This is a genomic window from Pseudomonas sp. (assembly GCF_017744435.1).
In the GTDB taxonomy this organism is placed as follows: Bacteria; Pseudomonadota; Gammaproteobacteria; order Pseudomonadales; family Pseudomonadaceae; genus Aquipseudomonas.
Genome location: NZ_JAGIBG010000024.1, coordinates 1 through 57245 on the forward strand (window position 1 = coordinate 1; position 57245 = coordinate 57245).

Consider the following 57245-nt stretch of genomic DNA (forward strand, 5'->3'; position numbering starts at 1 on the left):
TCCAGGGAGCCGAACACCAGCAATAGCCACATCATCACTCCCTGTGGGAGCGGGCTTGCCCGCGAATGCGGTTGATCAGGCAATGATGTTTTCAGGTCTGGCGCATTCGCGGGCAAGCCCGCTCCCACAGGGAGTGATGATGTGGCTATTGCTGGTGTTCGGCTCCCTGGAGCGCTTCATCGCCCAGTTGCAAAGTGACCCCATGCTCGACCTTCTCTTCCTCGAACAACCGCCATACATGGTCGTCCTGGCTACCCAGCAGCTCGACGAACCGACGCCCGTCGACCTTGTCGTCCAACTGCCCGACATAACGCCCGGTCTCGACCCGGCTGAGCAACACCTTGCGGTCCTTGTCCGGCTGGGTCGGCGAAATCAGGTTCAGTTCCAGGCTCTGCGGGTCGCTGTTGCCGTTCAGGCGCACATCCACCTCGCCGGTCAGCTCATCCAGGTGCACGCTGGCCTTGAGGTTGAGGGTCTGGGCCAGCAGCTCACGGTCCAGCGAGCGGTTGATGCCTTTGCCGGCCTCGTAGTAGTTGTCGTTGACCAGGTTGTCCGGGTTGTGCACGGCGATGCTGACCATGGTCAGGCTCAGGCACACCGAGGTGGTCAGGATGCCGATGATGATCCAGGGCCAGAGGTGCTTGTACCAGGGGCTGGCGGCGGTGGCGGCAGGCATTGTCAGGGTTCTCTCTGTCAGCGGATCTGTGGGCCGATGAAGCGGCTCTTGGCTTCAACCTTGGCGGCGCTGTCGTCGGCGCTCTTGAGGATGAAGGTGATTTCGTTGGTGGTCGAGGGCAGCTTCTCGGGTGCAATCGACAGCTGTACCGGCAGGCTGACGATATCTCCAGCGGCCACGCGGATCTCGCGCTGGCCTTCCAGGCGCAGGTCGGGCAGGCCGGCGGCGTCGAGCACGTAGACGTGGTCGCGCTGGTCCTTGTTCATGACCTTGAGGCTGTACACGTTCTCGATCCGGCCCTGGGCGTTCTCGCGGTACAGCACGCGGTCCTTGCTGACGTCGAAGCCCACCAGCGAGCGGGTGGCGAAGGCGGTGCCCAAGGCGATGATCATCACCAGCAGCACCACGGCATAGCCGATCAGGCGCGGGCGCAGCATGTGGGTCTTCTGCCCCGAGAGGTTGTGCTCGGTGGTGTAGCTGATCAGCCCCTTGGGGTAGTTCATCTTGTCCATGATGCTGTCGCAGGCATCGATGCACGCCGCGCAGCCGATGCATTCGATCTGCAGGCCGTCGCGGATGTCGATGCCGGTGGGGCAGACCTGCACGCACATGGTGCAGTCGATGCAGTCACCCAGGCCCTTGGCCTTGTAGTCGATGTCCTTCTTGCGTGGGCCGCGGGTTTCGCCGCGGCGCGGGTCGTAGGAGACGATCAGGGTGTCCTTGTCGAACATCACGCTCTGGAAGCGCGCGTAGGGGCACATGTACACGCACACCTGTTCGCGCAGCCAGCCGGCATTGCCGTAGGTGGCCAGGGTGAAGAAGCCGACCCAGAAGTAGGCCCAGCCATCGGCTTCGCCGGTGAAGAATTCAGTGAGCAGTTCGCGGATCGGCGAGAAGTAGCCGACGAAGGTCATGCCGGTGACGAAGCCGATCAGCAGCCACAGGCTGTGCTTGGCGAACTTGCGCAGGAACTTGTTGCCGCTCATGGGCGAGCGGTCCAGTTTCATGCGCTGGTTGCGGTCACCCTCGGTGACTTTTTCGCACCACATGAAAATCCATGTCCACACGCTTTGCGGGCAGGTGTAGCCGCACCACACGCGGCCGGCGAACACGGTGATGAAGAACAGGCCGAAGGCGGCGACGATGAGAATGCCCGAGAGCAGGATGAAGTCCTGGGGCCAGATGGTGGCGCCGAAGATGTAGAACTTGCGCTCCGGCAGGTTCCACCACACGGCCTGGTGGCCGCCCCAGTTCAGCCACACGGTGCCGAAGTAGAGCAGGAACAGCACGGCCCCGCCGACCATCCGCAGCCTGCGGAAGATGCCGGTGAAGGCGCGGGTGTAGATTTTCTCGCGTGAGGCGTAGAGGTCGACGGAATCCTTCCCTTTGTTGGCAGGCGGGGTGACGTCATGTACCGGAATTTGCTTGCTCATCATCAAGTCCCACGGCAGTGGAGAAACGCCGCGGCCAGTGCGTGCCGGCCGCAGTCTCGCGCATTCTGCTAGCGCGCTGCGATCAATGATACGCCGCTGGTGGCGATATGGGATCGCGCTGCGACCTTTAGTCGCGTTGGGTTCGTGGTGTGAATCGTGTTATGGCGGGTGTCAATTGATCCAGGTCATCTTGTGCTGCTTTTGCCGGCCTCTTCGCGGGCTTGCCCGCTCCCACAGGTACTGCACAATCATCAGGTCCTGTGCGATCCCTGTGGGAGCGGTTTTACCCGCGAATAGGCCTGACCTGCCTTACTCGGCCTGCTGGGCCGCTTCCGGCTGGTGCGACAGGCTGTACACATAAGCCGCCAGCAAGTGCACCTTGTCATTACCCTGCAGCTGTTCCTGCGCCGGCATCTGCCCTTGGCGGCCATAGCGAATGGTCTGCTGCAGCTGGGCAAAGCTCGAGCCGTAGATGAACGCCTGCGGGTGGGTCAGGTTTGGCGCGCCCATGGCCGGGGTGCCTTTGCCTTCAGGCCCGTGGCAGGCCACGCAGTTGGCGGCGAACAGCTTCTGGCCGTTCTCGGCATCGGCCTTGGCGCCTTCCGGCAGGCTGCGGCCATCGAGCTTGCTGGTGACGAACGCGGCGACATCGGCCACACCCTGTTCACCCAGCACTTCACCCCAGGCCGGCATCACCCCGTGGCGGCCGCCCATGATGGTGGTCTTGATGGTTTCCGGCTCGCCGCCCCAGCGCCAGTCCTGGTCGGTCAGGTTGGGGAAACCGTAGGCGCCCTTGGCGTCGGAACCGTGGCACACCGAGCAGTTCGAGGCGAACAGCCGTGCGCCCATCTTGAGTGCTTGCGGGTCCTTGGCCACCTCTTCGATGGGCATCGCCGCGAACTTGGCGAAGATCGGCCCGAAGCGTGCGTTGGCCTTGGCCATTTCCTTTTCCCACTCGTGCACGCCGGTCCAGCCTGGCTGGCCGTTGGAGAACTCGGTCTGCTTGTCGTTATCCAGGTACGAGTAGCCCGGCAGGATGCCTTTCCAGTTGCCCAGGCCCGGGTACAGCACCAGGTAGCCGAGGGCGAAGATGATGGTGCCGACGAACAGCCAGAACCACCATTTCGGCAGCGGGTTGTCGTATTCCTCGATGCCATCGAAGGCATGCCCGACGGTTTCGTCGGTGACCTCTTCGCGCTGGCCCTTGCGGGTCGACAGCAGCAGCCAGGTCAGCGAGAAGATGGTGCCCAGGGTCAGGACGGTAACGTACAGACTCCAGAAGGTTGTCATTGTTGTTTGCTCCCAGAAGCTTTTGCTTGCTCGACGTGCTTGCTGGCCCCGGGATCATCCGCGAAGGGCAGTTGGGTCGCTTCGTCGAAGTCCTTCTTGCGCCGTGGGTTGAACACCCACAGCGCCAGGCCCACGAAGGCCACCATCACCACGACGGTGCCCAGGCCGCGAATCATCCCGATATCCATCAGCGTCACCGTTTGCTTTTGATGATGGTGCCAAGACCCTGCAGGTACGCGACCAGTGCGTCCATTTCGGTCTTGCCCTTGACCGCGTCGCGGGCGCCGGCGATGTCGGCGTCGCTGTACGGCGTGCCGAGGGTGCGCAGCACTTCCAGCTTCTTCGCGGTGTCCTTGCCGTCGAGCTTGTTCTCGACCAGCCACGGGTAGGCCGGCATCTTCGACTCCGGTACCACGTTGCGCGGGTTGTACAGGTGCGCGCGGTGCCAGTCATCGGAGTAGCGGCCACCGACGCGGGCCAGGTCCGGGCCGGTGCGCTTGGAGCCCCACAGGAACGGGTGGTCCCAGACGCTTTCGCCAGCGACCGAATAGTGGCCGTAGCGTTCGGTTTCGGCGCGGAACGGGCGAATCATCTGCGAGTGGCAGCCAACGCAGCCTTCACGGATGTAGATGTCGCGGCCTTCGACTTCCAGCGCGGTACGCGGCTTCATGCCTTCGACCGGCTTGTTGGTGACGTCCTGGAAAAACAGCGGGACGATCTGGGTCAGGCCACCGACGCTCACGGCGATGACCATGAAGAAGGCCAGCAGGCCTATGTTCTTCTCGACGGCTTCATGCTTCATCAGTGCGCTCCCACGACGACGATCTTGGCGGCTTCCTCGGCCTGTGCCGGGTTGGCGGCACGTACGGTACGGAACACGTTGTAGGCCATCAGCAGCATGCCGGTGGCGAAGAACGCACCGCCCAGGGCGCGGACGATATAGCCAGGGTGGCTGGCCTGCAGGGCTTCGACGAAGGAGTAGGTGAGCGTGCCGTCATCGTTGATGGCGCGCCACATCAGGCCCTGGGTGATGCCGTTGACCCACATCGAGGCGATGTACAGCACGGTACCGATGGTCGCCAGCCAGAAGTGCGCGTTGATCAGGCCGACACTGTGCATCTGCTCGCGGCCGTAGAGTTTCGGGATCATGTGGTAGACCGCGCCGATCGAGATCATCGCCACCCAGCCGAGGGCACCGGCGTGTACGTGGCCGATGGTCCAGTCGGTGTAGTGCGACAGCGAGTTCACGGTCTTGATGGCCATCATCGGGCCTTCGAAGGTGGACATGCCGTAGAACGCCAGCGACACCACCAGGAAGCGCAGGATCGGGTCGCTGCGCAGTTTGTGCCAGGCGCCCGAGAGGGTCATCATGCCGTTGATCATGCCGCCCCAGCTCGGTGCCAGGAGGATGATCGACATCACCATGCCCAGCGACTGCGCCCAGTCCGGCAGGGCGGTGTAGTGCAGGTGGTGCGGGCCGGCCCAGATGTACAGGGTGATCAGCGCCCAGAAGTGCACGATCGACAGGCGATAGGAGTAGATCGGCCGTTCAGCCTGCTTGGGCACGAAGTAGTACATCATCCCGAGGAAGCCGGTGGTGAGGAAGAAGCCCACCGCGTTGTGGCCGTACCACCACTGGATCATCGCATCGGTGGCGCCGGCGTAGGCCGAGTACGACTTGAACAGGCTCACCGGCAGCGAGATGTGGTTGACGATGTGCAGCATCGCGGTGACCACGATGAAGGCGCCGTAGAACCAGTTGCCGACATAGATGTGCTTGGTCTTGCGCTTGACGATGGTGCCGAAGAACACCAGGCCGTAGGTCACCCAGACGATGGCCAGGAGGATCGCCAGCGGCCACTCGAGCTCGGCGTATTCCTTGGTGGTGGTAAAGCCCATCGGCAGGGTGATCAGCGCGCCGACGATCACCGCCTGCCAGCCCCAGAAGGTGAAGGCGGCCATGCTGTCGGAGATCAGCCGGGTCTGGCAGGTCCGCTGCACCACGTAGTAGCTGGTGCCGAACAGCGCACAGCCACCGAAGGCGAAGATGACCAGGTTGGTGTGCAGCGGGCGCAGGCGGCCGAAGCTGGTCCAGGGCAGGTCCAGGTTCAGTTGCGGCCACACCAGCTGCGAGGCGATGAAGACGCCCAGGCCCATGCCAAGGATCCCCCAGACCACCGTCATGATGGCGAACTGGCGGACGACCTTATAGTTATAAGCAGTCGGACTGATTGCTGTGCTCATTCTAAGGTTCCACGGTTTTGGTGTTCTTGTTGGTCGAAAAATCGGCGCCAGTATCGATAACCACCAGGGTTATGGCAACGCAAGGATCCTTGCGCCGACCCGTGTCCGGGCCCTTTCGCCGGTGTCCCGCGGCGATAGGGTCGGGACGATTGTACACAAATAAATATTTGTAATGTGTACCGTTTTTCATCTTTTTCTGATCGATCGGTCAAGCTTTTTCCGGGGGCGGCATCAGGCTGTGCGCCGCGTCTGCTTCGGTCCTTTCGGAGCGAAGCCCACTGTGGCAACAAGCTTAGTTCTGTTCGGAGGGGGTGCAAGGGAGGGGTGTAGCGGGGAGAGGGGCCGCAAGGCGGCCCCAAGGGTATTACTGGGCGGTCAGGTTCTCGCTGGCGCGATCCTGCGACAGGCTATACACATAGGCTGCCAGCAGGTGCACCTTGTCATTGCCCTGGATTTCCGCCTGGGCTGGCATCTGCCCCTGGCGGCCGTAGCGAATGGTCTGTTGCAACTGGGCGAAGCTCGAACCGTAGATGAACGCCTGCGGGTGGGTCAGGTTCGGCGCGCCCATGGCCGGGGTGCCTTTGCCCTCAGGCCCGTGGCAGGCCACGCAGTTGCTGGCGAAAAGTTCCTTGCCCTTGACCGGGTCGGCCTTGACCCCTTCCGGCAGGCTGCGGCCGTCGAGGTTGGTCAGCACGAACGCGGCGACATCCGCCACGCCCTGTTCCCCGATCACCTCGGCCCATGCCGGCATCACACCGTGGCGGCCATTCATGATCGAGGCCTTGATGGTCTCCGGCTCGCCGCCCCAGCGCCAGTCCTTGTCAGTCAGGTTGGGGAAGCCATAGGCGCCCTTGGCATCCGAGCCGTGGCACACCGAGCAGTTGGAGGCGAACAGGCGGCTGCCCATTTTCAGTGCCTGTGGGTCCTTGGCCACTTCCTCGACGGGCATGGCGGCGTACTTGGCGAAGATCGGGCCGAACCTGGCGTCGGCCTTTTCCATCTCCTTCTGCCACTCGTTGGCACCGGTCCAGCCATTCTCGTAGCCCGGCAGGATGCCTTTCCAGTTGCCCAGGCCCGGGTACAGCACCAGGTAACCGGCACCGAACACCAGGGTGCCGACGAATAGCCAGAACCACCACTTGGGCAGCGGGTTGTCGTACTCCTCGATGCCATCGAAGCTGTGCCCCATGGTCTGGTCGGTGGTGTTGTTGCTCTGGCCCTTGCGGGTCGAAAGCAACAGCCAGGCCAGGCCGATCAGGCTGCCGATGGTCAGTACGCTGATGTAGGTACTCCAGAAGGTGGTCATTGCGCTTTGCTCCTCACAGCCGTAGTCATGGCAGCAGGTTCCTGCCCGGCGGGGGGCAGGCGGTCGTCGACGAAGGGCAGCAGGCGCGCTTCGGCGAAATCATGGTCGCGGCGACGGTTGAACACCCACAGTGAGAGGCCGATGAAGGCGATCATCACTACCAGGGTGCCCAGGCCGCGGATCATGCCGATGTCCATTTCCATGCCGGTTACCTCTTGTTCTTGATGGCGGTGCCGAGCACCTGCAGGTAGGCGACCAGGGCGTCCATCTCGGTCTTGCCCTTGACGGCGTCACGGGCGCCGGCAATGTCCTCGTCGGTGTACGGCACGCCCAGGGTACGCAGGGTGCGCATCTTGGTGTCGGTGTGGCTGTTGTCGACCTTTTCAGCGACCAGCCACGGGTAGGACGGCATCTTCGATTCCGGTACCACGTTGCGCGGGTTGTACAGGTGCGCGCGGTGCCAGTCGTCCGAGTAGCGGCCACCGACGCGGGCCAGGTCCGGCCCGGTGCGCTTGGAGCCCCACAGGAACGGGTGGTCCCAGACGCTCTCGCCAGCGACCGAATAGTGGCCGTAGCGTTCGGTTTCGGCGCGGAACGGGCGGATCATCTGCGAGTGGCAGCCGACGCAGCCTTCGCGGATGTAGATATCGCGGCCTTCCAGTTGCAGCGCGGTGTAGGGCTTCATGCCTTCGACCGGCTTGTTGGTGACGTCCTGGAAGAACAGCGGGACGATCTGGGTCAGGCCGCCAATGCTCACGGCAAACACCATCAGCAGGGCCAGCAGGCCGACGTTTTTCTCGATGACTTCATGTTTCATCAGGCAGGTCTCCTCAAGCCAGCTGGGCGTTCGCAGGGGCGGCGTCGAGCGCCGGCGAACGCACGGTGCGCCAGGTGTTCCAGGCCATCAGGAACATGCCACTGAGGAAGATCGCGCCGCCGACGAAGCGCACGATGAAGCCTGGGTGGCTGGCCACCAGGGTTTCCACGAACGAGTAGGTGAGCGTGCCGTCGCTGTTGACCGCGCGCCACATCAGGCCCTGGGCGATGCCGTTGACCCACATCGAGGCGATGTACAGCACGGTGCCGATGGTCGCCAGCCAGAAGTGCGCGTTGATCAGGCCGAGGCTGTGCATCTGCTGCTTGCCGAATACTTTCGGGATGGTGTGGTACAGCGCGCCGATCGAGATCATCGCCACCCAGCCGAGGGCGCCGGCATGCACGTGGCCGATGGTCCAGTCGGTGTAGTGGGACAGGGCGTTGACCGTCTTGATGGCCATCATCGGGCCTTCGAAGGTGGACATGCCGTAGAACGCCAGCGACACCACCAGGAAGCGCAGGATCGGGTCGCTGCGCAGTTTGTGCCAGGCGCCCGAGAGGGTCATCATGCCGTTGATCATGCCGCCCCAGCTCGGTGCCAGCAGGATCAGCGACATCACCATGCCCAGCGACTGTGCCCAGTCTGGCAGGGCGGTGTAGTGCAGGTGGTGCGGGCCGGCCCAGATGTACAGGGTGATCAGCGCCCAGAAGTGGACGATCGACAGGCGATAGGAATACACCGGGCGTTCGGCCTGCTTGGGCACGTAGTAGTACATCATCCCGAGGAAGCCGGCGGTGAGGAAGAAGCCCACCGCGTTGTGGCCATACCACCACTGCACCATGGCGTCGGTGGCGCCGGCATAGACCGAGTACGACTTGGTCAGGCTGACCGGCAGCTCCAGGTTGTTGACGATGTGCAGCAGTGCCACGGTGAGGATGAAGGCGCCGAAGAACCAGTTGCCCACGTAGATGTGCTTGGTGGTGCGCTTCATCAGCGTGCCGAAGAACACGATGGCGTAGCTGACCCAGACGATGGTGATCAGGATGTCGATCGGCCATTCCAGCTCGGCGTATTCCTTGGAGCTGGTGTAGCCCAGCGGCAGGCTGATGGCCGCCAGCAGGATCACCAGTTGCCAGCCCCAGAAGCTGAACGCGGCCAGCTTGGGCGCGAAGAGGGTGGTCTGGCAGGTGCGTTGCACCGAATAATAGGAGGTGGCGAACAGCGCGCAGCCGCCGAAGGCAAAGATCACCGCATTGGTATGCAGGGGTCGCAGGCGGCCGAAGCTGGTCCAGGGGAGGTCGAAGTTGAGGGAGGGCCAGGCGAGCTGGGCGGCGATGAAGACGCCGAGCCCCATCCCGACGATTCCCCACACCACCGTCATGATGGCGAATTGGCGGACCACCTTGTAGTTATAGGCGGTACTGCTGGTTGTGTTCATGTATGGGTTCCCATCCACGGTTATTTTGGCAGGCTTTACAGCGAGGCAAGCATGAGTAATGGGCAAAGTGCCGGTATTGACGGGGATCAATGGGCGCAAGTCGGAAATGTCCCAGGCTTGCGCTGCGATCCTCCGCGAATGGGCGGCGAGGGCGCTGCATCTGCGTGCCTGATCCTGGCCCATGGCGCGGGTGCGCCGATGGACAGCGGGTTCATGATTGAGATGGCGCAAAGGCTGGCGGCGCTTGGGGTCGGGGTGGTTCGCTTCGAGTTCCCCTACATGGCCGAGCGGCGCAACGGCGGCGGCAAACGGCCGCCCAATCCGCAGAAGGTGCTGCTGGAATGCTGGCGCGAGGTGTACCGGCAGGTGCGACCTTTGGTCACGGGCAGGCTGGCCATTGGCGGCAAGTCGATGGGTGGGCGCATGGCCAGCCTGCTGGCCGATGAACTGGGGGCGGACGCGCTGGTGTGCCTGGGGTATCCGTTCTATGCGGTGGGCAAGCCGGAGAAGCCCCGGGTCGAGCACCTGGCCGAGCTGAAGACGCGCACGTTGATCGTGCAGGGCGAGCGCGATGCGCTGGGCAATCGAGAGGCGGTGGAAGGGTATGCGCTGTCACCGGCGATCGAGGTGAGCTGGCTGGTGGCGGGGGATCATGACCTGAAGCCGCTGAAGGCTTCGGGGTTCAGCCATGAGCAGCACTTGCAGGCGGCGGCTGAGAAGGTGGCGGGTTTCCTGAAGGACTAGTGCTGGATTCTTCGCGGGCATGCCCGCTCCTACAGGGTTACGCGATCTCCTGTGGGAGCGGGCAAGCCCGCGAAGAGGCTGGCGCAGGTATATGCTTAGTCGCGGTACTCGCACAGGTAAGCGGTATCCACTTTCACCTGCAGCTGGAACTTGCTGTCGGCCGGCACGTTGAACTTGTCGCCAGCGTTGAAGGTTTCCCAGTTGTCGCTGCCCGGCAGCTTCACGGTCAGGGCGCCGGACACCACGTGCATGATTTCACGCTTGGCGGTGCCGAACTCGTATTCGCCCGGGGCCATCACGCCCACGGTGGCAGGGCCTTCTGCGCCAGCAAAGGCGATCGACTTGACGGTGCCGTTGAAGTACTCGTTGACCTGGAACATGGGCGACTCCTGAAAGAATGGGGGGTGAAAAAGGGCTGGCCAGTATGCCCAAGCCCATTCGCCCCGTCATCTGCTTTCAAGTGCCGTTCGCGGGCAGGCTCAAGGGCAGCAGGCGTGCGGTGTTGCGGGCATCCTCAAGGGCCCGGTGCTGCTGCCCGCAGAAGTGCATGCCCGCCAGTTGCAGTGCGCCATTGAGCCCGGTCGGGCGCTGCAGGTGGCGAGCCTTGGCGAAGCGCTGCTTGAGGTTGATGTGCGGCAGCTCGCGCAGCAGGCTGTCGACTTCATGTTGGCGCCATTCCTGCAACAGCTGCTGGCGGTCGTAGTCGCCCCAGCTGACCCAGGCCTGCAGCTGCCCGCGGTGGTGCCCCAGCCAGCGTTCGAAACGCGCCCACACTTCGGGGAAGGCCGCAGCGCTGTCGACACTGGCCTGGCTGATGTGCGTCAGCTCGCGGCAGAACGGTGTCAGCTGCGGCCGCCGCCGGGGCCGCACGAAGCGCTGGAAGTGGTCCACTTCACGGCCTTCGCGGGTTACCAGGCTGGCGCCAATTTCAATGATTTCCATCTCCGTGACCGGCCAGCCACCGTCATCGGTGGTGGCTTCCAGGTCGATCACCAACCAGTGGCCCATACCAGGCTCCCTCGCCATACATGCCAAAGCAGCGTAGCCAATGTCTGGCCACACGGCATCCCCTGGCAAAATGCCCTTACTTTGGCATAACCAGCAGTTGTGCCATGCCGGGAAAACGCCTAGCTTAAGCGCATCCAGGTATGAACCGTGATGAGCGTCCGCTTTGATTCCAGCGCCCGGCCTGAAGGTAATCTCCACCCTGATGATGCTGGCTGCGGCCTGGCTGGCGGTGCCGGCGTGGGCCGCCGACGCCATCGACGTGAAGATCGGCGCCGCGCATTTCCCGCCTTATACCGTGCGCCCGGAACAGGGCGCCGACACCGGTTTGCTGCCCCAGCTGGTCGAGGCGTTGAACCGCTTGCAGCCGGACTACCGCTTCGTCCTGGTGCCCACCTCCATTCAGCGGCGCTTTGGTGATTTCCAGCAAGGTCGCACCGACATGGCGATCTTCGAGAACCCCGAATGGGGCTGGCAGAAGATCCCCCACCAGACGGTGGACATGGGCCTGGAGGATGCCGAAGTGTTCGTCGCCAGGAAGCTCAATGGCCGTGACCAGCATTACTTCGACAGCCTGGGTGGCAAGCGCCTGGCGTTGTTCAACGGCTATCACTACGCCTTCGCCAACTTCAACCCCGACCCCAACTACCTGCGCAAGACCTACAACGCGACGCTGACCTATTCCCACGACAGCAACCTGCTGATGGTTCAGGCTGGACGTGCCGACATTGCCCTGGTGACGCGTTCGTACCTGAGCGACTTCCTGGCCCGCAACCCCGACAGCCTCAACCAGCTGATCGCTTCACAGCGCATCGATCAGGTCTACCACCACTATGCCTTGCTGCGCCCTGGTGCCCCGATCACCGATCAGAAGTTCGCCGAGCTGCTGCGCTACCTGCGCGACACGGGCGAACTGACGCGCATCTTCCAGCCCTACCGGATCACCGTCGCCGCGCCGAACGACTAAATTCCCCGGGGACGGGCACGTCATCAGAAGTGAGCCTTTCTTTCATTCTTTCGTGAGCCAAGACCATGCCGTTCGACGCCGCTTCGCAGCCCCTGTCTTTACCCCGCTGGCGCAGCCTCGATGCCGAGGGGGATGACCGTCGGTTGAGCCTGACCCTTGAAGGGCGGCCATTGATCCAGGTGCGTCTGGAACCGGGCGATACGCTGCAGGTGCATGTCCAAAGCCTGTGCTCGGAGCGCCCGCAGCAGGCGTTATGGGCGGCCTGCTATTGGCTGCTGTCCCGTGATCCGGCGCGCCAGCGCCTGGCCGTGCATCTGCCCACGAGTGTGCCGGAAGCATTGGCCAGCGGTTTGTTGCTGGCCGGTGAAGTCGCCGGCGTCTACCGGTGCGAGCGCGCGTTGTTCTGGCAGTTGCCGCAGCCGTGGCTGGGTGCTTCGAGCGGCGATGTCTACCCGCAGCAGATGCAGTTCAGCAACGGCAAGCGCCACCCGCGCCGGGCACCCAAGCCGCGTGGCGAGGTGTATCGCCGCTTCGATGCACGCCTGGGAGCCTGGGTATCGTTGCGCACCCTGGAAGTCGACCAGGACCTCGAGCGCTTCAACCGCTGGCAGAACAACCCGCGGGTGGAGAAGTTCTGGCAGGAGGCGGGCTCGCTGGAGCAGCACCGCGAATACCTGACCAAGCTTGAGGCCGACCCGCATACCCTGACCCTGATCGGCTGTTTCGATGACCAGCCGTTTGCCTACTTCGAAGCGTACTGGGCCAAGGAGGATCGCATTGCGCCGTTCTACCCGGCCGATGATTACGACCGCGGCATCCACATGCTGGTCGGGGAAGAGGCGCACCGTGGCCCGCACAAGGTCGCCAGCTGGCTTTCGGCACTGGTGCACTACCTGTTCCTGGACGACCCGCGCACCCAGCGAGTGGTGGCTGAGCCCCGTGCCGACAACGGCAAGATGATCGGCTACATGCACGACCAGTGCTTCCATTGCGACAAGGAATTCGACTTCCCGCACAAGCGCGCGGCACTGATGATTCTGGGGCGGGAGCGGTTTTTCGATCGCTGCAAGCTGGCCTGAGTCCGCGTCGCCTTCTTCGCGGGCACGCCCGCTCCCACAGGCTCGGCGCAGATCTCAGATTTTTGCGCGGTCCCTGTGGGAGCGGGTTTACCCGCGAAGCAGGCGACGCCGATGTATCAGGCCTGTCGGTTGGCGGTCTTGCGGCAGTGCACCAGGGCATCGCGAATCATGAAGTTGACCAGGGTCGGCGATACGCCCAGTTCCTTGGCGATGTCCTTCTGCGGCACACCATGCAGGCGGTACATTTCAAAGGCATAGCGGGTGCGTTGAGGCAGTTCGTTGAGCGCCTCGGCGATGTGCTCGAGCGCCGCCAGGTTGATATGCGTGGCCTCGGGCGAAGCGTTCGGAATGACCACGTTCAGGCCTTCCTCTTCGCTGCCGGAATATTTCAGCTCCATCGCCTGCTTGCGGTAATGGTCGATGGCCAGGTTGCGCACGATCTGGAACAGGTAGCTGAGCTGTGCCTTGAACGACGAGGTAATCTGCGGGGCGGCGCTTAGCCGGAAGAAGGCATCCTGCACCACATCCTCGGCGCGCGAGCGGCAGCCGGTGATGCGCGCCGCGATCTTGACCAGAATGCTGCGATTGTCGACGAACGCCTGGAGTAATGGTGAATCGCACTTACTTGTGGATAGTTGTTCCGCCATGGAAATCACCTTGTCTCGAAGGGGAAAGGGAGCACCCCGTTTGGGGAAGCTTCCTACGACGTGCGACAAACTATTCAGAATGATAATGATTGTCAAATACGAAAGTTAATGAGTTTCTATTAGTTTCTGTTCTAAGCGGCGTTGCGTGATGCAGTTCACCTTGCGCCCCCGCTCACACCGCTAATTTCCCACCGCGCCCATCCGTTCCCCTGTGTACATCCGGCCGCTGCCGCTGCCCGCCGACCTCGTGCGGGGCAGCCAGCCCGACTCAACCAGACACTGGCAGGAACCCCCCATGACGGACGCCTTCGAACTCCCGCTCTCGCTGGTCCAGGCCCTGGCGCAACGCGCCGCGCAGACCCCGGACCGCATCGCCCTGCGCTTTCTGGCCGATGCTCCCGGCGAGCAGGCCGTGCTCAGCTATCACGACCTGGATGCGCGTGCGCGCAGCATCGCTGCGGCATTGCAGGCCCGCACCGGGTTCGGCGAGCGGGCCGTGCTGCTGTTCCCCAGCGGCCCGGACTACGTAGCGGCGTTCTTCGGTTGCCTGTACGCCGGGGTCATTGCCGTGCCGGCCTATCCACCGGAGTCGTCACGCCGCCATCATCAGGAGCGCCTGCTGTCGATCATCGACGACGCCGAACCACGCCTGCTGCTGACCGTCGGTGCGCTGCATGACAGCCTGCAGGATCTTGAAGCCCTGAGCGGCGACAACGCGCCCGAACTGCTGGCGGTGGATACGCTTGACCCGGCACTGGCCGAACACTGGCGCGAGCCGGTGCTGAATGCGCACGACATCGCCTTCCTGCAATACACCTCCGGCTCCACCGCGCTGCCCAAGGGCGTGCAGGTCAGCCACGGCAACCTGGTGGCCAACGAGCAGCTGATTCGCGCAGGCTTCGGCATCGACCTCAACCCCGACGATGTGATCGTCAGCTGGTTGCCGCTGTACCACGACATGGGCCTGATCGGCGGCTTGCTGCAGCCGATCTTCAGTGGCGTGCCGTGCGTGCTGATGTCGCCGGGCTACTTCCTTGCCCGGCCGCTGCGCTGGTTGCAGGCGATCAGCGAATACGGCGGCACCATCAGCGGCGGGCCGGACTTCGCCTACCGGCTGTGCAGCGAACGGGTCAGCGAGGCGGCCCTGGCCGGCCTCGACCTGAGCCGCTGGCGTGTGGCCTATTCCGGCTCCGAGCCGATCCGCCAGGACAGCCTCGCCACCTTCACCGAAAAGTTCGCCGCCTGCGGCTTCCAGCCGAGCAGTCTCTTTGCCAGCTATGGCCTTGCCGAAGCTACCTTGTTCGTCAGTGGCAGTCGCCGTGGCCAGGGCATCGGCGCGCTGGAGCTGGACGCCGAGGCGTTCGCCGCCAACCGCGCCGAGGCCGGCAAGGGCAGTGTGTTGATGAGCTGCGGCTACCCTCAGCCAGGCCACGCGGTGCGCATCGTCGAGCCACAGCAGTGTGAGGTGCTGGGCGACAACCAGGTTGGCGAGATCTGGGCCGGCGGCCCGAGCATCGCCCTGGGTTACTGGCGCAACCCTGAGGCCACGGCACGCACTTTCGTCGAAATGGACGGCCAGACCTGGTTGCGCACCGGTGACCTCGGTTTCATGCGCGACGGTGAAGTGTTCGTCACTGGGCGCTTGAAGGACATGCTGATCGTCCGCGGTCAAAACCTCTACCCACAGGACCTGGAAAAGACCCTCGAGCGTGAGGTCGAAGTCCTGCGCAAGGGTCGGGTGGCTGTGTTCGCCGTCGACGATCAGGGCGAGGAGGGCATCGGCGTGGCGGTGGAAATCAGCCGCAACGTGCAAAAGGCGGTGAAACCCGAGGCCCTGATCAAGACCCTGCGCCAGGTGATCGCCGAGGCCTGTCGCCAGGCGCCGGCCGTGGTTCTGCTGCTCAACCCGGGTGCATTGCCGAAGACTTCCAGCGGCAAGCTGCAGCGTTCGGCCTGCCGCCTGCGCATGAATGATGGCAGCCTGGACTGCTATGAGCGCTTCCCCATGGCTGCCGAGCCGGCTGCAGATGCAGCAACCGGCGACGAGCTGCAGGCACGCATCGCTGGCATCTGGCGTGAGGTCCTCAAGATTGAGGCGGTTGCTGCGGACGATCACTTCCTGCTGCTGGGTGGCAACTCCATTGCGGCCACCCAGGTCACTGCCCGCCTGGCGGACGAGCTGGGTATCACGCTGAGCCTGCGGACCCTGTTCGAGGCGCCGACGCTGGCCGAGTACAGCGCGGGGGTAGCAGCCATCCTTGCTGAAGGCGCAGGTGTTGCCACCGCTATCACAGCGTTGAGCCGTGGCCAGGCCTTGCCGCAGTCGCTGGCACAGAACCGCCTGTGGCTGACCTGGCAGCTTGAGCCGCAGTCTGCGGCCTACAACATTCCTGCCGGGCTGCACCTGCGCGGCGAGCTGGATGAGGCCGCACTTGAAGCCGCATTCCAGTCGCTGGTAGCACGCCACGAATCGCTGCGTACGGTGTTCAGCGAGGAGGATGGGCAGGCGTTGCAGCGCGTCCTTCCGGAGCAGCCTTTCACCCTTCAGCGCCTGGACCTGGAAGGGCTGGCGCCTGAACAGGTGATCTCGCGCCGCGAGCAAGAGGCGCAACAGCCCTTCGACCTGACCCAGGGCCCGCTGCTGCGCGTGACCCTGGTGCGCCTGAATGACGAAGACCATCAGCTGTGGGTGACCTTGCACCACATCGTCGCCGACGGCTGGTCGCTGAACATCCTGCTCGACGAGTTCGCCAAGCTGTATGCCGCCCGTTGCCAGGGCCTGGGCGCCAAGCTGCCAGCGCTGACACTGGGTTACGCCGACTACGGTACCTGGCAGCGCCAATGGCTGGCCGAGGGCGAAAGCGCACGGCAACTCGACTACTGGAAAGCCGCTTTGGGCGATGCCTTGCCAGTGCTCGACCTGTATCCGGACCAGCCGCGCTCCAGCCAGCATGAAAACCGCGCTGCCCGTTTGAGTGTGAAAGTCCCGGCCAAGCTGGCCGATGCCCTCAAGGGCCTGGCCCGAGAACAGCAGGCCAGCCTGTTCATGGTCCTGCTGGCCGCCTGGCAAGGCCTGCTGCACCGCTACACCGGCCAGGGTGATATCCGCGTCGGCGTGCCCAATGCCAACCGCCCGCGCCAGGAAACCCAGGGCATGGTCGGCTTCTTCATCAACACCCAGGTGTTGCGTGCGCAGCTGGATGGCCGCCTGCCGTTTGCCCAGTTGCTGGCCCAGGTGCGCGGCGCGACCCTCGACGCGCAGGCCAACCAGGACCTGCCGTTCGAGCAACTGCTCGAAGCCCTGCCCGAAGCCCGCGAGCAGGGCCTGTTCCAGGTCATGTTCAACCACCAGCAACGTGACCTTTCAGCATTGCGCCGTCTGCCGGGTCTGCTCGCCGAAGAGCTGCCGTGGCACAGCCGCGAAGCCAAGTTCGACCTGCAGTTGCACAGTGAGGAAGACCATCAGGGTCGCCTGAGCCTGGCCTTCGACTACGCTGCCGAGCTGTTCGAAGCCAGCACCGTCAAGCGCCTGGCCCAGCACCTGCTGGCACTGCTCGAGCAGGTTTGCGCCCAGCCGCAACTGCCATTGGGTGACGTACAGCTGCTGGACGAGCAGGGTCGCCAGCAACTGCTGGCATGGGGTGAGGCACCTGCGCCCGCCCCGCAACGGCTGCTGGTCGAGCAGCTCAACGAACAGGCCCGGCTGACCCCGGAGCGCACCGCGCTGGTCTGGGAAGGCGGCAGCCTCGATTACGCCGAGCTGCACCAGCAGGCCAACCGCCTGGCGCACTACCTGCGCGACAAAGGCGTCGGCCCCGACACCTGCGTGGCCATCGCGGTCGAGCGTTCGCCGCAACTGCTGGTCGGCCTGCTGGCCATCCTCAAGGCGGGCGGTGCCTATGTACCGTTGGACGTCGACTACCCGGCCGAGCGCCTGGCCTACATGCTCGGCGACTGCCAGGCCAGCCTGCTGCTCAGCCACAGCAGCCTGCTTGGCACGCTGCCGCAGGTCGACGGCGTCAGCGCCATCGCCCTTGACCAGCTGCACCTGGACAGCTGGCCAAGCCAGGCGCCAGGCCTGCACTTGCACGGCGACAACCTGGCCTACGTGATCTACACCTCCGGCTCCACCGGCCAGCCGAAGGGCGTGGGCAATACCCATGCAGCCCTGGCCGAGCGCCTGCAATGGATGCAGGCCCGCTATGCCCTGGACGCAAGCGACGTGCTGATGCAGAAAGCGCCGATCAGCTTCGACGTCTCGGTGTGGGAATGCTTCTGGCCACTGGTTACTGGCTGCAAGCTGGTGCTGGCCGGCCCCGGCGAGCACCGCGACCCGCAGCGTATCGCCGCGCTGGTGCAGCAGCATGGCGTGACCACGCTGCACTTCGTGCCACCGCTGCTGCAGGTGTTCGTGCAGGAGCCGCTGGTCGCGGGTTGCAGCAGTCTGCGCCGGCTGTTCTCCGGTGGCGAGGCGCTGCCTGCGAACCTGCGTGACCGTGTGCTGCAGCTGCTGCCACAGGTGCAGTTGCACAACCGTTACGGGCCGACCGAAACCGCCATCAACGTCACCCACTGGCATTGCCAGGCTGAAGATGGCGAGCGTTCGCCGATCGGTCGTCCGCTGGGTAACGTGCTCTGCCGGGTACTGGACGATGAGCTTGAACTGGCTGCGCCTGGCGTGCCGGGCGAGCTGTACCTGGGCGGTGCCGGTCTGGCCCGTGGTTACCTGGGCCGCCCGGGTCTGACTGCCGAACGTTTCGTGCCCCAGGCCGATGGCAATGGCGTGCGTCTGTACCGCAGCGGCGACCGCGCCCGCTGGCAGGTGCAAAGTGAAGCCCTGGAATACCTCGGGCGTCTCGACCAGCAGGTCAAGGTGCGTGGCTTCCGCGTCGAGCCGGAAGAAGTGCAGGCGTGCCTGCTGGCTCAGGCGGGTGTCGAGCAGGCACTGGTGCTGGTTCATCAGGATGCAGTCGGTGCACAGCTGGTCGGTTACTACAGCGGCACCGCTCTGTCCGATGTCTTGCTGGCCGCATTGGCCGAGCAACTGCCGGCGTACATGGTGCCGTCCCAACTGATCGGCCTGGCGCACATGCCGCTGGGCCCGAGCGGCAAGGTCGACCGCAAGGCGCTGCCCGCACCGGTCTGGCAGCAGCGTGCCCATGTCGAGCCACAGACGGCGCTGCAGCAGCAGGTGGCAGCCATCTGGCGCGAGGTGCTGAACCTGCCGCAGGTCGGCCTGCACGATGACTTCTTTGCCCTCGGCGGCCACTCGCTGCTGGCCACCCAGATCGTCTCGCGTACCCGCCAGGCGTGCGATGTCGAGCTGCCGCTCAAGGCGCTGTTCGAGGCCAGCGAGCTGGCTGCGTTCTGTGAGGAAATCGCCCGTATCCGCGCTGCCGGTGAGTGCAACCAGCAGGGAGAGATCGCCCTGGTCGACCGCCGCCAGGCCGTGCCGCTGTCGTACTCGCAGCAGCGCATGTGGTTCCTCTGGCAGATGGAGCCGGACAGCCCCGCCTACAACGTCGGCGGCATGGCGCGACTGAAGGGCGTGCTGCATGTGGATGCCTTCGAATGCGCCCTGCAGGCGCTGATCGTGCGTCACGAGACCCTGCGGACCACCTTCCCGAGCATCAATGGCGTGCCGTACCAGTGCATAGCGGACGACAGCGGGCTGCAACTGGACTGGCAGGACTTTTCAGCGCTGCCGGCCGATGCCCGTCAGCAGCGTCTGCAGCAACTGGCAGACGACCAGGCCCACCAGCCATTCGACCTGGAGCGCGGCCCGCTGCTGCGCGCCTGCCTGGCCAAGACCGAGGACCGTGAACACTACTTCGTACTGACCCTGCACCACATCGTCACCGAAGGCTGGGCCATGGACATCTTCGCCCGCGAGCTGGGCGAGCTCTACGAAGCCTTCGTCGACGACCGCGAGTCGCCACTGGCGCCGCTGCCGGTGCAGTACCTGGACTACAGCGTATGGCAACGGCAATGGCTGGAAAGCGGCGAGGGCGCACGTCAGCTGGCCTACTGGAAAGCCCGCCTCGGTGATGAGCACCCGGTGCTGGCACTGCCCGCCGACCGCCCGCGCCCGGCCGTGCAGAGCCACCGTGGCGAGCTGTACCGCTTCGACCTCGACTCGGCACTGGTCGCCCGCGTGCATGCCTTCAACAACCAGCGCGGCCTGACCCTGTTCATGACCATGACCGCCACCCTGGCCGCGCTGCTGCACCGCTACAGCGGCCAGCGCGACCTGCGCATCGGCGCACCGGTGGCCAACCGTATCCGCCCGGAAAGCGAAGGGCTGATCGGTGCCTTCCTCAACACCCAGGTGCTGCGCTGCGAACTGGACGGGCAAATGACCGCCGCCGCCTTGCTCGACCAGGTGCGCCAGGCCGCCATCGAAGGCCAGTCGCACCAGGACTTGCCGTTCGACCAGCTGGTCGAGGCCCTGCAACCGCCACGCAGCAGCGCCTACAACCCGTTGTTCCAGGTGATGTGCAACGTGCAGCGCTGGGCCTTCCAGCAGAGCCGTGAGCTGGCAGGCATGCAGGTGGATTACCTGGTCAACGACGCCAGCGCCACCAAGTTCGACCTGTACCTGGAGGTCACCGACCTTGACGGCCGCCTGGGGTGCTGCCTGACCTACAGCCGCGACCTGTTCGACGAGCCGCGCATCGCGCGCATGGCCGAGCACTGGCAGCAGCTGCTGGTTGGCCTGCTCGACAACCCGCAGCAGCGCCTGTGCGAGCTGCCGATGCTGGCGGATGCCGAACAGCAAGTGCTGATCGGCCAGTTGCAGGGCGAGCAGGATTTCGCCCTCGACCAGACGCTGCACGGCCTGTTCGCCGCCCAGGCGGCGCGTACGCCGAACGCAGGTGCGCTGACCTTCGCCGGCCAGCACATGACCTACGCCGAGCTCGACCAGCAGGCCAACCGCCTGGCCCGTGCCCTGCGTGAACGCGGAGTCGGCCCGCAGGTGCGGGTGGGCCTGGCGCTGGAGCGCTCGCTGGAGATGGTGGTCGGCCTGCTGGCGATTCTCAAGGCCGGTGGCGCCTATGTGCCGCTCGACCCGGAGTACCCGCTCGACCGCCTGCGCTACATGATCGAGGACAGCCGTATCGGCCTGCTGCTGAGCCAGCGCGCGCTGCTCGAAAGCCTCGGTGAGCTGCCTGAAGGCGTGGCGCGCTGGAGCCTGGAAGACGACGCCGCGAGCCTGAGTGCCTACAGCGATGCGCCATTGGACAACCTCAACCTGCCGCAGCATCAGGCCTACCTGATCTACACCTCCGGCTCCACCGGCAAGCCCAAGGGCGTGGTGGTCAGCCACGGTGAAATCGCCATGCACTGCCAGGCGGTGATCGACGCCTTCGGCATGCGCAGCGATGACTGCGAGCTGCACTTCTATTCGATCAACTTCGATGCGGCCAGCGAGCGGTTGCTGGTACCGCTGCTGTGCGGCGCTCGCGTGGTGCTGCGCGCCCAGGGCCAATGGGGCGCCGAGGACATCTGCCAGCTGGTGCGCGAGCAACAGGTGAGTGTGCTTGGTTTCACCCCGAGCTATGGCAGCCAGCTGGCCCAATACCTGGCGACTCAGGGCGAGCAGCTGTCGGTGCGGCTGGTGATCACCGGCGGCGAAGCACTGACTGGCGAGCACCTGCAGCGCATTCGCCAGGCCTTTGCCCCGCAGCAGTTCTTCAACGCTTACGGCCCCACCGAAACCGTGGTCATGCCACTGGCCTGCCTGGCGCCGGAGGTGATGACCGCCGACGCTGGCAGCGTGCCGATCGGCCGGGTGATCGGTGCCCGCACGGCGTACATCCTCGACGAGGACCTGGCCCTGCTGCCTCAAGGGGGGATCGGCGAGCTGTACGTCGGCGGTGCCGGCCTGGCCCAGGGTTACCACGACCGCCCGGGCCTCAGCGCCGAGCGCTTTGTCGCCGACCCGTTCAGCCACGATGGCGGGCGCCTGTACCGCACCGGCGACCTGGTGCGCCTGCGTGCCGATGGCCTGGTGGAATACGTCGGCCGTGCCGACCAGCAGGTGAAGATCCGCGGCTTCCGTATCGAGCTGGGCGAAATCGAAAGCCGCCTGCAGGAACATGCCGATGTCGACGAGGCCGTGGTCCTGGCCCTCGATCTGCCAGGTGGCAAACAACTGGTCGGTTACCTGGTGTGCCAGCAGGCCACTGCCGACAGCGAAGCTCAGGCCGCACTGCGCGAAGCGGTCAAGGCCGATGCCCGTCAGCACCTGCCGGACTACATGGTGCCCGCGCACCTGGTGCTGCTCGAACGCCTGCCGTTGATGGGCAACGGCAAGCTCGACCGTCGTGCATTGCCAGCGCCAGATTTGGAGCAGGCCAGCCAGCATTACCAGGCCCCGGCCAATGAGCTGGAGGAGCAGCTGGCGCAGGTCTGGCGCGAAGTGCTCAACCTGTCCCGCGTGGGTGTGCAGGACAACTTCTTCGAGCTGGGTGGCGACTCGATCCTGTCCATTCAGGTGGTCAGCCGTGCGCGCCAACTGGGTTTGCAGTTCACCCCGCGTGACCTGTTCCAGCACCAGACCATCCAGACCCTGGCGGCCGTGGTCAGCCGCAGCGCTGCGCCGAGCAGCATCGAACAAGGCCCGCGCGAGGGACGCAGCGGCCTCACGCCGATTCAGCACTGGTTCTTCGACAGTGACGTGGCGCAGCCGCAACACTGGAACCAGGCGGTAACGCTGGAGGCACGCCAGCCTCTGGACCGTGTAACGCTGGAGCAGGCCCTGGCTGCGTTGGTAGCGCATCACGACAGCCTGCGCTTGCGCTTCACTCAGGGGCAGGCGGCCTTCGCAGCGGTGTCTGCCGAGCAGCTGCTGTGGGCTGCCACGGTCGCCGACTTCGCCGACTGCCAGGCGCTGTATACCGACGTGCAACGCAGCCTCGACCTGGAACGGGGCCCGCTGTTGCGTGCCTTGCTGGTCAGTGACGGGCAGGGCGCCCAGCGCCTGCTGCTGGCGATTCACCACCTGGTAGTCGACGGTGTGTCCTGGCGCGTGCTGCTCGAAGACCTGCAGGCGTTGTATCGCGGCCAGCCACTGGCGGCCAAGACCCACGCCATGGCCGACTGGGCTGCGCGCCTGGCCAGCTACGCCGGCAGCGATTCGCTGCGCGACGAGCTGGACTGGTGGCAAGGCCAGCTTGGCAGCGTGCGCCATGAACTGCCGTGCGATCACCCGCAGGGTGGCAACCTGCACCGGCATGCCGACACCCTGGCCATCGCCCTGGACGCGGAGCAGACCCGGCAGTTGCTGCAACAGGCGCCGGCGGCCTACCACACCCAGGTCAACGACCTGCTGCTGACCGCGCTGGCCCGCACCCTGTGCCGCTGGAGCGGTGATCAGGAAGTGCTGGTGCAACTCGAAGGCCACGGCCGTGACGGCCTGTTCGAGGACATGGACCTGACCCGCAGCGTCGGCTGGTTCACCAACGCCTACCCGCTGCGCCTGAACCCGCAGGCGGGCGACGACGAAGCTGCGCGTGCCACTTCGATCAAGCGCATCAAGGAACAGCTGCGTCAGGTGCCGCACAAGGGGCTGGGCTACGGCGTGCTGCGCTATCTGGGCGATGCTGTCAGCCGCGAAAGCATGGCGGCGTTGCCGCAGGCGCGCATCACCTTCAACTACCTGGGCCAGTTCGACCAGCAGTTCGACGATGCCGCCTTGTTCCAGCCGCTGGATGAGCCGGCCGGCCTGGCTCACGACCTGGATGCGCCGCTGCCGAACTGGCTCAGCATCGACGGCCAGGTCTATGGCGGTGCGCTGCAACTGCGCTGGACCTACAGCCGCGAGCGCTATGACGAGCGCACCATCGCGCAGTTGGCCGAAGCCTATCGCCAGGAGCTGCTGGCGCTGGTCAGCCACTGCCTGGCCGATGGCAACGGCAGCTTCACGCCCTCGGACTTCCCGCTGGCGCACCTGAGCCAGCAGCAGATTGACGCGCTGCCGGTCCCCGCCGCGCAGATCGAAGACGTCTACCCGCTGACGCCGATGCAGGAGGGCATGCTCTTGCATACCCTGCTGGAGCCGGGCACCGGCCTGTATTACATGCAGGACCGCTACCGCATCAACAGCGCCCTCGACCCGCAGCGTTTCGCCCAGGCCTGGCAGGCCGTGGTGGCGCGTCACGAAGCCCTGCGCGCCTCGTTCAGCTGGAATGCCGGCGAGACCATGCTGCAGATCATCCACAAGCCGGGCAGCACGCCGGTGGACTATCAGGACTGGCGCGGCCTTGATGAGGCGGCCCAGGAAGCGCGCCTGCAAGCCCTGCACAAACAGGAGCGGGAAGCGGGCTTTGCCCTGCTGCAGGAGGCGCCGTTCCACCTGCGCCTGGTGCGGGTCGATGAAGAGCGCTACTGGTTCATGATGAGCAACCACCACATCCTCATCGATGCCTGGTGCCGCTCGTTGCTGATGAACGATTTCTTCGTGCTCTACCAGGCCCTCGGCGAAGGCCGCCAGGCCCAGTTGCCGGTGCCGCCGCGCTACCGCGACTACATCGGCTGGCTGCAACGCCAGGACATGGACGAAGCGCGCAGCTGGTGGCAGGCCAACCTGGCCGGCTTCGAGCGCGCCACGGCGCTCCCCAGCGACCGCCCGCTGCGCAACGACCACGCCGGTGACGGCATGGTGGTGGGTGACTGCTACACCCGCCTGGAGGTGAGTGATGGCGTGCGCCTGCGTGAGCTGGCCCAGGCCCATCAGCTGACCATCAACACCTTCGCCCAGGCGGCCTGGGCGCTGGTGCTGGCGCGCTACAGCGGTGACCGCGACGTGGCCTTCGGCGTGACCGTGGCCGGGCGCCCGGTGAGCCTGCCGCAGATGCAGCGCACGGTCGGCCTGTTCATCAACAGCATCGCCCTGCGCGTGCAACTGCCCGAACCGGGCCAGCGCCGCAGCGTGCGCCAATGGCTGCAGGGCGTGCTGGAACGCAACATGGAGCTGCGCGAGTACGAGTACCTGCCGCTGGTGGCGATCCAGGACTGCAGCGAACTGCCCAAGGGCCAGCCGCTGTTCAACAGCCTGTTCGTGTTCGAAAACGCCCCGGTGGAGACCGCAGTGCTTGACCACGCCCAGCACCTCAACGCCAGCACCGATTCGGGCCGCACCCACACCAACTTCCCGTTGACGGCAGTGTGCTACCCGGGCGATGACCTGGGCCTGCACCTGTCATTCGACCAGCGCTACTTCGACTACCCGACCGTCGAGCGTCTGCTGGCGGAGTTCAAGCGCCTGCTGCTGGCGCTGGTGGAGGGCTTTGAAGGAGAGGTGAGTGAATTGCCGTTGCTCGGCGAGGAGGAACAGCGCTTCCTGCTCGACGACTGCAACCGCACCGGGCACGCCTACCCGCTGGAGCAGAGCTACGTGGCACTGTTCGAAGCGCAGGTGGCTGCCCACCCTGAGCGTACAGTTGCCCGCTGCCTTGAAGCATCTTATGACTACGCCGGCCTGAACCTGGCGGCCAACCGCCTGGGCCATGCCCTGGTTGCCGCGGGCGTGGCCATCGACCAGCCGGTTGCCCTGCTGGCCGAACGTGGCTTGCCGCTGCTGGGCATGATCGTCGGCAGCTTCAAGGCCGGCGCTGGCTACCTGCCGCTGGACCCGGGCCTGCCGTCGGCGCGCCTGCAACGTATCGTCGAGCTGAGCCGCACGCCGGTGCTGGTGTGCAGCGCAGCCTGTGCCGAGCAGGCGCGTCAGTTGCTGGACCCACTTGAGGGGGTGACGCGGCCGCAGTTGCTGGTGTGGGAAGAGGTGCAGGGCAGCAGCGTCGCCAGCCACAACCCGGGTATCCACAGTGGGCCGGACAACCTGGCCTACGTGATCTACACCTCCGGCTCCACCGGGCTGCCCAAGGGCGTGATGGTCGAGCAGCGCGGGATGCTCAACAACCAGCTGAGCAAGCTGCCGTACCTGGCCTTGAGCGAGCATGACGTGATCGCCCAGACCGCCTCGCAAAGCTTCGACATTTCGGTCTGGCAGTTCCTCGCCGCGCCGTTGTTCGGCGCCCGGGTGGAGATTGTGCCGAACGCCATCGCCCATGACCCGCAAGGATTGCTGGCGCATGTGCAGGCCACCGGTATCACCGTGCTGGAAAGCGTGCCATCGCTGATCCAGGGCATGCTGGCCAACGATCATCAGGCACTCGATGGCCTGCGCTGGATGTTGCCGACTGGCGAGGCGATGCCGCCGGAACTCGCTGCGCAATGGCTGCAGCGTTATCCGCAGATCGGCCTGGTCAATGCCTACGGGCCGGCGGAGTGCTCGGATGACGTAGCCTTCTTCCGCGTCGACCTGGCCTCGACCCGCGGCAGTTACCTGCCGATCGGCACGCCGACCGACAACAACCGCCTGTACCTGTATGGCGAGGACCAGGCCCTGGTAGCGCTGGGGGCGGTGGGTGAGGTGTGTGTGGCCGGCACCGGCGTCGGCCGCGGCTATGTCGGCGACCCGGTGCGCACGGCACTGGCCTTCATCCCGCACCCGCACGGGGCGCCGGGTGAGCGCTTGTACCGTACCGGTGACCTGGCGCGGCAGCGCCCGGACGGAGTGCTGGAGTATGTCGGCCGTATCGACCACCAGGTGAAGATCCGTGGCTACCGTATCGAGCTGGGCGAAATCGAGGCGCGTCTGCACGAGCAGGCCGAGATTCGCGATGCGGCGGTCGGGGTGCAGGAAGGTGCCAACGGCAAGCATCTGGTGGGCTACCTGGTGGCGCATCAAGGTGTGGCTGCCGACGCCGCGTTGCTGGAGCAGGTCAAGCAGCGCCTGCGTGCGGAGCTTCCGGAATACATGGTGCCGCTGCACTGGGGCTGGTTCGCCAGCCTGCCGCACAATGCCAACGGCAAGCTTGATCGCAAGGCATTGCCGGCCATCGAGATCGGTGGGCAGCACAGCCAGGCTTACCAGGCGCCGCGGGATGAGCTGGAGGCTGCGTTGGCCGGGATCTGGGCCGACGTGCTCAAGGCCGAGCGTGTCGGTGTGCATGACAACTTCTTCGAGCTGGGCGGGCATTCGCTGCTGGCCACGCAGATCGCCTCGCGGGTGCAGAAGCAGTTGCAGCTGAACGTGCCGCTGCGGGCGATGTTCGAGTGCAGCACGGTGGAGGAGTTGGCCGAGTATGTGCGTGGGTTGCAGGGCAGCGAGGTGGATGAGGCCAAGGCTGATCGGCTCAGTGATCTGATGGCCGAGCTCGAAGGGCTGTAAGTTGATTGGCTAGCCTGTGCTGGCCTCTTCGCGGGTGAACCCGCTCCCACAGGTACTGCGCTGCCCTTGAGGTATGCGCAATCCCTGTGGGAGCGGGTTCACCCGCGAAGAGGCCGGCACAGGCAGCACTGCAATCAGCGCTTGCCGAGAATCTTCCCGAGCAACTCGGGCCGTGGCGCCCCTTGCTGGCTTTGCAGTTTTCCCTGTCAATCCTCATGAGAGGACGCTTTGATGAATGCCTCATCGAGTGATGAAGCGTTGTAACGCGACATAAATTCCCCGCCGCTATCAAACGCCTCAAGCCGCTGATTGGCGAGCATGTAGAAACGGTCACAATTTGCCGCGATCTCTTCGGTGTAATGGGAAGACACCAGCACGCTTGCACCTTCTTGGCGCGCACTGTTGATGGCTAGCCAGATGTAATACCTGAACTCCGCGTCCACACCTGCAGTCGGTTCGTCGAGGATGATCAAATCACTCTCCAGCAGTAATAGCGTAAGCGTGAAGTAGCTGCGGACCTCACCGTAGCTGCAACGGGCGACTTTTTTCTGGGATATTAAGCTGTACCGTTTGTAAAGTGACGGTGACCATCTTGCTAAGCGGGCCAGCATTTCGCTTTGGGTGGGGGCAATGGATGAGTTCAGGTGCCTGATGAGATCACCTGTTTCGCTCATGCGCAGCAACGGCGGCGGTGTAAGGATCTGGGTGAGATAAATTTGTCTCTTTGCTGAGTTGAAAATGTGCCCGGCTGAAGGTTTTTTTACATTGCAGATGAGATCAAATAATGTTGTTTTGCCGGCGCCGTTGCTGCCTAAAATACCTATCAATTCACCTGGCTTCAGGTCGAGTGTAACTTCTTTCATCAGCGGCATGTCTTCATAGCTGAAGCACAGGTCTATTAAGCTGAGTAGATTCATTTAGTATCTGCTCCAGACAGGTTGGGTTCTTAAGTGTCGCCCAGTGAGGTAAAGCCCGGTGAGCAGCGCCGCGAGCGCGATGCAGAAGGAAGTCAACAGGGGTATTTCATGGTTGAAAATGTCACTGCTCAGTTGCAGTGGGTTCAATGAGAGTACGCCCTGAGGTGCGGAGCGAGACTGAGCGGATCCTAAGTATCCAGAGAGCAACATGAGAAATGATAACAGTGAAAATAAGGTGCTGGCTGTATTGAATTTAATGGGTAGCGCGGCTACGACGAGTCCGATGCAGCTGAACGTCAAGAAGCTGGTGTAAAAACATGCAGTTACGTATAGCAGTTCCGTAATTCTGTAATCACCATAGAGTGGTTTGGTGAGCAGGTAGAAAAGTGCCGCATAGAGCACGCTTACCGTGGAGTAACTGAGGAAGTGCGCTGCGAGAAAGCGCCTAATAGCGTCGGGCTGGTAGATGAAAGATCTGATGAAACCGCTCTCACGTCTTCCGATAAGGTAAAAACTGAATCCAAAAAAAGCAACGCTTGCAGAGATGTACGAGAAAAACCACGAAGCGGAGAGAATATAGGTTTCATTACGGGTGGGTCCTGCTTCTGAGTGATCTTGTGTCAACAAGAATAGCAGGCAGGGGGCGATGGCTGACCATATAAGAGCTGTGGGTTCTCTCAGGTGCTCTAGGGTTAAGATTCGCGTGATATGGAATACTTTTTTTGCATTGATGATGATGGGTGTTAAGTGACTGGTCATGGGAAGGGTACCATTCGGGATAATTGACGTGCGATAACCTGATTGAGGAAGTTGGCGGAGTACCTGTTCTTCAGATTGAAATGATTCGCATTGTTCATGTGGAGAAACAGATTAGGTGAGAAATATTTGCAAAAGTATATTTTTGGATGGTTGGAGGTCAGTCTGGATGTGTAGATGTAACCGTTCAGTTCTAAGCGTCTGAGTGTGCTCAGAAGCGTGTGGCAGTCTAATGGCGGGTGCTTGGTTGTGAGTACTTCACAATCATCGTAGGGAGTGGCTGTAGACATTGCTATGTAAGTTTCGTAGTTGTTGCAAGCAAGGAAATGTCTAAGGTAGGGGTCTTGAGGCTCATTGGCTACGCTGTCAATGGACTGCATGTAACGGAACGTTTGCCAGAGCTCCAGGACAGCTTTTTCAAGCGCGTTGCTTGCAGTGTCTGAATATGACATGCCTGCGCAATATTGGACCTTGGCGTCGGCACGCATGTTGCCATAGCAGAGCAGAATGCAGGTGCCTGGAAAACGCCCGTCAGTGAGGTCTAGAACGAGAATGTCCCCAGATTTTGATAGCTCACGAAAGAGGGTTGAGCTGGGTCGAAACTTTAGGAGAGCACACGCTTCGTGATGGTCAAGACGTTTTTTGAATTTAAGGGTAAGCCAGAATCGCAGTAAGAATTGCCGTTCGAGACTTTCTTTTGCAGCGCCAAATATGGCACTTTCAATATTGTCATGCGCGCTGCATCCGCAGGTGTCCCGCATTGGGTAGTACTTGTTGTCAATGTTGTTTCTACATTCTGTTATCGAAAGACATGCCGTGGGGACTTTGCAGGGGGTAAAGTCGATTACTCTGTACACGGTGGTGCGATCGAAGACGTGTGATTGAAGTTCTGTATCTGAGTCGTAGGTGGATGTCTGCAGGAATGCCTCCGTGAACTCATTAAGTTCGTGGTCGCTCAGTCCATCGGCGAGCTTCTCGGCGTCGTTGACCGGGATGTCCAAGTAAAAATGCTTCCGCTCGAAATGCTCACCTCTGGCACAGTCCGTGACCTTCTCAGACCAACCGCTACTGGATCCGTAGGTTTGCCAGCGACTGCCGCACTCTACGCTGTGAGGTAGGTGTGTTACCGCGCTGGGGCGAAGTAGCTCGAAATCAGGAGACGAAGGATGATGTACCTCATTGAATGTATTCATTGATTTAACCTATCAATTGGATGCATGTCGGCAAGAATAGGGTTGGGTTAAGATTCAGCAGTTTTGTTATTTGATGGTCTGTGAAGGCGGACCAAGGTCTGCTTTCTAAATTTAATTCTTTGCTGCGTAGGTCTGTGAGCATGTACAGCGAGCCTACCTCCATTAGGGCGTGGCGGTAACCTCGATATCGATATTTAAACAATGCTTTCGGCAGATATATTACATAGATGAGTGCTAGGGCAGGTGTGCCGATCTCTGGGTTTTGTGGGGTAATAGCTTGGGTAAGTTGTTTGGTATTAATGTTTGTACTGTGTACTTCAAATGTTTGGGATGCTGGGAGCAGATGCAGGGCTATACAGTCAGTTGGCCACTGTTCAATTCTGTTGTTTAGATTGATGCAAAATATTTCAATTGGAAAAATTGCCCCAGCGCTCGGGTAGCCGCGCTTGTGGTTGGATCCGATTTTTTTTAAGAGGGGAGCTATTAGGTTGCGAACGGAATCAAAGTGCATGCGGCGCTCATAGAAGTGATCGCACGATTCGTTTCTTACGAGGGGGTGATCCAAAGGGAGGGCTGATAGCTGAAACTCGCAGGCTTCGGCCTCATTTGTGAGGGTGTTGAGTTTCAGCTCTTTGCCGGTTAGCTTACTTAGGTCTTTAGCGGGTATGTGATGGAGAGTGCTCAGATGTCGCGTTGCCTCGTGAAGTGTATAGTTCCCTTTGGCATGAAATGCTAATGTTTCGTCGAGAACTCTGGAGTCGGTAAATCTTGAATACTCATCGTGACTAATACTCATTTTGTTTACCTAAGCATTCGCAGAATGGCCAGTGGACGCTTACTTCTTCGGTGGTAGCACCGGTCTCAAGGTCGATGGTTCTGGATAGAAGTGTCTGGTCTTGCGTGTACTTGGACTTTGGTGCTTGCGTAAGCTTGCTTGTGAAGGAAATGATGGTTCCCAGGATCAGTGAAGTCTGGAAGTCGTCAATTGCTGCTTTAGGTAGGTCATAGTTGTTGTTGCAGCAAAAGGCCCATATTTTGCTCCATGGGTGTTGGCTTAAGCGTTTGGATTCGTAGTATGTAACTCGATCGAGAGTGCAAAAGGCACACGGGTTTCCTATTGATGGCACATGCACTTCTGTTAGGTGAAAGTAACGATTGCTTATGAATCCGATGCTGATGCCGTGCTCCGGGTTCTCTTTCGTTAGATTTGTGTAGATGCTTCTGATTGAGTTAGGGCAAAGTTTAAGGCAGGCGATAACGAATAGCGTTGGTGTGCAGGCGTCAGGTGCTTCAAAGTGCTCGATTTTTTTGATTGTTATTGAGTTGCTGTGTTTTTTCTCGTAAAACTGTATCAGTGGTAGGGGTACGTCTAGGTCGTGATAAATAATTACATTTTTAAAGTGTGGTGGATCAGCTTTCTCTCCCAGAATTGATAACGATTTTAAAAAGTTTAACGTACTTGTTGGTTCAAGATTCTCGATTTCAAAAATATCTTCAAGTTCATGGAGTTTAATGTATTTGGATTGGGTGCTCTCAATTTTCTGCAAAGCCCTGATTATTTTGGGTTCTGTGATTTTTGTAAATCCTGTGCTCGAAAAAATCATGGGGTCTAGGTCGAAATTTAATATCTCGTAATTGTAGATTCTCAATAAGTTCATTGGATTGCCTTTTGCATGATGCGGGCGTTCCTGGCGTTATGCTGGGAACGCTCGCTCCTTAGAAAGTTATGGGGTTATCAGTTTGCGTTGCCTTCGATGTCAATAGCGTTTCCCCCGCTACCACCGGAACCGCCACTACCACCGCTGCACCCGCCTCCACCGCCGCAGCCACCACTACCACCGCAACCACCGGCGCCGCCAGAACCCCCGAAAAACTCGGAGTCCATATCGCAATTACTGTCGGAGGACAGTTCAAGGATGTTGATGCCGTATTGAGTTTCCATAGTGTCTCCTTAATTGTTTTTGTTGTCGCCCGATGTGTGCGGGCATCTACAGGTTTAGAAGTTTCACTTTTCATTGTCAATGCGGCGACGAGCTTTGCGTAGGTGTGCGGGCATAATAATTATGTTTGGTTCGAAGAGGTGAGTGTAGGAACGTTCCTATGGAAAATTCCTACTTAGGGGAGTTGTTTCTGGCTACTTATGCGGTGGGCTAAATTTATTGTAGGTTTTATAATCGTCTCGCGTAAGAAAATTTTCTTTGTGATGTCAGATGATTATTTTTCTTCACGTCTCTCAGTTGTTGGGTGTCAGAGGGGGGCGGCACGATGTTTAGTCAATAATCATTGCGGCAGATTGTTTCAAGATGTTTGGTCTCGCTCTCATGCACGATTGCATTTTATTGGGAGTGGATGGAACGGCTTCTTTTCACTAGATTGCATCGGCCTGATGTCGCACGACCCCAACGGCAAGCTCGACCGCAAGGCATTGCCGGCCATCGAGATCGGTGGGCAGCACAGCCAGGCCTACCTGGCGCCGCGGGATGAGCTGGAGGCTGCGCTGGCCGGTATCTGGGCCGACGTGCTCAAGGCCGAGCGGGTCGGGGTGCATGACAACTTCTTCGAGCTGGGCGGGCATTCGCTGCTGGCCACACAGATCGCTTCGCGGGTGCAGAAGCAGCTGCAATTGAACGTGCCGCTGCGGGCGATGTTCGAGTGCAGCACGGTGGAGGAATTGGCCGAGTATGTGCGCGGGTTGCAGGGCAGCGAGGTGGATGAGGCGAAGGCTGATCGGCTCAGTGACCTGATGGCTGAGTTCGAAGGACTGTAAGTTGATTGGCTAGCCTGTGCTGGCCTCTTCGCGGGTAAACCCGCTCCCACAAGGATCGCACACACCTCAAGGGTAATGAGGTACCTGTGGGAGCGGGTTCATCGGGACGCCGAACCGCCGCGAAGAGGCCGGCACAGACAAGCTGGAACTCAGCGCTTGCCGAGAATCTTCCCGAGCAACTCGGGCCGCGGTGCCCCTTGCTGGCTCTGCAGGTTGCCCTGCTCATCCTGATAGAAGATCGCTGGCGTCGCCTGCAGCCCCATCTCATCCATCAGCGCCATGTTCGCCGCCAGCTTCTGCTGCACGGCATCTGGCACCTTGTCCAGCGGCTTCAAGGCACTCGCCTTGCCCGCTTTCTCGTGCTCATGCAGCGCCTTGGCCGGGTCCTTGGCGGCCAGCAGTGCCGCCGACTTGCCCGGGCTGTCCTCGCGGATGATGCCGACCATGATATGGCGCAACTGCACCTTGCCCGAGTCTACCCAGGGCCGCGCCTGCTCCCAGAACATGTTGCAGTACGGGCAGTTGGGGTCGCTGAACAGGTACACCTTGCGTGGCGCGCTGTCCTTGCCGTCGGCGATCCAGGCGGTTTTCTCCATCTTCGCCCAGATCTCTTTGCTCATCGGCGCGTACACCAGCTTCTGCAGCGGCTCGGCGCTGAGGTCCTTGCCCTGTTCGTCGAACAGGCTGCCGACCAGCACGTGCTTGCCGTCGGGCGTCAGGTACAGCGCCAGGGCACTGTTCTGGTACTCGGCGGCATAGCCGCGCAGGCCGTTGGGCGCATCGAAGCTGCCCTTGATTTCGGCGCCCTTGGCTTGCAGTTGCTGGATCGCCTTGGGCAGGTCTTCGGCCTGCGCCAGCGGGGCGGCCAGCAGGGCCAGGGACAGGGGTAGCAGAGCAGTCAATCGCATGTCAGTTTCCTTGTGCGGCAGGGGCGGGCACCTTGGCCCGCTCGAAGGGTTCCAGGGCATGACGCAGGCTGGCCCGCGACAGCTCACCGAGGTGGCTGCCGATCAGGCGGCCGTCGGCGTCGTAGAACAGGGTGGTGGGCAGCGCCATCGAACCGACCCGCTGGGCCAGCGCGCCGGTGCCGTCGAACAGCACATGGGTCAGGCTCAGGCCGGTGGTGGCGAGGAAGGTCGTGACGTTTTCCGGCGTCTCGCCCTGGTTGACGAAAATGAAGGTCACGTGGGGGTATTCGCCCTGGGCCTGTTGCAGCACCGGCATTTCCCGGCGGCATGGCGGGCACCAGGTGGCCCAGATATTGATCACCAGCGGTTTGCCACGGTAGCTGTGCAGGGCCACGGACTGGCCAGCGGCATTGCGCAGGCTCAGCTCGGGCAGTGCGGTGCCCTTGCTGTACAGGTGGCTGCCCAGGCTGGTCAGGCCCCAGAACAACGCACCGCTGAACAGTGCCCAGCCCAGCGGGCGCCGCAGACCAGGCTGGCGCCAGCCCTGCCAGAGGGTGGCGAGGACGATGCCGATCAGGCCCGACCAGAGCAGGAAGCCGCCGTCGCGGATGTCGATGACTTGCACCAGGTCGTCGCGGTACATCGGCCAGTAGGCCAGCACGAAACCCAGGCGGGCGCACAACAGGCCGACCAGGAACAGGTTGAACAGCGCCGATTCCGGGCTTTCGCCGCCCCGCCGGGCGACCCACCAGCCAACCAGGCAGGCGACGCCGAGGGCGGCGAGCATCAGCAGGTGGTTGAGGGCCATGGTTAGCGGCCCGAGAGTTACCGTCAGCATCAGCCTTGGCTCCGGGTCTGGGTCCAGTGTTGCAGGAACGCGGCGGCATCCACTTCACCGGTGATGCGCCGTGCGCGGCGCTCTTCGCCTTCCGGGCCGAGCCAGATGATGCTGGGCGGGCCGGGCACCTGATAGTGCTGCAGCAGGGCGCGGCTGGCGGCAGAGTCGGCGGTCACGTCCAGGCGCAGCAGGTGCACGCCGGCCAGGCTGGTTTGCACGTCAGGGCGGGTGAACACCTGCTTTTCCATGACCTTGCACGACACGCACCAGTCGGCGTAGTAGTCGACCATGACCCACTGGCCGCGGGCCTTGGCGGCATTCAGCTCGCGTTGCAGGGCTTCAGGGCTGCTGACCGTGACGAAGTGCTCGTCGGCCTTTTGCACGGTGGCGGCTGCGCTGCCGCCGGCGAACGGCCGCAGCGGTTGCCACAGATCGTCGCCCCCCGCAGCAGCGCCAACCAGCAGCAAGCCACCCCACAAAGCGCCCAGCAGCGGTACGGCACGCAACGCTGGCAAGCGCTGCAGGGCCGGCCACATGGCCCAGCCCAGGGCAATCAGCCAGGCACCGCTCAGGGCCAGCAACACGGGGGCGGCGAGCAGGCTGCGCACGGTGTACAGGGCCATGGCCAGGAACACGAAGCCGAACACGCCCTTGACCCGATTCATCCATGCGCCCGGGCGCGGCAGGTAGCGATTGCCCAAGGTCACCAGCAACAGCAACGGTACGCCCATGCCCAGGCCGAGGCTGAACAGCACCAGCGCGCCTTGCAGCACATCGCCGCTTTGCGCGATGTACAGCAGGGCACCGGCCAGTGGCGCGGTCATGCAGGGGCCGAGCAGCAGGCCGGAAAGCGCGCCCAACAGCGCTGCGCCGTACAGGTTGCCGCCGCGGGTGCCTTGGCCGGCGCGGTCGAGGCGATCACGCAGGGCCGCCGGCAGCTGCAGCTCGAAGGCGCCGAACATGGGCAGGGCGAGGAGGATGAACAAGCCGGCCAGGCTGCCCAGCAGCCAAGGTTGCTGCAGCCACGCCTGCAGGCTGGCCCCCAGCAGTGCCGCGACCACACCCAGGGCCGCATACACCAGCGCCATGCTCAGCACATACACCCCGGCCAGCAGCCAGCCACGCCGGGCGCTGGCGCCGTTGCCCAGGACCAGGCCGGCGAGGATCGGCAGCATCGGCAGCGAGCAGGGGGTGAAGGCCAGCAGCAGGCCGAGGCCGAAGAACGCCAGCAGGCTCCAGGCCAGGCTGGCGCTCTGCAGGCCGCTGGCCAGTGCCTGGTCGCTGGCTTGTTCGGCGGCCGGCGTCGCGCTGCCGCCCAGGTCGATGGCGGTGGTCTGCGGCGGGTAGCACAGGCCGGCATCGGCACAGCCCTGCCAGCCCAGGCGCAACTGGCCCTGGGCATTGGCCGGGATCAGCAGTTCGAGCTGGTCGCGGTACACCGCGCTGTCACCGAAGAACTCGTCGTGGTGGTTCAGGGCCGGCGGCAGTTGCGGCTGTTGCTCGGCCGTCAGGCCGTCGAACTTCAGGCGCTTCTGGTACAGGTAGTAACCCTGCTTGATCTGGAAGTACAGGCGCATCTGGCCATCGGCCTGGCGGTCGTGGGTGAGCACGAACGCCTGGTTGACCGGCAGGAAGTCGGGTTTGGCGTCGAACGGGTTGGCCTGCAACGGGCCAGCCAGGAGGAACGTCAGGAAGAGCAAAAGGATGCGCATGTCTTCGCCTTGGCAGTACGGAATGGTGGCCATGCTGGCTGGGATTGATTAACCCAAGGTTAACCGTTCCTGTCGATGCTGCTGCTACGGTGCCGCATGTCGGTCTTCGACACGCCGCGACATATTGTCGGCTTGACTTTGCTTATGCCCATATTCTTGTTGTAAAGTTGACGAACAAGTCAGTTTTTCCTGACCCGCGTGACAAGGTTCTCACCCTTCCGAGTCCCCCGCACAAGAATCAAAAAAGATGGGCAGAAATTCTTCTGCCCAGAGGATCAAGCATGTCCAACCGTGATATTTCCCGGCGCGCCTTCTTGCAAGGCGGCCTGATCGCTGGTGTCGGCGTGACCATGGCGCCACTTGGCAGCCAGGCATTCGCCGCCCTGATGGAGGAGCGCGTCACCACCTCGCCGCAAAAGTGGATGAACCATGACGGCAAGGCGCGTTTTCGCAACGACGCGCTGTCCAAGGTCTGTGGCAACAAGGTCTTCGCCCGCGACATCCGCGCCAAGGACATGCCCGGCTGGCCAGCCCAGCAAGGCCACGCGCTGCTGCTCAAGGCGACCAAGGTCGACCGCATCTATACCGGCCATGACCTCAGCCTGCTCGGCGCCGACCTGCAACCGGACCGTATCGTCACCGCCGCCGACCTGGCGAAAGATGGCATCGCCTGGCCCGAGGCCCATTCGCCCGACCCGCTGCTGCCGCCCGGCCAGGTGCCGATGTTCATCGGCCATCCGGTGGCGATCCTGATCTGGCACGACTTCGAGCGCTTCCGTCAGGCCAAGCGCAAGCTGCAGTTCAATGACAAGGCGATCCAATACGGCGCCCAGGCCCCGCTGTACCAGCGTGACCCCTATGGCAGCTTCCGCTTCGTGCGTGTGGGCGGCGCCACGCCGTTCGACGACGATGAATTCTCCAGTCTGAAGAATTCCATGCTGTTCCCGACCATCCTCAACCGCAAACCGGTGTGGTCGAAGCAGCCCAACCAGCACGGCGACCTGACCGAGCAGGGCCTGTTCTACGCCAAGCGCATGGGCGAGCAACTGGACAACCCGCCCGAGGACTGGCTGGTGTTCGACGAGCGCTACAAGACGCCGTCGATCGAGCCCGCTGCCCTGGAGCCGGACAACGGCAACGGCTGGTACGACCCGGCGACCGGTACGCTGCACTTCGTGGTTGCGACCCAGTGCCCGTTCGAAGTGGCGCAGGAATGCGTGCACATGATCAAGCCGTCGCGCTTCGCCCTGAACACGCTGAACATGCACCCGGGCTACACCGTGGGCTATGGCTCCAAAGACAACAACATCTTCGTCTTCTACGCCGCCGTGGCCGCGCTGTATGGCGCCGGAGTGCCGATCCGCCTGGCCAACGACCGCTACGAGCAGTTCCAGAGCGGCATCAAGCGCCATGCCTTCGACATCCGCTACCAGCTGGCCGTGGACAAGAAGGACAACCGCTTCAAGATCTTCCGCGCCGACATGAGCTGTGACGGCGGCGGGCGCATCAACTACAGCCCGTCGGTGGCTGCGGTGGGCGCCACGGCGGCGCAGTCGATCTACTACATGCCGCAGAACGACCTGTCGGTGACCGCCTACTTCTCCCGCGGTGTCGAGGCCGGCTCCATGCGCGGTTACGGCACCCTGCAGACCATGGCCGCCACCGAGATGATGGTGGATGAAATTGCCGGTCGCCTGGGTGTCGATGCCATCGACCTGCGCCGTGCCAACGCACTGAAATCGGGGATGAAGAACACCCAGGGTGCGGTTCCGGCCGGTGCCCTGCGTTTGTACGAGATCCTCGACAAGGCCGCCGTGCATGACTGGTGGCGCAACCGCGATGCCCGCAAGCAGCAGATGGACGCCAAGGACCCGGACCACTGGTACGGCGTCGGCTTCGCCATTTGCCAGAAGGACTTCGGCACCGGCTCCGAGTCGCCGATGGCGAGCGTCGAGTTCACTGCGGATGGCCGCATCAGCCTGCGCCACATCGGCACCGAGCTGGGCACTGGCATGTCCACTTCCCAGGCGCTGGTGGTCAGCGATTTCCTCGGCCGCTCGGCCGATGAGGTGAAGACCGCCGTCACCGAATGGCCGGAGTTGCAGCTGACCACCAGCGGTAATCCGTACCTGATCAGCCAGCCCGAGCAGGACGCCGCATTGCGCAACCCGCGCTGGGTGGGCAAGCTGGCCTCGCCGTCGTCGGCGACCAACTCGGCGTTCTACTTCAGCCACGCCACCCGCGAAGCGGCTCGCGTGCTGTTCAACCATGGCCTGTGGCCGGCGGCCATGGCCATCTGGAGCCAGGGCCCGCATGGCGGCCAGGCCAACCCGCTGGTGGTACGCCGCGAGAACGCGGTGTGGGTCAACGGCGAACTTACAGGCAATGGCCTGTCGCCGATCCCGTTCGCCCAGTTGGCACAGAAAGCCCATGAGATGGGGCTGGTCACTGGCGTCAGCGTGCACGGTTTCAACCGCTGGAGCTGGGCCGAGGCCGACTTCGTCATCGACGGCGTGCGCGAGCGCTTCCCGCTCGATGCCGTGGCGGTGAAGTACGGCGACGGCGCGGTCAATGCCAAGAAAGCGCAGATGAGCAGCCACGGCTATCACCTGCTCGACCGGCAGAACGCCGCCTACCCGGATACCCAGCTGAACAACGCCATGGTCACCTACTACAGCCCGGTGGCGACCATCGTCGAGGTCAAGGTCAACAAAGGTACCCACGAGGTTCAGGTACTCAACCACCACAGTTGGGTCGAGTGCGGCCGTGTGCTGGTGCCGGAACTGGTCAAGGGCCAGCTCGAAGGCGGTATCGCCATGGGCATCGGCCATGCACTGACTGAAGAAATGCCGTTGTACGAGGGCGGGCCCGGGGAGGGCGACTGGAACTTCAACCGCTACCGCCTGCCGCACGCACGCGATGTGGCGGTGTGGAAGCAGACCAGCGAAATCCTCCCGCCGCTGTCACCGACCGACCCGTCCAAGGGCATCGCCGAAGTGGTGATGATCCCGGTCGTCGGTGCCATCGGCAACGCCGTGGCGCATGCCATTGGCAAGCGCGTGCGCGATCTCCCCATCACCCCAGCCCGTATCAAGGAGGCCCTCAATGGCTAACCGTCCACTGCAACTGACCCTCAACGGTCAACCGGTCGGCCCGGTCGAGGTCCCTGATGACCTGGCGATGATCGACTACCTGCACGAACACCAGAACCTGACCGGTTCCCGCCTGGGCTGCGGCCAGGGCATCTGCCACGCTTGCGTGGTGATCGTCGACAACCCCGACGGCACCAGCGAGGAAGTGCGCACCTGCATCACTGGCGCGCATTACTTCGAAGGCAAGAAGGTTCGTACCATCGAAGGCCATGCCAAGCAGGATGAGGCCGGCAACCTGACGCTGAACCCGATCCAGCAGAAGTTCGTCGACCTGTTCGCCTTCCAGTGCAGCTATTGCGCGCCGGGCTTCGTCAACGCCGCCACGGTGCTGGTGGAAACCGCCCAGCGCCAGCCGCTGAAGAAGAGCGAAGTGGAAGACCGTATCGAAGCCAGCCTCGGCCACCACATCTGCCGCTGCACCGGGTACGTGCGTTACTACGACGCCACCCGCACGGTGCTCAATGACCTTGGCCTGGTCAAGGAGGGTTGAGCATGGGCATCGTTCGTAGCACGCTCGCGCTGGCCCTGGGCCTTGCCGTCGTTTCGCTGGCCCAGGCGGCCGATGAGGCGCAGGTCAAGCGTGGTGAATACCTGGCCCGTGCCGCCGACTGCATGGCCTGCCACACGGCCGAAGGCGGTGCCCCGTTTGCCGGTGGCCTGCCGATCCATTCGCCGTTCGGCACCATCTATGGCAGCAACATCACCCCGGACAAGCAGTACGGTATCGGCAACTATACGGCCGACGAATTCTTCGCCGCAGTCACCGAAGGCAAGCGCAAGGATGGCGCCAACCTCTACCCGGCGATGCCGTACACCTCGTACCACCTGATCACGCGCGAGGACTCCGATGCGATCCTCGCGTACCTGATGACCGTGCCGCCGATCAACCGCCCGGCGCCGCAGACGGCGTTGAGCTTCCCGTTCAACGTGCGCCTGGGGCTGACCGGCTGGAACATGCTCTATGGCAAGAGCGTGCAACTGCAGCCGACCGAGGGCAAAAGCCCGGCCTGGCAGCGTGGGCAGTACATGGTCGAGGTGATGGGACATTGCGGCGAATGCCACACGCCACGTAACGCCATCGGCGCCCTGCAGCAGGACCAGCGCCTGAGCGGCGGCCTGCTCGGAGGCTACCTGGCGCCGAGCCTGCTGGCCCAGGACCTGGCCGACCGCGGCTGGACCCAGCCGGACCTGACCACCTTCCTCAAGCACGGCATCAGTGCCCAGGGCAGCATGTTCAACGAGATGTTCCCGGTGGTGCACCACAGCACCCAGCATCTGCAAGACGCCGACCTGGCGGCCATGGCCACCTACCTGCTCGGCGACCAGCCGCCGCCGGCCAAGCAGATCAAGGCCGTTGCCCTGGAGCAGATGAGTGACAGCGCCAAGCGCGGCCATCAGCAGTACCTCAACGTCTGCGCCGGCTGCCATGGTGTCGACGGCGAGGGCAAGCCACACATCGCGGTGGCCATGAACGGCAACACGGTGCTGCGCCAGGCCGACTCGCGCAACCTGGTCAAGGCCATCCGCGACGGTATCCGTGAGCAGCAGTTCACCGGCTTCGAGCGCATGCAGCCGATGCCGGGCTTCGCCGACAAGCTCGACGACCAGCAAGTGACGGACATGGTCAACTACCTGCGCCAGGCCTGGGGTGGATTGCCCGGCGACCTGACCGTACAGCAGCTCGCCGAGCTGAAGGCGGAGTAAACCGTGCAGCATCTCGATCTCCAGGTCATCAGCCAGGCGCTGCAGTGGTCGTGCAATGGCCAGCGGGTGTGGTTGTGCACGGTGCTCGCCACCTACGGCTCGGCGCCGCGTGCGCCGGGCTCGCTGCTGGCGGTCAACGCCAGCGGCCAGTGGCTGGGTTCGCTGTCGGGTGGTTGCGTCGAAGATGACTTCCTCGAACGCGTGGCGCGGGGCGAATTCCCCGAGCCGATTGCCATCGTGCGCTATGGCGATGGCAGCGACCCGCGTTCGAGCATTCGCCTGCCCTGCGGCGGTGTGCTCGAGGTGCTGGTGGAAAACCTGCCGGCCGACTGTGAGGTGCAGGCCCACCTGCGTGAGCTGCAAGGCGCGCTGCGTGGCCAGCGTCGGTTGTTGCGCGAGGTGAGCCTGCCGCAAGGTGAGCGCATCGTGGTCGACGACCACAGCCAGGGGCCGCGCGTGGAACGCGAAAGTGGCCGCGTGCGCTTGCGTGTCGGCGCTGCCCAGCGCCTGCTGCTGGCTGGCTACTCCAGCGTCGCGCATTTCTGCGCCGAATTCGGTAAGGGAATGGGCTTTGAAGTCATTCTCTGCGACCCGCGTGACGAGGTGCTTGAAGGCGTGGTGCTGGACGGCATCGAGGTGCGCCGCGAGCTGCCGTCGGAGTTCATCGCCAATGGCGGTTGCCATGCCGACACGGCGGTGGTTGCATTGACCCATGATCCGAAAATCGATGACCTGGCCATGCTTGAAGCAGTGCGTACCGAAGCGTTCTATATCGGCGTGATGGGCTCGAAGGCCACCTCCGACAAGCGTCGCGAACGCTTGCAGCGCATCGGCGGCCTGGGCGATGGCGAGCTGGCGCGGATCCACGCGCCGATCGGCCTCAACCTGGGCAGCAAGACCCCGGCCGAGATCGCCCTGGCGGTGCTCGCCGATATCCTGCGCCTGCGCAATGGCATCGGGCGGGCGGCGCTGTGAGTGTGGTGGCGTTGGTGTTGGCGGCTGGCAGCAGCGTGCGTTTCGGTGCTGACAAGCGCCGCGCGCTGATGGCAGATGGTCGCAGCTTGCTGGTGCACAGTGTCGAACGTGCCTGCACGGTCTTCGATGACGTGCGGGTAGTGTTGCGTGACGGCGAGCGGGGAGAGGAGCTGGGGCTACCACCGGCGTGCCGGGTCATCGGCAGTGCCGATTTCACGCAGGGCTTAGGCCATAGCCTGGCGGCTGGCGCTGCTTCGCTGGCCGACAGCGAGGCGCAGGCGGTGGCGATTCTGCTGGGTGACATGCCCTGGGTGGAGCCCGCGACCCTGGGCTTGCTTGCACGCGAGGCCGGTGGGTCGACGATTGTACTGCCTTGTCATGCCGGGCAGCAGGGCCATCCGGTGTTGTTCGGGCGTGATTTCTGGCCAGCGCTTGAGCGGCTGACGGGCGATGAAGGGGCGCGTTCGGTCGTGAAGGCCCATCCGGACCATTGCGTCAGGCTGGCAGTCGAGGATGCTGGCGTGCTGCGGGATGTCGATACGCCCGATGCTCTGCGCCAATGAGCCTCGGTTCTACTCATCTTCTTCATCATCGAATGCACAAGGTTCCAGTTCGCCAAGCTGGGAAAGCAGAATCAGATGCACGTCGGCCTTGAGCCGCTGGAGATTGGCCAGGCTGGCAGGCCCACCCAGCATCAACGCCGGGACGAAACCATACATCTCGTCAGGCGCCAACGTCCCCAGGGTTTCCCTGGCCGATTCGAACAGGCCCAGGTCGATTCCTTCAGTCATGACCCACATGAGCAGCCCCTGGATCTTCGCGTCTCGTTCTTCGTCGGTCGAGCTGCAAGCGCCATCGATGTATTGGGACGCGTAGGCAGTGATGGTTAGGACTGAGCCGGTTTCTTCGCCCCAGAGGTACAGTTCGCCGAACGCGCTGCGGGCGATGAGGTGGTAGGTGTCGCGGGTTTCGAAGGGGGTGCCTGCCAGCCAGTACGCCACGACGTCTTCGTACTCCTGCGGGTTGACCATCCAGAACAGACCGCCACCGTAGCCGCACCAGCCGTGGTCATGCCAGTAGGTCAGGAGTTGGTTTGGGAGTTTGCCTTGGTAGTGATCCAGAGCGGCAGGCGGGACGGGCTGGTGGCCGATGGGGTTGTTGAAGGTTTCGAGGAAGATGGAGAAGAGTACGTTCATGTTTTTCACGCCTATGAGTGTGGTTAGATGTCAGAAAAGCTGTAGGGTGTGAGGGGACAAATCTGAGAGAGCAGCATCAAGTGTTCCATGGTCTTGACTTTCTCGAGGTGGGAAAGCTCGCATGGCCCACCGAATGTCAAAGCGGGGACGAAACCATACATTTCATCGTGCTTAAGCACGCCTAGTTTTTTCTTTGCAGATTCGAACATGTCATCGAAATCAACAGATGCCTTTTCTTTACTGAGGAAAAAACTTTGGACCTCCCTATCCATGTCAGTTGCCGTCAACTCATAGTTGCTACCTCTGTATCGCGAGATGTGAGCCAGGATTTTTACGGAAAAGCCTGTTTTCTCCCCAAGTAAATACAGGTCGCCAAACGCGCCGCGAGCAATGATGTGATATTTATCTTTATTTTCCAATGGGGTGCCTGCAATAAGTGAGGCGATTACGCCTTCGTATTCCTGGGGATTGACGGTCCAAAATATTCCGTCGCCATATCCGCACCAACCATGCTCCATCCAATACTGCAGAAGTTTATCTGGTAGCTTCCCCTTGTAACGCTCTAGGGTCGATGTGGGTACCTCCTGCCTGTGCGTATGCTCCCCGAACTCTTCAATAAAAACAGAAAATGCTTCATCCATTATGATCTCCAGTCTGTCTTGGTTGTGATTATTATCCAGGGGTGGAATCTCCTGTTTATATATAGGGTCTGAGGTCTGAAAGTTGAGCTAGAAAGCTCAGGTGTTCCACCGACTTGACCTTTTCAAGTTGGTTGAGCGACCCCGGTCCACCCAACATTATGGCGGGAGTGAATCCATACATTTCATCTGCAGCAAGGGCGCCCAGCTTTGCGTAGGCGGGCTCGAACATGTCTCCGTAGTCGTTGGAGTCAAGACTAATTGATAGAAGAAATGCGGGGAACCCTTTGTCCAGGTCTTCGCCGCTGTAAATTGATGTTCGGGTCACGAAGCTTGACAAAATGCTGGTAATTTTTAGTGAAGCGCCTGTTTTTTCACCCCAGAAATACATGTCCCCGAAAGCACTGCGTGCGATAAGGTGATATTTGTCATGTTTCGAATGTTCAGTGTCGTCTAGCCAGGCGTCGACTACGCATTCGTACTCTTTGGGGTTTACCAGCCAGAAGATGCCTTTTCCGAACCCGCTCCATCCATATTGGCTCCAGTGTTCTAGGAGCTGATGGGGTAGTTTTCCCTTGTATCGCTCAATGCTGGTATTAGGCACGATTTGTCGGCAGGTTGGTGGGCCTATTTTTTCTGCTAATCTAGCGAATAACCTGTCCATTTTCACTCCTGGTGTTTAGCATCTGTGCAGTTTTACATTTAGGAAAGTTTTATTTCGCATTGAGATTGGTACTGCTTCTGCTGCAGTTGCAAGGCTTTGGATTTTGGTTCTCCACTGCGGGCCAATCGTTGAGTTGACTTGTCGGTCACCAAAGCCTCCAATGACATCCTTGCCGCCAGCGAACAAGTCAGGATTATGAAGCGCCGCTATCGTTGACATCTCCCTTTTCGCCTTTTTTGTAGCAAGCTCTTCTGCTTCCAAGTAATCATAATCTTGAAGGAATTCTTCTAGAAAGCGGTTGATGAAGGCATCCTCCTGATCTCTCCTCGCGCGCTTGGCATTGTTTGGGTTCCGAAGTATAGGGTCGGCAATGTTCTGCAGGAACTCCTGAACGGTTAAGTTGTTCATGCCTTTCTCTTGGCCGCCCAGTTGGCGGTCAAATTCTCCAATTTTAGAGTTTGGTAGCTTATCCGCCTTAAAGCAGTCGACGTTATACAGCTTCATGGTACCCGGCTTGCTCTTTGCCGGCTCCCTGTCTTTCCCCGCAGACCGATTCGGCTGAGCAGGTGGTGGTTCACCTACTGCCCCTTTGCGCCGCTCCGGTACCTGCAGGTCCGGCCGTTTCTTCAAAGCCTCCTCGTGCTTGAGCATCCACTGCCCAATCCGCGAGCCTTTCTTGCTGGCGGCCATTTCCTGGGCAAGCACACCCGCGTTGCCACCCCCGCGGGTGAGGTAAGACGCCATGGCGCCCAACAGCAGCATCACCACTTCCACATGCCCGGTGGCGATGAAATGCGCTGCCTGGTCGATGGCAAACGGGTTGTCCTGGCTGAACGCGTTCAGCCCTTCTTCACCGCGGGTGCCTTCCCAGGCGATGCCGATGCCGTCGAGGTAGTACTCGCCGATACGCGGCAGGCCGTCGACGAAGAATTCGGCAAGAGAGGCGATGCCCAGTGCGCCGAGAATCCAGCCGCTGACCTTGAAGCCGATGGCAGTGCCCGCGACGCCACCGGGAATGGCTCCGGCACCTCCCGCGAAAGCGCCGATGCCGGCACCGAGCAGGCCGCCGGTGAGGGCGCTGCCAGCGACGATCATCGCCATCTGTTCGGCGACGCTGATCAGGTCGTTGAGGATGTTTTTGATGTCGAGGTCGGCAAAGCGTTGGCGCAGCAGGTCGCCGGCTACCCATTCGGCCTTGTGGAATGCGCGCCGCACGGTGTCCACGCGGCGCAGGTTGAGGGCCAGTGACGGTACTTCTTCGTTGAGGTAGGTACGGAAATGGGCACCTCCTTGATAGCCCATTTCATCGGTGATGCGTGTTTCGATATCGCGCCAGGTGGGCACGATTTGCCAGAGCAGCATGAGGCGTCTCCCTGCCAGTTTTGTGCAGGGAAATCACATCATGGAGTGGATGTGGGAAGTTCCTGAGTCGATTGTAGGAATAGTCTATTTCGTTGTTGTTGGTGGTGGTGGGGCCGGATTGAGGTGTTGCCGCGATGGGTAGGGCTGGAGGGATTTGCCGCTTTTGAGATCGAGCGCTGAAAACATCAAGGCGAACACAAAAAGGTCCATAATCCCCCCTTAATCCCCCCATAGTGCAATGCCAGCCACACCACTCCGGGAGCCTCACCATGCACGTTCTGCTCTGCGAGGACGACGACCTGATCGCCAGCGGCATCTGCGCCGGCCTCACGGCCCAGGGCCTGACCGTCGACCGCGTGGCCAATGCCGCCAGCGCCCGGGCCCTGCTGCAGGCGGCGCAGTTCGACGTGATGATCCTCGACCTCGGCCTGCCCGACGAAGACGGCCTCAAGCTGCTGCGCCGCCTGCGCCAGCAGGGGGTCGACCTGCCCGTACTGGTACTCACTGCCCGTGACGCCGTCACCGACCGCGTCGATGGCCTGCAGGCCGGTGCCGACGACTACCTGCTTAAACCTTTCGACCTGCGTGAACTGGCCGCTCGCCTGCATACCCTGCTGCGCCGGGTGGCGGGGCGGGCGGTGAACGTGATCGAACATGGCCCGCTGCGCTACGACCCGAGCAGCTGCGAGGCAACCCTGGCCGGCCAGCCGGTCGACCTGTCGCGGCGCGAGCAGGCGCTGCTCCAGGCATTGCTGCAGAACCCCGGTCGGGTGCTGTCCAGCGAACAACTCAAGGACTGCGTGTACGGCTTCAGCGACGAAGTCGAGAGCAACGCGCTGAACGTGCATATCCATCACCTGCGGCGCAAGCTCGGCAACAGCATCGTCGAGACCGTGCGTGGCCTGGGTTATCGCCTGGGGCCGGCACAGGCGCCAGAGCAAACCTCCGAGAGAACCGCCTCATGAGCCTGCGGGTACGCCTCAGCCTGATCCTCGGCACCGCCTTCATCATCATCTGGGCGCTGGCAGCCGCGTGGATGCTGCGCGACCTGCGCCAGCAGATGATGTTTTCCCTCGACCAGCGCCTGGTGGCCTCGGCGCGCATGGTCGCCGGGCTCGTCGACCAGCTGCCGCAACCGCTGGCGGCCAAGGGCGAAGACGCGCATTTTTCCGCCGACCAGTTGAGCGTGCCCGACGGCATGGCCTGCCAGGTGAGTTCCCTGCGCGGCGAGATCCTCGCCAGCAACCACAAGCATGACGGTGCCATGGATGACCAGCGCAGCGGCTTCCGTGACCAGACCATCGACGGCGCGTTGTGGCGCACCTTCACCTACAACCACGGTGACGTGCGCATCACCACCGCCGACCGGCACATGGAGCGCGAGGCGCTGAACCAGTCCATTCTGCTGGCCGCCTCGGCACCGGTGCTGATGGCCTTGCTCGGCAGCCTCGGGCTGCTATGGATCGGCCTGGGCAAAGGCCTGGAACCGCTCAATCGCATGCGCGACGCCCTGCGCCGACGGCGTGCCGACAGTGTCGAACCGTTGCAGGTGGCCGGCTTGCCCAGCGAGCTGCAACCCTTGCTCGACACCCAGAACCAGCTGTTCCGTCGCATCGCCCAGACCCTCGAGCGCGAACGGCGCCTGACCGACGATGCCGCCCACGAACTGCGCAGCCCGCTGACGGCAATCAAGACCCACCTGCAGGTGGCGCGAATGACCGACGGCGCGGTGCGCGAGCAAGCCTTGGAGCATGCCGAGCAAGGCGCCGACCGCATGCACCGGACCCTGGAACAGCTGCTGATGCTGGCGCGGGTCGAGGGCAGCCTGTCGTTCGAGGACGGTGTGCAGTGCAGTGCCGAGCAGGTCGCCCGCCAGGCGGTGCAGGATGCGGGTGGCGGTGACAATCGGCGCATCGTGTTGCACCTGCCGCAGGAGGCTACGCAGATCTACCTGGGCATGCCTGCGCCGCTAGCGGTGGCGGCCTTGCGCAACCTGCTGGACAACGCCCTGCGCCACGGGGGTGATACCGAGGTGGAGCTGGAAGTGCAGATGGCCGATGGGCAGGTGGGGTTCATGGTGCGCGACCATGGGCCGGGTATTGCCGAAGCCGATTTGCAGCACCTGACCGAGCGCTTCTGGCGCAATGGGCAGAGCGGGGGGTGTGGGCTGGGGTTGGCGATCGTTCAGGCGATCGTGCAGCGCTGTGCCGGCAGCCTCAGGTTCGACAGTCGCCAAGATGGCTTGCGGGTCCTGCTGCAAGTGCCGGCGCGCTCGGCCAGCTGATCTTCATTGCCTGTGCCGGCCCTTTCGCGTCGAACCGCCGCGAAGAGGCCTGCACAGGCAAAGCAAAATCCCGCAACAACGGCTAAATCCTCCCCGCACTCAAGCGTTTTTCAAGCGATAACTGCCCATTCGCTTGCTTGCGAGGATTCACCCATGTCCACCGCTACCAGCCTTGCCCAGGTCCCGCCGGCCAGCGCGCCGCAACCTTTGTACGAATTCAGTGACTCGCCGCTGCTGCAACGCCAGCAGCAACAGGAGTCCAACGCCCGCAGCTACCCCCGGCGTATCCCGCTGGCGCTCAAGCGCGCCCGTGGCATCCATGTCGAGGATGTCGAAGGCCGCCAGTTCATCGATTGCCTGGCCGGCGCGGGCACCCTGGCCCTGGGCCACAACCACCCGGTGGTGATCGAGGCTATCCAGCGCGTGCTGGCCGATGAACTGCCGCTGCACACCTTGGACCTGACCACGCCGGTCAAGGACCGTTTCGTCCAGGACCTGTTCAGCATCCTGCCCGAAGCCTTGCGCCGTGAGGCTAAGGTGCAGTTCTGCGGGCCGACCGGCACCGACGCGGTGGAAGCGGCGCTCAAGCTGGTGCGCGGTGCCACCGGGCGCAGCACCGTGCTGGCCTTCCAAGGTGCCTACCACGGCATGAGCCAAGGCGCGCTGAGCCTGATGGGCAGCCATGGCCCCAAGCAGCCACTGGGCGCGCTGCTGAGCAATGGCGTGCAGTTCATGCCGTACCCCTACGACTACCGTTGCCCGTTCGGCCTGGGTGGTGAAGCAGGGGTCAAGGCCAACCTGCACTACCTGGAAAACCTGTTGCTGGACCCGGAAAGCGGCGTGCCGCTGCCGGCGGCGGTGATCCTTGAGGTGGTGCAGGGGGAGGGCGGGGTGGTCCCGGCCGATATCGAGTGGCTCAAGGGTGTGCGGCGTATCACCGAACAGGCCGGTGTGGCGCTGATCGTCGACGAGATCCAGAGCGGCTTCGCCCGGACCGGGCGGATGTTCGCCTTCGAGCACGCTGGCATCGTGCCGGATGTGGTCACGCTGTCCAAGGCCATTGGTGGCAGCCTGCCGCTGGCGGTGGTGGTGTACCGCGACTGGCTGGATACCTGGAAGCCAGGCGCCCATGCCGGCACGTTCCGCGGCAATCAGATGGCCATGGCGGCCGGTTCGGCGGTAATCAACTACCTGGTCGAGCACCGCCTGGCCGAACATGCCGAGGCCATGGGCCTGCGTTTGCGTGAGCATCTGCAGCGGCTGCAACGGGACTATCCGCAGTTGGGTGATATCCGTGGTCGTGGCCTGATGCTGGGGGTGGAGCTGGTCGATCCGCAAGGTCAGCCGGATGCGCTTGGCCACCCACCTGCCAATCGGGTGCTGGCACCGAAGGTTCAGCGCGAATGCCTCAAACGCGGCTTGATCCTCGAACTGGGCGGGCGCCATGGCGCCGTGGTGCGCTTCCTGCCGCCGCTGATCATCAGTGCGCAACAGATCGATGAGGTGGCGCAGCGCTTTGCCGAAGCGGTTGCCGCAGCCATTTGAGTTCGTGAGGGCCGCGTCGCGGCCCCCTCGTTCAGCCTGATCAGTCGCTGTTTTCACCCAGGCGCCAATACCCCATCGTCATCAGGCTGTCGCGCTGCAGCCTACGCTGTTTTGTCAGGTACCGGCGAATCTCCAGCACCGTCGCCGACTCCCCGGCCACCCAGGCATAGAACGCGCTTTCCAGCGGTAGGCTGGCCAGTTCGCGAACGGCATGCTGCATGGCCTGGCCATGCGCGCAGCGCAGCAGCTCGCGGGGTAGCCAGTGGACGCGGGTATTGGTGCTGTGGCGCAGGGGCAGGCAATCAGCCTCCTGCGGCACTTCGATGAAGGCTTCCACGGCCAGTTCGGGTTGTTGCTCTGCCAGCACTTCGAGAATGCCGGCAATGGCGGGCAGGGCCGTTTCGTCGCCGATCAGCAGGACGTGGCGGGTCCCTTGTGGCGGCTTCCACTCATAGCCGCCAGGGTCGCCGGCATGGGCCAGGTTCGGCGCCACCATCAGCAGCCGGTCGCCCTCCTGGGCATGGGTTGCCCAGGCCGAGGCTGGCCCATTGACGCCGTGCAGCACAAAGTCCACGTCGACTTCCAGGGCATCCGCGCGCAAGGCACGGATGGTGTAGGTGCGCATGGGCGGGCGCTGTTCGGGCGGTAGCGCGCTGTGCGCAGTCTTCCAGTGGACGTCGTGGGGCAGGGTTGGCAATGAGCCGTCAGGGGCAGGGAACAGCAGCTTGACGCGCTGGTCGGGTGCCAGGGTGTGCATGAGCTCGACATCCGGGCCGGTGAACACCAGGCGCGCGAACGATGGGCTGAGGCTGATGCGCCGGGCGAGTACCAGGTCGAACGCGCGGTACGGGCGAGCACCTGGCGATTGGCCCTGGATCAGGCGACGCAGGCCTTGTTGGCAGGCCTGGAGCATGCTGGCGGAGCGGGTCATGGGGAAATCCTCTTGCAAGCGGCTTTCCCTATGAACGAGTTGCGGGTACGGCGAATTAACCGTTGTCCGCGTTCGCTACCTGCCAGCCACCCCCCAGCGCCTTGTATAGCGCCACGCTGCCCTGCAGCCGAGCCAGACGCAACTGCGCCTGCTGGTCCTGGGCGAGATAGAGCGTGCGCTGGGTTTCCAGCACACTCAGCAGGGTCTCGGCCCCGGCCGCGTAGCGTCGTTGGGCCAGGTCGAAGGCCAGGCGCGCCTGTTCGACTTCCTGGTCCTGCCACTGGCGCTGCTGCTCGACGCCGTGGATGGCATTGAGGGCCTTCTCGACATCGGCAAAGCCGGCCAGGATGCTGCTGCGGTAGCTTTCCAGCAGCTCGTCCTGCTCGGCTTGGGCCAGCTGTTGCGCCGCTCGCAGCCGGCCATTGTTGAAGATCGGCGCGACCAGGCCGGCGGTCAGGGTGTAATAAGAGCTGTCGAAGACCTCGGGCAGGGTGCTTGCGCCGGTGCCGAGGTTGGCGCCCAGGCTCACTTTTGGCAGCAGGGCGGCCCTGGCCACCTGCACATTGGCGTGGGCGGCGGCCAGGCGCGCTTCGGCGGCGGCGATGTCCGGGCGGCGGGCGAGCAGCTCGCTGGGTACGCCGCTGCCAATGCGCGGCCAGTTCACGGCTGCCAGCGCTTCACCCGTGGAGGGCAGCGCCTGGACCGGGTCGCCCAGCAGTGTGGCCAGGGTAACGCGGTTATCTTGCCGTTGCTGTTCGAGCAGCGGTACTTGCCGCGCCTGGGCGGCCACCAGGCTGCGCTGCTGGGCCAGTTCCAGGCGTGTCGCGGAGCCGGCGCGCTGACGTGTCTCGACCAGCGCCAGGACATCACGGGCGTTACGCAGGTTGAGGCGGGCAATGCGCAGTTGCTCTTCCAGGGCCAGGCCCTGCAGGTAGCTGCTGGCCACGCTGCTGACCAGCGTCAGCTCGACCGTCTGGCGATCGAAGCGGCTGGCGTCGAGGCTGTGCAGGGCGCTTGAGCGGGCAGCGCGCAGGCCACCCCAGAAGTCGATCTCGTAGCTGGCGACCAGCTGCATGCCGAACGACGTGCTGGTCCGTTCGTATTTGCTGACATCGAGCTGGTCATAGCCCTCGCCATGCAACAGGCGCTGGCGGCTGCCGTCGAGCGCGAAGCTGAGCTCCGGCAATAGCGGCGCTCCGGCGATCACCGCCTTGGCCTGGGCCTGGCGCACGCGCGCCGTGGCGGCGGCAAGGTCGTGGGCATTGGACCGGGCGCGTTCGACCAGGCGGTCCAGTTCGGCGCTGTCGAAGGCCTGCCACCACTGCGCCGACGGCAAGCTGGCAGAGGGCTGGAGGGTTTCGCCTTGCCAGGCGGTGGGTGCAGCGATGCCGCTGGATGGCGCGGGCGGCAGGCTGCAGGCGGCGAGGCCCAGGCACAGGGACAACAGGCTGATGCGGCTTGGCAGGGTCATGGGCTATTCGCTGGTGAGGGCTTTGACCGGGTCGAGTCGGGCGGCTTTGCGGGCTGGCATGAAGCCGAACACGATGCCGGTGAGAACGGCACAGGAGAACGCACCGAGCATGGCGGGCAGGGTGAAGGCCACGGCAACCTTGCCGAGCATCAATGCGCCGCCGATCAGCAGGGCCAGGCCAATGCCGGCCATGCCGCCGACCATCGACAGCATCACTGCCTCGCTGAGGAACTGGCGCAGGATGTCGTGCTGGCGCGCGCCGGTGGCCATGCGGATGCCGATTTCGCGGGTGCGCTCGCGCACGGTCATGAGCATGATGTTCATCACCCCGATGCCACCGACCAGCAGCGAGATCGCGGCAATCGCCCCGAGCATCAGCGACAGGCTGTTCTGGGTGCGTGCCTCGGCCTGGATCAGCGCGGCCGAGTTGGTCAGTTCGAAGTCGTGACGGCCCTGGTGGCGCTGGCGCAGCAGGCGGTCGACGGCGGCTTCGGTTTCATCGACCCGTGCCGCGTCGACGGCAGCGACGGTGATGTAATCGGGGTCGCGCTGGCCGAACAGGCGGATCGCCGCCGCCGAGTAGGGCACCACGATGCGCCCGTCGGCATCCTGGTCGCCGGAACTCGCGCCCTTTCCGACGAGAATGCCAATGACCTGGAAGGGTACATTACCGATCAGCAGGTACTGGCCAAGCGGGTCGCGGTCAGGCGCGAGCATCTTTTCCCGGACTTTCTGACCGATCACGGCCACCGCCGCGCCACTGGCTTCGTCGGCGTCGGTGAAGAACGCCCCTTCGACCGCCGGCCAGTTGAAGATCAGCGGGAACTGGTTGTTGTTGCCGCCCACGTAGAAGCGCTGGCTGTGGTTGCCATGGCGCACCATCACCTTCTCGCCCAGCACCGGCATGATCTGCCGGACCTGCGGCAGCTGGCCGATGGCGGCGACGTCGTCGAGGGTAATGGTGCCGGCGGGCTCGCCCAGTGTGGCGGGCTTGCCGTTGAGGTAAAGGATGTTCGAGCCGAAGGCGGCCATCTGCGCCATCACCTGGCGCTTGCTGCCTTCGCCGACGGCCAGCATGACCACCACCGAGGCGACCCCGATGACGATGCCGAGCAGGGTCAGGGCGGTGCGAAAGCGGTTCACCCACATGACCCGCCAGGCGGCTTGCAGGGCTTCGACCAGCTCACCCTTCCAGGCCCCACGCAGGGTCGCGCCACGGTCCAGGCGCTGGCGCAGGTCGTCGGCTTGCAAGGCTTGGCGCGGAGCGCTGGGCACCTGGTCGGTCGCGGTGTCGCTGATCATCTGGCCGTCGCGGATCTCGATCACCCGCTTTGCCCGCGCCGCCACCTTGTGGTCGTGGGTGATCAGGATGATCACATGGCCCTGGCTTGCCAGTTCGTCGAGCAGCGCCATGACTTCGGTACCGCTGTGGCTGTCGAGCGCACCCGTGGGTTCATCGGCGAGGATGATATGACCGCCGTTCATCAGCGCCCGGGCGATCGACACCCGTTGCTGCTGACCACCCGAGAGCTGGTGCGGGCGGTTGGCGCTGCGGCTGGCCAGACCCAGGCGGGCGAGCAGGGCGGCGGCGCGGGCATGCCGCTCACAGGCAGGCGTGCCGGCATAGATGGCCGGCATCTCGACGTTTTCCTGGGCCGAGCCCGAAGGGATCAGGTGGTAGCCCTGGAACACGAAGCCGAACGCCTCGCGGCGCAGCCAGGCCAGTTCATCGCTGCCCAGCTCGGCCACGTGCTTGCCGGCGAAGCGGTAGCTGCCCGACGTCGGGCGGTCGAGGCAGCCGAGTATGTTCATCAAGGTCGACTTGCCCGAGCCGGATGCACCGACGATGGCGACGAACTCGCCGGGGTGGATGCTCAGGCTGATGCCGCGCAGCACATCGACCTTGGGGCTGTCCTGGCCACCGTAGGATTTGCGGATATCGACCAGTTCGATCAGCGGCGCGCTCATTCAGCCTCCGCTGGCGCTGGGGGCGCCCATCAGCAGTTGCTCGCCCTCGCTGAGCCCGTCCAGCACCTGAACGCGCAGGCGGTCGCTGAGGCCGGTGCGTACCTGGCGCTGCACCACCTTGCCGTGCGGGTCGAGCACCCGTGCCATGAACAGGCCGCCGTTTTCGTCCAGCGCGGCCAGTGGCACGGTCAGGACCTGGCTGGCTTGACCGGCGACGAAAAACACCTGGGTGGTCATGTCGGCCATCAGGGCACCATCCGGGTTGTCGACATCCAGCAGCACGGTGTACTGCACCACCTGGTTGCTGGTGCTGCCGGCGCTGGCTGGGCTGCCACCACCCTGGCTGGCTTGTTCAAGCGGCTTGGGCGGGATCGGCAGAATCTGCCGCACCGTGCTGCTCCAGCGGCGCTTGCCACCGGACAGCGTAGTGAAATAGGCGGTCATCCCCGGCTTGACCTTGCCGATGTCGGCTTCGGACACCTGGGCCCACACGGTCATCGGTGACAGCTTGGCGATGCGCAGGATCAGCGGGGTGCGTTGCTGGGCGTTGAGGGTCTGGCCTTCACGGGCGTCGACGGCTACCACCGTGCCATCCATCGGCGCATAGATGCGCGTGTAGCCCAGTTCCGCCTCGTCGCTGCGCAGGCTGGCCTGGGCCTGGCGGATCTGCGCCTGGAACATGTCGATGCGCGCCTGGGTGACCTTGAGCTGGGCAGCTGCGGCCTGTACGTCTTCATCACGGGTGGCGCCCGCAGCGGCAAGCTCGCGCTGGCGCTTGAGCTGCTGGCTGGCCAGCTCGAACTGCGCACGCTGTTCGGCGAGCTGGGCCTTGAGGTTGTCGATCGAAAAGCGCCCGGCATCCAACCGTGCCTGTTGGGTAGAGGGGTCGATCTCGACCAGCAATTGGCCCTTGCGCACCGGGTCGCCCGCTTCCACGTGCAACGTGCGGATCTGCCCCGAGGCCTGGGCGCCCACATCCACGTAACGCCGGGGCTGCAAGGTGCCCAGGGCGGTCACGCTGCTTTCGATGTCTGCCCGCGTGACCGTGACGGTACCGAGCGGTTGCGCGCCGAAGGGCAGGGTTTGCCAGGCCAGCAGGCAACCCAGGCTCAGCAGGCCCGCGCCAGCGAGGATGAACTGGCGGCGGGGGGAGGTTAAACGGCTCATGCGGACTTCCAGCCTGGAGAGTGGTCACGCGCTGCCAATCGAGGTGCGCACCGAAGTCCCAGATAAACGAAGGCTGGCCAGGCAGATTTAGCCTGAACGAGAGGGCAGAGGGCGAGTTGCTGAGAATAGTTATAATTTGTACTATCACAGCCCGGTATCATTCAGTCCCGCACGTGGGTTGCAAGGACGATTTCAGGTGCTGTTGTGGAACATTACTATCGCGAACTGGTGAGCTTCCTTTGTACCCGCCTGGGCAATCGCCAGGCTGCGGAGGACGTTGCCCACGATGCCTATCTGCGGGTGCTGGAGCGGACCGAAAGCGGGCAGATCGAACATCCGCGAGCGTTCCTCTACCGTACGGCACTCAATCTGGTGATCGACCGGCACCGGCGCCACCAGGTACGGCAGGCCGAATCCCTGGATGCACTGGATGCCGATGGGCGTTTGCTCAGTGCAGAATTGCAGCACGACGTGCAGCTTGACCAGCGCCTGGCCTTGATGCAAAAGGCCCTGGATGAGTTGAGCAAGGTGTGCCGGGACTGCTTCCTGTTGCGCAAGCTCGATGGCCTTTCACACCAGCAGATTGCAGAGCGTCTGGGTATCTCCCGCAGCCTTGTGGAAAAGCACATCGTCAACGCCATGAAGCACTGCCGTGTGCGCATGCGGCAGTGGGAGTCCTGAATGCGGGGTGAAGGGCAGGTGAAAATTCTGTGTGATGGCCACTTGATTTCTCCCGCTTTCCCGACAACTATCTAAATTGACCCCTCCAGGTACAGCCCTGGTGGTTGCCTGTATCTGGCGCAGTTTGGTCAGGGAGCTGTCCCTTTTCACCTGACGGCCCAGGTCCGACAATGACAAACAAGACCCTGCGCATCCTGATTGCCGACGAGCACCCGCAGCAGCGCCTGCAGCTGGAAAAACTGCTCAATGGCCTTGGCTACTACCGGATTGCCCCGGTCGATTCCTTCGAGGAGTTGCAGCGCCTGGTGCAGTGCGCCTTGCAACCGTTCAACTTGCTGCTGGGCAACATCGAGCTGGCCAGCCATGCGGGCGTCGACCTGGCACGATTCTGCCGGGTCAGCACGCAGATCCAGCATGCCCTGCTTTATCATTCGCAACACCTGAAAGTGCCTGTCGTGCCACAGACCGAGCGCCAGGCTGTCAGCGTGAGCCTGCCACAGGTACCGGACAACGACGCGCTGCAATCCTTCATGGCGATCATCGACAGCCCTGTGCTGGTCGGCAAGATTGCCCTGCCTTCCGGGCTGGCGGGTGGCGCGGTCCATGCGCGCAAGCCGAGGAACTTCGGCCACACCGTCTTCAGCCGTTAGTGGCGTTGCTGGGGCAAGGCGGCAGGCATTTGCTATCCTCTTGCGCTTTGCCGATCTGCGGACCCTTGCCATGACAGCCATCGATACCGCTCGCCCGCCCCGATTCAGCCGCGGCGACCACCGGACCCTGGGCCTGGCGGCACTGGGCGGCGCGCTGGAAATCTACGATTTCATCATCTTCGTGTTCTTTGCCCTGACCCTCAGCCAGCTGTTCTTCCCGCCGGAAATGCCCGAGTGGCTGCGCCTGCTGCAGAGCTTCGGCATCTTCGTCACTGGTTACCTGGCGCGGCCGCTGGGCGGCATCCTGATGGCGCATTTCGCCGACCACCTTGGGCGCAAACGGGTGTTCAGCCTAAGCATCCTGATGATGGCCTTGCCGTGCCTGCTGATCGGGGTGATGCCGACCTATGCCGACATCGGCTATGCGGCCCCGCTGATCCTGCTGGCGCTGCGCATCCTGCAAGGCGCCGCTGTGGGTGGCGAAGTGCCGAGCGCGTGGACCTTCGTCGCCGAGCATGCGCCAAACGGGCGGCGTGGCTATGCACTGGGCTTCCTGCAGGCGGGTCTGACCTTTGGCTACCTGTTGGGGGCACTGACGGCGACACTGCTGGCGCAAATGTTCACGCCCCAGGAGATTCTCGATTACGCCTGGCGTTACCCATTCCTGCTCGGCGGAGTGTTTGGCGTGATCGGCGTGTGGCTGCGCCGCTGGCTCAGCGAAACCCCGGTGTTCCTGGCCTTGCGCGAGCGTCAGGAGCAACCGGTGAAGTTTCCGCTACGGCGGGTGCTGGGCGAGCACCGTTCGGCGTTGATCCCGGCGGCACTGCTGACCTGCGTGCTGACTTCCGCAGTGGTGGTGCTGGTAGTGATTACCCCGACGGTG

Annotated in this window: 46 protein-coding genes (1 of these 46 running past the window's edge); 16 read left to right on the top strand and 30 right to left on the bottom strand. The window is 63.2% G+C overall.

Going from position 1 to position 57245, the window contains the following annotated elements:
- Nucleotides 1-145 precede the first annotated feature (145 nt).
- From J7573_RS16710 to ccoN (J7573_RS16755), 10 genes are all read right to left on the bottom strand, one after another.
- Nucleotides 146-676 carry a FixH family protein gene (locus J7573_RS16710; RefSeq protein WP_294337451.1) on the bottom strand — a complete coding sequence of 177 codons (531 nt, stop codon included), beginning with the start codon at nt 674-676 and terminating at the stop codon, nt 146-148.
- 17 nt (nt 677-693) lie between these two features.
- The gene (ccoG, locus tag J7573_RS16715) at nt 694-2109 is read right to left on the bottom strand and encodes a cytochrome c oxidase accessory protein CcoG (RefSeq protein ID WP_294337453.1); all 1416 of its coding nucleotides are present in this window, start codon (nt 2107-2109) and stop codon (nt 694-696) included.
- A gap of 309 nt (nt 2110-2418) precedes the next feature.
- Entirely contained in the window at nt 2419-3399 is a 981-nt protein-coding gene (gene ccoP, locus J7573_RS16720; RefSeq protein WP_294337454.1) for a cytochrome-c oxidase, cbb3-type subunit III, read from the bottom strand.
- Nucleotides 3396-3587 (bottom strand): CcoQ/FixQ family Cbb3-type cytochrome c oxidase assembly chaperone, encoded by a 192-nt coding sequence (locus J7573_RS16725; protein ID WP_027921276.1) that lies wholly within the window; start codon nt 3585-3587, stop codon nt 3396-3398. Before J7573_RS16725 ends, ccoP (J7573_RS16720) begins: the two co-directional genes overlap by 4 nt.
- Nucleotides 3588-3592: 5 nt before the next feature.
- On the bottom strand, nt 3593-4201 hold the full coding sequence (gene ccoO / locus J7573_RS16730; protein ID WP_054884105.1) for a cytochrome-c oxidase, cbb3-type subunit II: 609 nt from the start codon (nt 4199-4201) through the stop codon (nt 3593-3595).
- Nucleotides 4201-5643: a cytochrome-c oxidase, cbb3-type subunit I gene (gene ccoN / locus J7573_RS16735; RefSeq protein ID WP_294337460.1), complete on the bottom strand. Its 1443-nt coding sequence runs from the start codon at nt 5641-5643 to the stop codon at nt 4201-4203. The genes ccoO (J7573_RS16730) and ccoN (J7573_RS16735) overlap by 1 nt, the downstream gene beginning before the upstream one ends.
- 364 nt (nt 5644-6007) lie before the next feature.
- Nucleotides 6008-6949: a cytochrome-c oxidase, cbb3-type subunit III gene (ccoP, locus tag J7573_RS16740; RefSeq protein WP_294337462.1), complete on the bottom strand. Its 942-nt coding sequence runs from the start codon at nt 6947-6949 to the stop codon at nt 6008-6010.
- A complete protein-coding gene (locus J7573_RS16745) occupies nt 6946-7152 on the bottom strand; it encodes a CcoQ/FixQ family Cbb3-type cytochrome c oxidase assembly chaperone (protein ID WP_294337463.1) in 207 nt (68 codons plus the stop codon). Before J7573_RS16745 ends, ccoP (J7573_RS16740) begins: the two co-directional genes overlap by 4 nt.
- A 5-nt stretch (nt 7153-7157) precedes the next feature.
- Nucleotides 7158-7766, bottom strand: coding sequence for a cytochrome-c oxidase, cbb3-type subunit II (gene ccoO, locus J7573_RS16750; protein ID WP_054884101.1), 609 nt, complete (start codon nt 7764-7766; stop codon nt 7158-7160).
- A 13-nt stretch (nt 7767-7779) separates the two neighbouring features.
- Nucleotides 7780-9204, bottom strand: coding sequence for a cytochrome-c oxidase, cbb3-type subunit I (ccoN, locus tag J7573_RS16755; RefSeq protein WP_294337464.1), 1425 nt, complete (start codon nt 9202-9204; stop codon nt 7780-7782).
- A 51-nt stretch (nt 9205-9255) separates the two neighbouring features.
- Here ccoN (J7573_RS16755) and J7573_RS16760 point away from each other — a divergent pair, with 51 nt between their 5' ends.
- Nucleotides 9256-9948, top strand: a complete 693-nt coding sequence (locus J7573_RS16760; RefSeq protein ID WP_294337466.1) for an alpha/beta family hydrolase — start codon at nt 9256-9258, stop codon at nt 9946-9948.
- Between the two features lie 95 nt (nt 9949-10043).
- Here J7573_RS16760 and J7573_RS16765 read toward each other — a convergent pair whose 3' ends face one another.
- Entirely contained in the window at nt 10044-10328 is a 285-nt protein-coding gene (locus J7573_RS16765; RefSeq protein WP_110636762.1) for a pyrimidine/purine nucleoside phosphorylase, read from the bottom strand.
- A gap of 76 nt (nt 10329-10404) precedes the next feature.
- Nucleotides 10405-10956, bottom strand: a complete 552-nt coding sequence (locus J7573_RS16770) for an exonuclease domain-containing protein (protein WP_110636765.1) — start codon at nt 10954-10956, stop codon at nt 10405-10407.
- Between the two features lie 163 nt (nt 10957-11119).
- Here J7573_RS16770 and J7573_RS16775 point away from each other — a divergent pair, with 163 nt between their 5' ends.
- Nucleotides 11120-11920, top strand: a complete 801-nt coding sequence (locus tag J7573_RS16775; protein ID WP_294337470.1) for an ABC transporter substrate-binding protein — start codon at nt 11120-11122, stop codon at nt 11918-11920.
- Between the two features lie 65 nt (nt 11921-11985).
- Entirely contained in the window at nt 11986-12999 is a 1014-nt protein-coding gene (locus J7573_RS16780; RefSeq protein ID WP_294337473.1) for a GNAT family N-acetyltransferase, read from the top strand.
- Nucleotides 13000-13115: 116 nt separating this feature from the next.
- On the opposite strand, the gene J7573_RS16785 is transcribed toward J7573_RS16780, so the two are convergent.
- Nucleotides 13116-13646 carry an RNA polymerase factor sigma-70 gene (locus tag J7573_RS16785; RefSeq protein ID WP_079229034.1) on the bottom strand — a complete coding sequence of 177 codons (531 nt, stop codon included), beginning with the start codon at nt 13644-13646 and terminating at the stop codon, nt 13116-13118.
- Between the two features lie 295 nt (nt 13647-13941).
- On the opposite strand from J7573_RS16785, the gene J7573_RS16790 reads away from it, so the two are divergent.
- Nucleotides 13942-26883, top strand: coding sequence for a non-ribosomal peptide synthetase (locus J7573_RS16790; protein ID WP_294337478.1), 12942 nt, complete (start codon nt 13942-13944; stop codon nt 26881-26883).
- A 206-nt stretch (nt 26884-27089) separates the two neighbouring features.
- Here J7573_RS16790 and J7573_RS16795 read toward each other — a convergent pair whose 3' ends face one another.
- The 6 genes from J7573_RS16795 to J7573_RS16820 all read right to left on the bottom strand — a co-directional run bounded on the left by J7573_RS16795 (nt 27090) and on the right by J7573_RS16820 (nt 31691).
- A complete protein-coding gene (locus J7573_RS16795; RefSeq protein ID WP_294337484.1) occupies nt 27090-27800 on the bottom strand; it encodes an ATP-binding cassette domain-containing protein in 711 nt (236 codons plus the stop codon).
- Nucleotides 27801-28559: a hypothetical protein gene (locus tag J7573_RS16800; protein WP_294337485.1), complete on the bottom strand. Its 759-nt coding sequence runs from the start codon at nt 28557-28559 to the stop codon at nt 27801-27803.
- Nucleotides 28556-29749, bottom strand: a complete 1194-nt coding sequence (locus J7573_RS16805) for a YcaO-like family protein (protein ID WP_294337486.1) — start codon at nt 29747-29749, stop codon at nt 28556-28558. The genes J7573_RS16800 and J7573_RS16805 overlap by 4 nt, the downstream gene beginning before the upstream one ends.
- 4 nt (nt 29750-29753) lie before the next feature.
- The gene (locus tag J7573_RS16810) at nt 29754-30545 is read right to left on the bottom strand and encodes a SagB/ThcOx family dehydrogenase (protein ID WP_294337488.1); all 792 of its coding nucleotides are present in this window, start codon (nt 30543-30545) and stop codon (nt 29754-29756) included.
- A complete protein-coding gene (locus J7573_RS16815) occupies nt 30535-31407 on the bottom strand; it encodes an McbB family protein (RefSeq protein ID WP_294337491.1) in 873 nt (290 codons plus the stop codon). The genes J7573_RS16810 and J7573_RS16815 overlap by 11 nt, the downstream gene beginning before the upstream one ends.
- Before the next feature lie 77 nt (nt 31408-31484).
- Nucleotides 31485-31691: a hypothetical protein gene (locus tag J7573_RS16820; RefSeq protein ID WP_294337493.1), complete on the bottom strand. Its 207-nt coding sequence runs from the start codon at nt 31689-31691 to the stop codon at nt 31485-31487.
- A 444-nt stretch (nt 31692-32135) separates the two neighbouring features.
- On the opposite strand from J7573_RS16820, the gene J7573_RS16825 reads away from it, so the two are divergent.
- The gene (locus J7573_RS16825; protein WP_294337495.1) at nt 32136-32516 is read left to right on the top strand and encodes a phosphopantetheine-binding protein; all 381 of its coding nucleotides are present in this window, start codon (nt 32136-32138) and stop codon (nt 32514-32516) included.
- 149 nt (nt 32517-32665) lie between these two features.
- Here the strand turns inward: J7573_RS16825 and dsbG are convergent, their stop codons facing one another.
- The 3 genes from dsbG to dsbD are packed head-to-tail and all read right to left on the bottom strand — an operon-like array spanning nt 32666 to nt 35974.
- Nucleotides 32666-33424 carry a thiol:disulfide interchange protein DsbG gene (dsbG, locus tag J7573_RS16830; protein WP_294337496.1) on the bottom strand — a complete coding sequence of 253 codons (759 nt, stop codon included), beginning with the start codon at nt 33422-33424 and terminating at the stop codon, nt 32666-32668.
- Between the two features lies 1 nt (nt 33425).
- Nucleotides 33426-34262: a TlpA family protein disulfide reductase gene (locus J7573_RS16835; RefSeq protein WP_294337498.1), complete on the bottom strand. Its 837-nt coding sequence runs from the start codon at nt 34260-34262 to the stop codon at nt 33426-33428.
- Nucleotides 34262-35974, bottom strand: coding sequence for a protein-disulfide reductase DsbD (dsbD, locus tag J7573_RS16840; RefSeq protein ID WP_294337499.1), 1713 nt, complete (start codon nt 35972-35974; stop codon nt 34262-34264). The genes J7573_RS16835 and dsbD overlap by 1 nt, the downstream gene beginning before the upstream one ends.
- Nucleotides 35975-36255: 281 nt before the next feature.
- Between dsbD and J7573_RS16845 the strand changes: the two genes are divergently transcribed.
- Genes J7573_RS16845 through J7573_RS16865 form a run of 5 tightly spaced genes read left to right on the top strand, consistent with a single transcriptional unit; the run spans nt 36256 to nt 42368 of the window.
- Complete coding sequence (locus J7573_RS16845) at nt 36256-39087, top strand: xanthine dehydrogenase family protein molybdopterin-binding subunit (protein ID WP_294337501.1); 2832 nt, start codon at nt 36256-36258, stop codon at nt 39085-39087.
- Nucleotides 39080-39616, top strand: a complete 537-nt coding sequence (locus J7573_RS16850; protein WP_013973477.1) for a (2Fe-2S)-binding protein — start codon at nt 39080-39082, stop codon at nt 39614-39616. Before J7573_RS16845 ends, J7573_RS16850 begins: the two co-directional genes overlap by 8 nt.
- 2 nt (nt 39617-39618) lie before the next feature.
- The gene (locus J7573_RS16855; protein ID WP_294337516.1) at nt 39619-40830 is read left to right on the top strand and encodes a cytochrome c; all 1212 of its coding nucleotides are present in this window, start codon (nt 39619-39621) and stop codon (nt 40828-40830) included.
- A gap of 3 nt (nt 40831-40833) precedes the next feature.
- Nucleotides 40834-41805 carry an XdhC family protein gene (locus J7573_RS16860; RefSeq protein WP_294337517.1) on the top strand — a complete coding sequence of 324 codons (972 nt, stop codon included), beginning with the start codon at nt 40834-40836 and terminating at the stop codon, nt 41803-41805.
- Complete coding sequence (locus tag J7573_RS16865; RefSeq protein ID WP_294337519.1) at nt 41802-42368, top strand: nucleotidyltransferase family protein; 567 nt, start codon at nt 41802-41804, stop codon at nt 42366-42368. The genes J7573_RS16860 and J7573_RS16865 overlap by 4 nt, the downstream gene beginning before the upstream one ends.
- A 9-nt stretch (nt 42369-42377) precedes the next feature.
- On the opposite strand, the gene J7573_RS16870 is transcribed toward J7573_RS16865, so the two are convergent.
- The 4 genes from J7573_RS16870 to J7573_RS16885 are packed head-to-tail and all read right to left on the bottom strand — an operon-like array spanning nt 42378 to nt 45665.
- The gene (locus J7573_RS16870; protein ID WP_294337520.1) at nt 42378-43001 is read right to left on the bottom strand and encodes a GAD-like domain-containing protein; all 624 of its coding nucleotides are present in this window, start codon (nt 42999-43001) and stop codon (nt 42378-42380) included.
- A gap of 23 nt (nt 43002-43024) precedes the next feature.
- On the bottom strand, nt 43025-43642 hold the full coding sequence (locus tag J7573_RS16875; protein ID WP_294337522.1) for a GAD-like domain-containing protein: 618 nt from the start codon (nt 43640-43642) through the stop codon (nt 43025-43027).
- Between the two features lie 55 nt (nt 43643-43697).
- A complete protein-coding gene (locus J7573_RS16880) occupies nt 43698-44303 on the bottom strand; it encodes a GAD-like domain-containing protein (RefSeq protein ID WP_294337523.1) in 606 nt (201 codons plus the stop codon).
- A 15-nt stretch (nt 44304-44318) separates the two neighbouring features.
- Nucleotides 44319-45665, bottom strand: a complete 1347-nt coding sequence (locus tag J7573_RS16885) for a DUF6861 domain-containing protein (protein ID WP_294337526.1) — start codon at nt 45663-45665, stop codon at nt 44319-44321.
- Nucleotides 45666-45934: 269 nt separating this feature from the next.
- Between J7573_RS16885 and J7573_RS16890 the strand changes: the two genes are divergently transcribed.
- From J7573_RS16890 to J7573_RS16900, 3 genes are all read left to right on the top strand, one after another.
- A complete protein-coding gene (locus tag J7573_RS16890; RefSeq protein WP_294337528.1) occupies nt 45935-46630 on the top strand; it encodes a response regulator transcription factor in 696 nt (231 codons plus the stop codon).
- A complete protein-coding gene (locus J7573_RS16895) occupies nt 46627-47949 on the top strand; it encodes an ATP-binding protein (RefSeq protein ID WP_294337529.1) in 1323 nt (440 codons plus the stop codon). The genes J7573_RS16890 and J7573_RS16895 overlap by 4 nt, the downstream gene beginning before the upstream one ends.
- Nucleotides 47950-48102: 153 nt before the next feature.
- Nucleotides 48103-49494, top strand: a complete 1392-nt coding sequence (locus J7573_RS16900; RefSeq protein WP_294337531.1) for an aspartate aminotransferase family protein — start codon at nt 48103-48105, stop codon at nt 49492-49494.
- A 40-nt stretch (nt 49495-49534) separates the two neighbouring features.
- Here J7573_RS16900 and J7573_RS16905 read toward each other — a convergent pair whose 3' ends face one another.
- From J7573_RS16905 to J7573_RS16920, 4 genes are read right to left on the bottom strand one after another with little or no spacing between them, the layout of a single operon-like run.
- Entirely contained in the window at nt 49535-50425 is an 891-nt protein-coding gene (locus J7573_RS16905; protein ID WP_294337533.1) for a siderophore-interacting protein, read from the bottom strand.
- Between the two features lie 55 nt (nt 50426-50480).
- Complete coding sequence (locus J7573_RS16910) at nt 50481-51896, bottom strand: efflux transporter outer membrane subunit (protein WP_294337536.1); 1416 nt, start codon at nt 51894-51896, stop codon at nt 50481-50483.
- Nucleotides 51897-51899: 3 nt separating this feature from the next.
- Nucleotides 51900-53864 carry a MacB family efflux pump subunit gene (locus J7573_RS16915; RefSeq protein WP_294337539.1) on the bottom strand — a complete coding sequence of 655 codons (1965 nt, stop codon included), beginning with the start codon at nt 53862-53864 and terminating at the stop codon, nt 51900-51902.
- Nucleotides 53865-55031: an efflux RND transporter periplasmic adaptor subunit gene (locus tag J7573_RS16920; RefSeq protein WP_294337542.1), complete on the bottom strand. Its 1167-nt coding sequence runs from the start codon at nt 55029-55031 to the stop codon at nt 53865-53867.
- Nucleotides 55032-55235: 204 nt separating this feature from the next.
- Between J7573_RS16920 and J7573_RS16925 the strand changes: the two genes are divergently transcribed.
- The 3 genes from J7573_RS16925 to J7573_RS16935 form a co-directional block, all read left to right on the top strand.
- Nucleotides 55236-55712 carry a sigma-70 family RNA polymerase sigma factor gene (locus J7573_RS16925; protein ID WP_294337544.1) on the top strand — a complete coding sequence of 159 codons (477 nt, stop codon included), beginning with the start codon at nt 55236-55238 and terminating at the stop codon, nt 55710-55712.
- 170 nt (nt 55713-55882) lie between these two features.
- Nucleotides 55883-56362: a histidine kinase gene (locus J7573_RS16930; RefSeq protein WP_294337546.1), complete on the top strand. Its 480-nt coding sequence runs from the start codon at nt 55883-55885 to the stop codon at nt 56360-56362.
- A gap of 70 nt (nt 56363-56432) precedes the next feature.
- A protein-coding gene (locus J7573_RS16935) for an MFS transporter (protein WP_294337550.1) crosses the window boundary here: on the top strand, nt 56433-57245 show its 5' portion. Its footprint extends 513 nt past the window's final position; 813 of the gene's 1326 nt are visible here — the first part of the coding sequence; it begins with the start codon at nt 56433-56435; the stop codon falls past the right edge of the window.

What these genes read in the sequence shown, in the direction of transcription:
- J7573_RS16710 (WP_294337451.1), bottom strand. Translation starts at nt 676, where the DNA reads ATGCCTGCCGCCACCGCCGCCAGCCCCTGGTACAAGCACCTCTGGCCC.
- ccoG (WP_294337453.1), bottom strand. Translation starts at nt 2,109, where the DNA reads ATGAGCAAGCAAATTCCGGTACATGACGTCACCCCGCCTGCCAACAAA.
- ccoP (WP_294337454.1), bottom strand. Translation starts at nt 3,399, where the DNA reads ATGACAACCTTCTGGAGTCTGTACGTTACCGTCCTGACCCTGGGCACC.
- J7573_RS16725 (WP_027921276.1), bottom strand. Translation starts at nt 3,587, where the DNA reads ATGGATATCGGGATGATTCGCGGCCTGGGCACCGTCGTGGTGATGGTG.
- ccoO (WP_054884105.1), bottom strand. Translation starts at nt 4,201, where the DNA reads ATGAAGCATGAAGCCGTCGAGAAGAACATAGGCCTGCTGGCCTTCTTC.
- ccoN (WP_294337460.1), bottom strand. Translation starts at nt 5,643, where the DNA reads ATGAGCACAGCAATCAGTCCGACTGCTTATAACTATAAGGTCGTCCGC.
- ccoP (WP_294337462.1), bottom strand. Translation starts at nt 6,949, where the DNA reads ATGACCACCTTCTGGAGTACCTACATCAGCGTACTGACCATCGGCAGC.
- J7573_RS16745 (WP_294337463.1), bottom strand. Translation starts at nt 7,152, where the DNA reads ATGGAAATGGACATCGGCATGATCCGCGGCCTGGGCACCCTGGTAGTG.
- ccoO (WP_054884101.1), bottom strand. Translation starts at nt 7,766, where the DNA reads ATGAAACATGAAGTCATCGAGAAAAACGTCGGCCTGCTGGCCCTGCTG.
- ccoN (WP_294337464.1), bottom strand. Translation starts at nt 9,204, where the DNA reads ATGAACACAACCAGCAGTACCGCCTATAACTACAAGGTGGTCCGCCAA.
- J7573_RS16760 (WP_294337466.1), top strand. Translation starts at nt 9,256, where the DNA reads ATGAGTAATGGGCAAAGTGCCGGTATTGACGGGGATCAATGGGCGCAA.
- J7573_RS16765 (WP_110636762.1), bottom strand. Translation starts at nt 10,328, where the DNA reads ATGTTCCAGGTCAACGAGTACTTCAACGGCACCGTCAAGTCGATCGCC.
- J7573_RS16770 (WP_110636765.1), bottom strand. Translation starts at nt 10,956, where the DNA reads ATGGGCCACTGGTTGGTGATCGACCTGGAAGCCACCACCGATGACGGT.
- J7573_RS16780 (WP_294337473.1), top strand. Translation starts at nt 11,986, where the DNA reads ATGCCGTTCGACGCCGCTTCGCAGCCCCTGTCTTTACCCCGCTGGCGC.
- J7573_RS16785 (WP_079229034.1), bottom strand. Translation starts at nt 13,646, where the DNA reads ATGGCGGAACAACTATCCACAAGTAAGTGCGATTCACCATTACTCCAG.
- J7573_RS16790 (WP_294337478.1), top strand. Translation starts at nt 13,942, where the DNA reads ATGACGGACGCCTTCGAACTCCCGCTCTCGCTGGTCCAGGCCCTGGCG.
- J7573_RS16795 (WP_294337484.1), bottom strand. Translation starts at nt 27,800, where the DNA reads ATGAATCTACTCAGCTTAATAGACCTGTGCTTCAGCTATGAAGACATG.
- J7573_RS16800 (WP_294337485.1), bottom strand. Translation starts at nt 28,559, where the DNA reads ATGACCAGTCACTTAACACCCATCATCATCAATGCAAAAAAAGTATTC.
- J7573_RS16805 (WP_294337486.1), bottom strand. Translation starts at nt 29,749, where the DNA reads ATGAATACATTCAATGAGGTACATCATCCTTCGTCTCCTGATTTCGAG.
- J7573_RS16810 (WP_294337488.1), bottom strand. Translation starts at nt 30,545, where the DNA reads ATGAGTATTAGTCACGATGAGTATTCAAGATTTACCGACTCCAGAGTT.
- J7573_RS16815 (WP_294337491.1), bottom strand. Translation starts at nt 31,407, where the DNA reads ATGAACTTATTGAGAATCTACAATTACGAGATATTAAATTTCGACCTA.
- J7573_RS16820 (WP_294337493.1), bottom strand. Translation starts at nt 31,691, where the DNA reads ATGGAAACTCAATACGGCATCAACATCCTTGAACTGTCCTCCGACAGT.
- J7573_RS16825 (WP_294337495.1), top strand. Translation starts at nt 32,136, where the DNA reads ATGTCGCACGACCCCAACGGCAAGCTCGACCGCAAGGCATTGCCGGCC.
- dsbG (WP_294337496.1), bottom strand. Translation starts at nt 33,424, where the DNA reads ATGCGATTGACTGCTCTGCTACCCCTGTCCCTGGCCCTGCTGGCCGCC.
- J7573_RS16835 (WP_294337498.1), bottom strand. Translation starts at nt 34,262, where the DNA reads ATGCTGACGGTAACTCTCGGGCCGCTAACCATGGCCCTCAACCACCTG.
- dsbD (WP_294337499.1), bottom strand. Translation starts at nt 35,974, where the DNA reads ATGCGCATCCTTTTGCTCTTCCTGACGTTCCTCCTGGCTGGCCCGTTG.
- J7573_RS16845 (WP_294337501.1), top strand. Translation starts at nt 36,256, where the DNA reads ATGTCCAACCGTGATATTTCCCGGCGCGCCTTCTTGCAAGGCGGCCTG.
- J7573_RS16850 (WP_013973477.1), top strand. Translation starts at nt 39,080, where the DNA reads ATGGCTAACCGTCCACTGCAACTGACCCTCAACGGTCAACCGGTCGGC.
- J7573_RS16855 (WP_294337516.1), top strand. Translation starts at nt 39,619, where the DNA reads ATGGGCATCGTTCGTAGCACGCTCGCGCTGGCCCTGGGCCTTGCCGTC.
- J7573_RS16870 (WP_294337520.1), bottom strand. Translation starts at nt 43,001, where the DNA reads ATGAACGTACTCTTCTCCATCTTCCTCGAAACCTTCAACAACCCCATC.
- J7573_RS16875 (WP_294337522.1), bottom strand. Translation starts at nt 43,642, where the DNA reads ATGGATGAAGCATTTTCTGTTTTTATTGAAGAGTTCGGGGAGCATACG.
- J7573_RS16880 (WP_294337523.1), bottom strand. Translation starts at nt 44,303, where the DNA reads ATGGACAGGTTATTCGCTAGATTAGCAGAAAAAATAGGCCCACCAACC.
- J7573_RS16885 (WP_294337526.1), bottom strand. Translation starts at nt 45,665, where the DNA reads ATGCTGCTCTGGCAAATCGTGCCCACCTGGCGCGATATCGAAACACGC.
- J7573_RS16890 (WP_294337528.1), top strand. Translation starts at nt 45,935, where the DNA reads ATGCACGTTCTGCTCTGCGAGGACGACGACCTGATCGCCAGCGGCATC.
- J7573_RS16895 (WP_294337529.1), top strand. Translation starts at nt 46,627, where the DNA reads ATGAGCCTGCGGGTACGCCTCAGCCTGATCCTCGGCACCGCCTTCATC.
- J7573_RS16900 (WP_294337531.1), top strand. Translation starts at nt 48,103, where the DNA reads ATGTCCACCGCTACCAGCCTTGCCCAGGTCCCGCCGGCCAGCGCGCCG.
- J7573_RS16905 (WP_294337533.1), bottom strand. Translation starts at nt 50,425, where the DNA reads ATGACCCGCTCCGCCAGCATGCTCCAGGCCTGCCAACAAGGCCTGCGT.
- J7573_RS16910 (WP_294337536.1), bottom strand. Translation starts at nt 51,896, where the DNA reads ATGACCCTGCCAAGCCGCATCAGCCTGTTGTCCCTGTGCCTGGGCCTC.
- J7573_RS16915 (WP_294337539.1), bottom strand. Translation starts at nt 53,864, where the DNA reads ATGAGCGCGCCGCTGATCGAACTGGTCGATATCCGCAAATCCTACGGT.
- J7573_RS16920 (WP_294337542.1), bottom strand. Translation starts at nt 55,031, where the DNA reads ATGAGCCGTTTAACCTCCCCCCGCCGCCAGTTCATCCTCGCTGGCGCG.
- J7573_RS16930 (WP_294337546.1), top strand. Translation starts at nt 55,883, where the DNA reads ATGACAAACAAGACCCTGCGCATCCTGATTGCCGACGAGCACCCGCAG.